The organism is Dawidia soli (assembly GCF_018598185.1).
Lineage (GTDB): Bacteria > Bacteroidota > Bacteroidia > Cytophagales > Cyclobacteriaceae > Ohtaekwangia > Ohtaekwangia soli.
On the sequence record NZ_JAHESC010000003.1, the window covers coordinates 1 to 57,671 of the forward strand.

Annotated in this window: 44 protein-coding genes (1 of these 44 running past the window's edge); 16 read left to right on the plus strand and 28 right to left on the minus strand. The window is 54.7% G+C overall.

What is annotated here, in order from left to right:
- Nucleotides 1–216, minus strand: a 216-nt coding sequence (locus tag KK078_RS02595) for a hypothetical protein (protein ID WP_254088679.1), incomplete at its 3' end; no start/stop codon positions are given.
- 284 nt (nt 217–500) lie between these two features.
- Here KK078_RS02595 and KK078_RS02600 point away from each other — a divergent pair.
- Nucleotides 501–1,931 carry a hypothetical protein gene (locus KK078_RS02600; protein WP_254088680.1) on the plus strand — a complete coding sequence of 477 codons (1,431 nt, stop codon included), beginning with the start codon at nt 501–503 and terminating at the stop codon, nt 1,929–1,931.
- A gap of 104 nt (nt 1,932–2,035) precedes the next feature.
- Here KK078_RS02600 and KK078_RS02605 read toward each other — a convergent pair whose 3' ends face one another.
- The 9 genes from KK078_RS02605 to KK078_RS02645 all read right to left on the minus strand — a co-directional run bounded on the left by KK078_RS02605 (nt 2,036) and on the right by KK078_RS02645 (nt 17,919).
- Nucleotides 2,036–2,614 carry a hypothetical protein gene (locus tag KK078_RS02605; RefSeq protein ID WP_254088681.1) on the minus strand — a complete coding sequence of 193 codons (579 nt, stop codon included), beginning with the start codon at nt 2,612–2,614 and terminating at the stop codon, nt 2,036–2,038.
- A 606-nt stretch (nt 2,615–3,220) separates the two neighbouring features.
- Entirely contained in the window at nt 3,221–5,440 is a 2,220-nt protein-coding gene (locus KK078_RS02610; protein WP_254088682.1) for a glycoside hydrolase family 97 catalytic domain-containing protein, read from the minus strand.
- A 20-nt stretch (nt 5,441–5,460) separates the two neighbouring features.
- Nucleotides 5,461–6,504 (minus strand): aldose epimerase family protein, encoded by a 1,044-nt coding sequence (locus KK078_RS02615; protein WP_254088683.1) that lies wholly within the window; start codon nt 6,502–6,504, stop codon nt 5,461–5,463.
- A 10-nt stretch (nt 6,505–6,514) separates the two neighbouring features.
- Complete coding sequence (locus tag KK078_RS02620; RefSeq protein ID WP_254088684.1) at nt 6,515–8,485, minus strand: glycoside hydrolase family 97 protein; 1,971 nt, start codon at nt 8,483–8,485, stop codon at nt 6,515–6,517.
- A 9-nt stretch (nt 8,486–8,494) separates the two neighbouring features.
- Nucleotides 8,495–10,681: an alpha-galactosidase gene (locus KK078_RS02625; protein WP_254088685.1), complete on the minus strand. Its 2,187-nt coding sequence runs from the start codon at nt 10,679–10,681 to the stop codon at nt 8,495–8,497.
- A 95-nt stretch (nt 10,682–10,776) separates the two neighbouring features.
- Nucleotides 10,777–12,321, minus strand: coding sequence for a RagB/SusD family nutrient uptake outer membrane protein (locus KK078_RS02630; RefSeq protein WP_254088686.1), 1,545 nt, complete (start codon nt 12,319–12,321; stop codon nt 10,777–10,779).
- Nucleotides 12,322–12,359: 38 nt separating this feature from the next.
- Nucleotides 12,360–15,428 carry a SusC/RagA family TonB-linked outer membrane protein gene (locus tag KK078_RS02635; RefSeq protein WP_254088687.1) on the minus strand — a complete coding sequence of 1,023 codons (3,069 nt, stop codon included), beginning with the start codon at nt 15,426–15,428 and terminating at the stop codon, nt 12,360–12,362.
- 172 nt (nt 15,429–15,600) lie between these two features.
- A complete protein-coding gene (locus KK078_RS02640; protein WP_254088688.1) occupies nt 15,601–16,932 on the minus strand; it encodes a sugar porter family MFS transporter in 1,332 nt (443 codons plus the stop codon).
- 102 nt (nt 16,933–17,034) lie between these two features.
- On the minus strand, nt 17,035–17,919 hold the full coding sequence (locus tag KK078_RS02645) for an AraC family transcriptional regulator (protein WP_254088689.1): 885 nt from the start codon (nt 17,917–17,919) through the stop codon (nt 17,035–17,037).
- Nucleotides 17,920–18,014: 95 nt separating this feature from the next.
- Between KK078_RS02645 and KK078_RS02650 the strand changes: the two genes are divergently transcribed.
- Complete coding sequence (locus KK078_RS02650; RefSeq protein WP_254088690.1) at nt 18,015–21,356, plus strand: DUF5107 domain-containing protein; 3,342 nt, start codon at nt 18,015–18,017, stop codon at nt 21,354–21,356.
- A gap of 223 nt (nt 21,357–21,579) precedes the next feature.
- Here KK078_RS02650 and KK078_RS02655 read toward each other — a convergent pair whose 3' ends face one another.
- From KK078_RS02655 to KK078_RS02660, 3 genes are read right to left on the minus strand one after another with little or no spacing between them, the layout of a single operon-like run.
- The gene (locus KK078_RS02655; protein ID WP_317195867.1) at nt 21,580–22,038 is read right to left on the minus strand and encodes a zeta toxin family protein; all 459 of its coding nucleotides are present in this window, start codon (nt 22,036–22,038) and stop codon (nt 21,580–21,582) included.
- Nucleotides 21,999–22,442, minus strand: coding sequence for a zeta toxin family protein (locus tag KK078_RS30755; RefSeq protein WP_394370544.1), 444 nt, complete (start codon nt 22,440–22,442; stop codon nt 21,999–22,001). Before KK078_RS30755 ends, KK078_RS02655 begins: the two co-directional genes overlap by 40 nt.
- 7 nt (nt 22,443–22,449) lie before the next feature.
- Complete coding sequence (locus KK078_RS02660; protein WP_254088691.1) at nt 22,450–22,731, minus strand: hypothetical protein; 282 nt, start codon at nt 22,729–22,731, stop codon at nt 22,450–22,452.
- 230 nt (nt 22,732–22,961) lie between these two features.
- Here KK078_RS02660 and KK078_RS02665 point away from each other — a divergent pair, with 230 nt between their 5' ends.
- From KK078_RS02665 to KK078_RS02685, 5 genes are all read left to right on the plus strand, one after another.
- Nucleotides 22,962–23,768, plus strand: coding sequence for an SDR family oxidoreductase (locus KK078_RS02665; RefSeq protein WP_254088692.1), 807 nt, complete (start codon nt 22,962–22,964; stop codon nt 23,766–23,768).
- A gap of 34 nt (nt 23,769–23,802) precedes the next feature.
- Complete coding sequence (locus KK078_RS02670; protein WP_254088693.1) at nt 23,803–26,418, plus strand: MGH1-like glycoside hydrolase domain-containing protein; 2,616 nt, start codon at nt 23,803–23,805, stop codon at nt 26,416–26,418.
- A 47-nt stretch (nt 26,419–26,465) separates the two neighbouring features.
- On the plus strand, nt 26,466–26,840 hold the full coding sequence (locus KK078_RS02675; RefSeq protein WP_254088694.1) for a sensory rhodopsin transducer: 375 nt from the start codon (nt 26,466–26,468) through the stop codon (nt 26,838–26,840).
- Between the two features lie 52 nt (nt 26,841–26,892).
- Nucleotides 26,893–27,036, plus strand: coding sequence for a hypothetical protein (locus tag KK078_RS02680; protein WP_254088695.1), 144 nt, complete (start codon nt 26,893–26,895; stop codon nt 27,034–27,036).
- 65 nt (nt 27,037–27,101) lie between these two features.
- The gene (locus tag KK078_RS02685) at nt 27,102–28,934 is read left to right on the plus strand and encodes a glycoside hydrolase family 15 protein (protein ID WP_254088696.1); all 1,833 of its coding nucleotides are present in this window, start codon (nt 27,102–27,104) and stop codon (nt 28,932–28,934) included.
- A 100-nt stretch (nt 28,935–29,034) separates the two neighbouring features.
- On the opposite strand, the gene KK078_RS02690 is transcribed toward KK078_RS02685, so the two are convergent.
- Together KK078_RS02690 and KK078_RS02695 are read right to left on the minus strand one after the other, a co-directional pair.
- Complete coding sequence (locus tag KK078_RS02690) at nt 29,035–30,720, minus strand: RagB/SusD family nutrient uptake outer membrane protein (protein WP_254088697.1); 1,686 nt, start codon at nt 30,718–30,720, stop codon at nt 29,035–29,037.
- A 13-nt stretch (nt 30,721–30,733) separates the two neighbouring features.
- Nucleotides 30,734–33,793, minus strand: coding sequence for a SusC/RagA family TonB-linked outer membrane protein (locus tag KK078_RS02695; RefSeq protein ID WP_254088698.1), 3,060 nt, complete (start codon nt 33,791–33,793; stop codon nt 30,734–30,736).
- A gap of 317 nt (nt 33,794–34,110) precedes the next feature.
- Between KK078_RS02695 and KK078_RS02700 the strand changes: the two genes are divergently transcribed.
- A complete protein-coding gene (locus KK078_RS02700) occupies nt 34,111–35,946 on the plus strand; it encodes an alkaline phosphatase (protein ID WP_254088699.1) in 1,836 nt (611 codons plus the stop codon).
- 5 nt (nt 35,947–35,951) lie between these two features.
- Here KK078_RS02700 and KK078_RS02705 read toward each other — a convergent pair whose 3' ends face one another.
- Together KK078_RS02705 and KK078_RS02710 are read right to left on the minus strand one after the other, a co-directional pair.
- Complete coding sequence (locus KK078_RS02705) at nt 35,952–36,572, minus strand: FMN-binding negative transcriptional regulator (RefSeq protein WP_254088700.1); 621 nt, start codon at nt 36,570–36,572, stop codon at nt 35,952–35,954.
- 74 nt (nt 36,573–36,646) lie between these two features.
- Entirely contained in the window at nt 36,647–37,264 is a 618-nt protein-coding gene (locus KK078_RS02710; RefSeq protein ID WP_254088701.1) for a YdeI/OmpD-associated family protein, read from the minus strand.
- A 343-nt stretch (nt 37,265–37,607) separates the two neighbouring features.
- Here KK078_RS02710 and KK078_RS02715 point away from each other — a divergent pair, with 343 nt between their 5' ends.
- The gene (locus tag KK078_RS02715) at nt 37,608–40,820 is read left to right on the plus strand and encodes a SusC/RagA family TonB-linked outer membrane protein (RefSeq protein ID WP_254088702.1); all 3,213 of its coding nucleotides are present in this window, start codon (nt 37,608–37,610) and stop codon (nt 40,818–40,820) included.
- A 19-nt stretch (nt 40,821–40,839) separates the two neighbouring features.
- Nucleotides 40,840–42,264, plus strand: a complete 1,425-nt coding sequence (locus tag KK078_RS02720) for a RagB/SusD family nutrient uptake outer membrane protein (RefSeq protein WP_254088703.1) — start codon at nt 40,840–40,842, stop codon at nt 42,262–42,264.
- Nucleotides 42,265–43,024: 760 nt separating this feature from the next.
- Here KK078_RS02720 and KK078_RS02725 read toward each other — a convergent pair.
- From KK078_RS02725 to KK078_RS02755, 7 genes are all read right to left on the minus strand, one after another.
- Nucleotides 43,025–43,276 carry a helix-turn-helix domain-containing protein gene (locus KK078_RS02725; RefSeq protein ID WP_254088704.1) on the minus strand — a complete coding sequence of 84 codons (252 nt, stop codon included), beginning with the start codon at nt 43,274–43,276 and terminating at the stop codon, nt 43,025–43,027.
- Nucleotides 43,277–43,488: 212 nt separating this feature from the next.
- Nucleotides 43,489–44,331, minus strand: a complete 843-nt coding sequence (locus KK078_RS02730; protein WP_254088705.1) for a helix-turn-helix domain-containing protein — start codon at nt 44,329–44,331, stop codon at nt 43,489–43,491.
- 53 nt (nt 44,332–44,384) lie between these two features.
- Nucleotides 44,385–44,660 carry a hypothetical protein gene (locus KK078_RS02735; RefSeq protein ID WP_254088706.1) on the minus strand — a complete coding sequence of 92 codons (276 nt, stop codon included), beginning with the start codon at nt 44,658–44,660 and terminating at the stop codon, nt 44,385–44,387.
- A 34-nt stretch (nt 44,661–44,694) separates the two neighbouring features.
- Entirely contained in the window at nt 44,695–45,324 is a 630-nt protein-coding gene (locus KK078_RS02740) for a Type 1 glutamine amidotransferase-like domain-containing protein (RefSeq protein WP_254088707.1), read from the minus strand.
- 111 nt (nt 45,325–45,435) lie between these two features.
- Nucleotides 45,436–45,984 carry an SRPBCC family protein gene (locus tag KK078_RS02745; RefSeq protein ID WP_254088708.1) on the minus strand — a complete coding sequence of 183 codons (549 nt, stop codon included), beginning with the start codon at nt 45,982–45,984 and terminating at the stop codon, nt 45,436–45,438.
- Nucleotides 45,985–46,102: 118 nt separating this feature from the next.
- Nucleotides 46,103–46,852: an arylamine N-acetyltransferase family protein gene (locus KK078_RS02750; protein WP_254088709.1), complete on the minus strand. Its 750-nt coding sequence runs from the start codon at nt 46,850–46,852 to the stop codon at nt 46,103–46,105.
- A gap of 68 nt (nt 46,853–46,920) precedes the next feature.
- Nucleotides 46,921–48,132 carry a hypothetical protein gene (locus tag KK078_RS02755; protein WP_254088710.1) on the minus strand — a complete coding sequence of 404 codons (1,212 nt, stop codon included), beginning with the start codon at nt 48,130–48,132 and terminating at the stop codon, nt 46,921–46,923.
- Between the two features lie 118 nt (nt 48,133–48,250).
- Here KK078_RS02755 and KK078_RS02760 point away from each other — a divergent pair, with 118 nt between their 5' ends.
- The 3 genes from KK078_RS02760 to KK078_RS02770 all read left to right on the plus strand — a co-directional run bounded on the left by KK078_RS02760 (nt 48,251) and on the right by KK078_RS02770 (nt 51,306).
- Complete coding sequence (locus KK078_RS02760; protein ID WP_254088711.1) at nt 48,251–48,706, plus strand: DUF5020 family protein; 456 nt, start codon at nt 48,251–48,253, stop codon at nt 48,704–48,706.
- The gene (locus tag KK078_RS02765; RefSeq protein ID WP_254088712.1) at nt 48,703–48,972 is read left to right on the plus strand and encodes a hypothetical protein; all 270 of its coding nucleotides are present in this window, start codon (nt 48,703–48,705) and stop codon (nt 48,970–48,972) included. Before KK078_RS02760 ends, KK078_RS02765 begins: the two co-directional genes overlap by 4 nt.
- A 204-nt stretch (nt 48,973–49,176) precedes the next feature.
- On the plus strand, nt 49,177–51,306 hold the full coding sequence (locus KK078_RS02770) for a response regulator (protein ID WP_254088713.1): 2,130 nt from the start codon (nt 49,177–49,179) through the stop codon (nt 51,304–51,306).
- Here KK078_RS02770 and KK078_RS02775 read toward each other — a convergent pair.
- The gene (locus KK078_RS02775) at nt 51,303–51,527 is read right to left on the minus strand and encodes a hypothetical protein (protein WP_254088714.1); all 225 of its coding nucleotides are present in this window, start codon (nt 51,525–51,527) and stop codon (nt 51,303–51,305) included. The genes KK078_RS02770 and KK078_RS02775 overlap by 4 nt on opposite strands.
- A gap of 174 nt (nt 51,528–51,701) precedes the next feature.
- Between KK078_RS02775 and KK078_RS02780 the strand changes: the two genes are divergently transcribed.
- Nucleotides 51,702–54,299, plus strand: coding sequence for an ABC transporter permease (locus KK078_RS02780; protein ID WP_254088715.1), 2,598 nt, complete (start codon nt 51,702–51,704; stop codon nt 54,297–54,299).
- Nucleotides 54,300–54,337: 38 nt separating this feature from the next.
- Here KK078_RS02780 and KK078_RS02785 read toward each other — a convergent pair whose 3' ends face one another.
- A complete protein-coding gene (locus KK078_RS02785; protein WP_254088716.1) occupies nt 54,338–54,826 on the minus strand; it encodes a GyrI-like domain-containing protein in 489 nt (162 codons plus the stop codon).
- A gap of 158 nt (nt 54,827–54,984) precedes the next feature.
- Between KK078_RS02785 and KK078_RS02790 the strand changes: the two genes are divergently transcribed.
- Together KK078_RS02790 and KK078_RS02795 are read left to right on the plus strand one after the other, a co-directional pair.
- A complete protein-coding gene (locus tag KK078_RS02790; RefSeq protein WP_254088717.1) occupies nt 54,985–55,320 on the plus strand; it encodes a YciI family protein in 336 nt (111 codons plus the stop codon).
- A 53-nt stretch (nt 55,321–55,373) separates the two neighbouring features.
- Nucleotides 55,374–56,615: an RNA polymerase sigma factor gene (locus KK078_RS02795; protein ID WP_254088718.1), complete on the plus strand. Its 1,242-nt coding sequence runs from the start codon at nt 55,374–55,376 to the stop codon at nt 56,613–56,615.
- A 1-nt stretch (nt 56,616) separates the two neighbouring features.
- Here the strand turns inward: KK078_RS02795 and KK078_RS02800 are convergent, their stop codons facing one another.
- Nucleotides 56,617–57,012 carry an iron chaperone gene (locus KK078_RS02800; protein WP_254088719.1) on the minus strand — a complete coding sequence of 132 codons (396 nt, stop codon included), beginning with the start codon at nt 57,010–57,012 and terminating at the stop codon, nt 56,617–56,619.
- Between the two features lie 88 nt (nt 57,013–57,100).
- Nucleotides 57,101–57,671, minus strand: the 3' portion of a protein-coding gene (locus tag KK078_RS02805; RefSeq protein WP_254088720.1) for a hypothetical protein. 137 nt of this gene lie beyond the right edge of the window; only the last 571 of its 708 coding nucleotides appear in the window; its start codon lies beyond the right edge, outside the window; the stop codon is at nt 57,101–57,103.

Here is a 57,671-nt window from a genome sequence, read left to right on the forward strand (position 1 = left end):
TGGGCGCCCCACCACACCCGCGGCGCGCCCCGCGGGGCAAAAAAAACCGCCGGGCGGGTCCGGGGCCGCGCCGGGCGGGCCCGGCGACTCGGACCTGGCATGGGGGGAGTCTTCAGACTCCCCCACGGTACCGTCGTAACCTGCATAACCATACACCCCCCACGCCCACGTCATCCACCCAACATCACACGAAAGCCCCAAAAAATATAATCCCATACGTGTCACCAACGATACTTCGAATTTATTACCTTCACTCTCCCATGTAGAAGACTATATCCTTCGCGGCCCGCCGCCCTGTATCGATCTCCCGGTATATAGTCGTCCTTTTCTTTCGTCTTTCTGTGCGGTAAGGTTTGTGTTGCAACGAGTTTCGTGTATAGATCATGGCGCTTCGGGTGCCATTGCGCTGGACTGTCTGTAGCCGCTTATACCGGGTTGTTCTTACCCATCCGGAATGCGGTTGTGTTTGAGTATACAAATCCCCAAAACCCCCTCCTGTTATGAAAAAATCCCTGCTCTGGTTGGCGCTTGCTCCCCTCTCCCGCCTGTTCCAAACCTGTTCGCACGACGACGCCGAACAAACAACCCCTGGCAACATCCAGTTCGCATTCCAGGTAGACGGTGCCGCCGATGGCGGCCGCACCGCCGAAGCCCTTGTCATTCCGCCCGGCAGCAACGCGCTGGTCAGCATCAAAAAGCACAACGGTGAGATCGTTTATACCCGTAAGCCCGTAGAGATACTTTCCTTCGGCGACGGCTATATCACCGCCCCCCTGGCCTTGCCCTGGGGCGGATACTACGTAACCGAATTCCTCGTGGCCGACGCGGAGAACACCGTCATCTTCGCCACACCGCGGGCAGGCTCACCCCTGGCAAGCCTGATCGACCACCCCGTGCCGTTCTACTTTGCCATCCAGGCCGACCGCGTTACCCACACCGGCGTGCAAACCATCAGCACCGATTTTCACATGCCCCAGGCCTTCGGCTATGCCACCTTCGATCCCGGACTGGTCTCCCCAGACCTGCTGCTGACCACGTTTGTCACCAACTACGAAGGCGGGCTCAAGGCCGCCACGGCACATGCCTATGTATTGCACGGCACCGACACCGTCTTTGATGCGATGCTCGGCGCGAAGGTCAATACGGTACACTTCGACGGCGTCGCCACGGAAACCTATAAACTGATCATTATCCGTCCCGGTTTTGCACCCTACAACCGCACCTTTGTATTGGAACAGCTGCAGGACGAGCTGGACGGCGACCCGCTCGCGGTCGTGCTCGACCCGGCGCTTACCATGATGGCGCGCGCCACACCGGAAGACCTGCACTTCGAATTTGGGCTTGCCACGTGGGACATCCTCACCCCGAAGACCCTGTACATCGACTGGGGCGACGGCACAACCGACACCCGCGTAATCGAGTATCAGAACGATTACCGGCAAATGCATGACTACGCCACCCCGGGCGAGCACTTCGTGAGCGTGACCGGCGACATCGATATCATCATATCCTTTGGAAATGTGCAGAACCTGAGTGGCGGCGGTAGCCTGCACGTGGAGCACCTGGGTGAGCTGCGCTACCTCAGCATCAACGAAGGTCCCGACCGCGTCGACCTCTCCCACAACAAACACCTGGAGTCCGCCTCCGTACAAACCACCACGCTACGCTACATCGACGTGTCCGACAACCATGCACTGATCGATCTGGGTTTCTATCCCGGCAACACACACTTCGATATTGCCTCCTTCCGAAAAATGATCGACGACATCCATACTTCCGTGGTGGAACATCCCCGCCAGGGCCGGCTGTGGATCTCGCGTGACATCGCCGGAACGGAGTTCCTGCAACCGCTGACGCTCGACGATTGGGAAAAGCTCGTAGCCCTGCGAGACACCTACGGGTGGGTGATCTTCCCCAATCCCGTTAACTAACGTTGCCTGAAAAGCCGGTGGTAAGACCGGCTTTTTTTATCCTCCCCCACAGCACCACATCCCAGCCACAACGAGCTTCAATCGAAAAGCCGGTCATGGCGTCTTTACGAAGACAGGGGCGCTAAAGGAAAAGCGATTTTCTGAATAGACACCTGATCGAAAGCGTCCACCGCAGTCACCGTCAGTATACAGGGATGAGAAAAAGGCATATTCGAAGTGTATACCCAATCGGTGCGATTGATCTGGCGCGCCTGCCCCGACGACAGAACAGCACCGGTAGACGAAGTCAACGTTACATCCACCTGCTTTACCTTGAAGTCCCTCTTAGTAGCCGTCAGTACAATACGAGCCTTGCCTTTCGTAAAGGCCTTGACATCCTTTGCCTCGATGCTTATCCGCAACATATACTCGGAAATGATGACATTATAAGCACAATGCTTCTTCAGCTTGACAGCAAGCTTCCGATAATGCTCTCGCTTGACAGGATCACGAAGGACCGAGCGGGCATACCGTGAAGCCTCCTTGAACCGGTTACAGCTAAGCTGTTGAAGCGGACTATTCTTTTTACGGCTTCGGGAAGGCCTTCGGGTAACAACAGTCTTATCCTTGTATTTCTTAAATACAAGCTCATCAATGGTCCCACTAATATCCTTTAACGGAGAATCTCCTACGACTACAGCCATATCTTTTTGTTGTTATAACCGAATATAGCAAAACCTCCACCATAAATCCATACATCGGTCCACCACAGCACCCCCAACCTTATGGTTAACCTATGGAAAAGCTATAGCAAACATATACCAAAAGTATGCATTCTCCACTCATCCTCCACTGACGCCCCACTCCCAGGCTTAAAAACCCACGTTTTATACTTCAGTAAGATTTTGAATAAAAAGACACACGCCGACGGGCAAGAGTAAAATAATTTATAAACAAATTACCCACAATTGAGATAAGGCATAAGCACACGCCACATAAACAAATTTAAGAATCTACACCTCGTTCTCCAAACGCGCCACCCGGCAGGGCAGCCACACCTGGTCCCGCACCTGGCGCCGGTGTTAGTGCCCAGCGAAGCGCAGGCGCGTCACCGGTGCCTCGTACTTGTCCGACAACTGGCGGATGGTAGCGGTCTCTGACCGCCTGCACTTCTTCAGCCCACTTGCCACCCTACAGGGCACCGGTCTCGCCCCGAAACGGGGCTGAGACCGGCCTTATATTTGTACGATCATTATATCTAAAAAGCTACCGTTATAATACATGGCGTTAATTTATAGCGGCCCTTCCGCTTACCGGATGATCTTCGATGAATAAACACGCTCGTTGGTAGAAACATAGACAACGTAGATACCGGCGCCCAATCGAGCGGTGTCGATCTCATGTGTTTCCTGCAGGGCCGCTACTATTTCATGTTGTACTACTTTGCCGGATAGATCGGTTATGCTTACCTCGTGCACCGGGGCTTTCGAGCGTATCGTCAGCCGGGTGCGGTCGGTATTTTGGTAGATCGATACTTTCGTGCCTTCTTCGCTTTTGCCGATGCTGGTCACTTCGTTTACGTCGCGGATGCGGAGGGCGAGGCCGCCGCCGGACGCGAGGTGGAAAGTCAGCTTGCTTTGGTTGGTGATGGTGATGATCTCGTGCTGGTAGGATTTGGCGTTGGTTTCGGAGGTAGGTGTGTCGCGGTAGACGTCGGCTACGCGGTCTACGCCGGCGGGAAGGAACGAGAAGTCTACTTCCACGTCGCGTGCTTCGTAGTTGGTCATGGCGCCCACGTACCATTCGCCGGCGTGCTGGCGGGCGATGACGGCGTATTTACCTACCTCCGCGGATAACGGCAACGTCTGCTCCCATACGGTCGGTACTTTGGAGAGGAAGTAGAGAATGTCGGCATACTTTCTGTATTCTGTGGGAGCGTCGCAAAGGTAGGCCAGGGGTTGGTCGAACATGACGTACATGGCCACTTCGTGCGTACGTGTGCCGATGGTGTTCGGCACGCCGACGCCGATGGGTTGGAATTCGGAGCGGCGCACGTTGCGCATGGAGCCCGGCGTATAGTCCAACGGTCCGGCCAGCATGCGGATGAAGGGGAACTGCAGGTGATAATCCGGGTTGGGGGTATCGTCCCACTTGGTACACTCGGCGCCGCGTACGGCTTCAAAGTTGACGATGTTGGGGTATTTGCGTTGCAGGCCGGTGGGCTTGGCGCAACCGTGGAAGATGATCATGAGCTGCTGCTGTGCGCAGGCACTTGCCAATTGCTCGAACCAGTTGATGGCCACCTGGTCGTCGCGCTCGATGAGGTCTACCTTTATACCCGCGACCCCATAGCTTTTCAGCTCGGCAATGCGGCCCGGGCTCTCTACCGGAAGATTGATGAAGTCCCATACGAAGATCTTGACGTTCTTGGAGGCCGCGTATTGCACAAGCTCGCGGATGTAGCTGGTGCTCCAGCCGGCGTCCAGCGTGACGTACTCCAGTTTGTTCTGGGCGGCAAAGTCCACGTAGAACTTGTATAGCGCCAGGTTCAGGTTCTTGGTGCCGGAGGGGATCTGCGTTGTTTCCAGGATGGCGTCATGCCACCACTCCCACGCCGACCGGCCCGGCTTGATCCAATCGGTATTCGTAAGCACCGAGGGCGTTGCCAGTTTGTAGATCAGCTCGTTGGTGAGCAATGTTCTGTCGTCGGTTGTTACGATCGCCACCCGCCACGGATACTGGCGTGTGCCCGACGTACGGGCCAGGAACGCTTCGCGTTTGGTTACGCGATGGTATTCATATATGTTGTCGGGGAACGATACTTCCTTGGGGTAGTAGGCCCACTTGCCTTTTACGCTGGTGGCTCCGCTGGGCTGCAGGTACATGCCGGGATAATCCAGCAGGTCCGACTCGGCTACCACCACCCGCATACCCGACGCGGTATACGAAAACATGGCGGGTGTGATCGAGAATCGCTGGGCATTGATCGCACTGATGGAGGCATAGGTATTGTACGATCGCTCCCACGAACGCATTTCGGTATCGGCCTCCGGAAATATCACCTGCGTCGTGCCGGCGAAGTTGAAGTTGGCTTCTTCGGACATGACGTCGACACTGCCGCCGAGCGCCGTCTCAAAGCGGTACGCCACGCCCTCGTCATACGCCCGAACGACGAGCGAATAGTGCTCTTCGAAGTCGATGCGCAGCTGGTTGTAATGATCGCGCAGGTTATCGTTCTTGCCGTAGGGACGTTCGATGGGCTCGTCGACGCTGGCGGTTGCGGTGGATTTTACGGTGGCATTGCTGCCCACCACCAGGCCGGTGCTCAGCGTAAACCCGATGGGCGACGGCGTGATGACCGGCGTTCCATTCTTGGCTACGTCGTACCGGATGTCGGCGGCCACGTTGAGATGGATCCTCAGCGAACCGTCGGGGGAGACGACGTTGTATTCCTGCGCGTGCGCCGCGGACCAAAGGCCGGCGAGCAGGCTCAGGCTAAACAGGATTTGAAAACGGACGTTAACTCTCATACTGATTTTTCATTAATACTTTATTGCGCTTGTGTGCTGAATTTAAATACGATCCACTCCCGGTATTCCTCTCCCGCTGCCAGGGTCGTGTCGGGAAAGTGTGCGTGGTTGGGGCTGTCGGGATAATACTGGCATTCCAGGCAGATGCCGTCAAACGGTTTGTATAACGCCCCGATGTGACCGGGTTGTTCACTCACCAGATAGTCCGCGGTATATACCATCAGGCCGGGATAAGATGTAAAGACGTCCATTTGCCGGCCCGAAGCCGGGTCGTATAATACGGCAACCGGTTCGTTTTCAGGAATAGCTTTGTCGAGTATATAATAGTCATTCAGACCCTCCTGCCGGCCGTCCATAGGAGCCACCTTTTGGCGGACGGTGCTCTGCTGCAGCTGCCGGGTGCCGGCAGCGATGATCTCACCCGTAGGAATATAGGCCGGCGTGGCCGCCAGGATGTGCGACGACCGTACGCTCAGCGTGTGATCCAGCATCGTGCCCTGGGCGGCCAGGTTGAAGTATGCGTGGTTGGTGAAGTTCGCGACAGTCTTTTGATCGGTTACGGCGGTATAGGTGATGGTCAACGCCTGATCGTCGCTCCAGGTATATGCTACCCGCAGTGTAAGCGTGCCCGGGTAACCGCCGTCGCCGGTGGGGCTCGTGTAGGTGAACGATACACCGTTGGAGTGCTGTTCCCAGGCGAATACGCGGGCGTGAAAGCCGGCGCGGCCGCCGTGGTTGGTGTTCACGCCGTCGTTCGCTTCGAGGGGATATACCTTGCCGTCGAGGGCGAAGCGTGCCCGGGCGATGCGGTTGGCATACCGCCCTACCGTCGAACCCAGGTAGCAGCGATCCCGCAAGTAGCCTTCCAGTGACGGGAAGCCCAACACCACAGGCTCTTGCCTGCCTGCCCGGTCGGGCACGACGACGGATACCAGCGTGGCACCATAGTTTGTTACTTCCACGGATGAGCCGTGGGCGTTTGTGAGGCGGAAAAGAAATACGGGCTCGCCCCGGTGTGTGCCCCACGGCGTTTGGGTGATCGTGATCGGGTTTACTTCGCTCATCTCCGTTCTGTTATTCGTGGATGTATACCACTGCGCCGCCACCCGGTGCAAGCACCAGCTCGGTTTTCGAGCGGTTTGTTACTTCCAGCGTTTTGTATGTGTATTGCGTGGCGTCCTGGTGGTCGGCACCGTCGGTATATACTTCCGCCTGATAGGTTTTACCGGAAGGTAAGAAAGAAAAGTCCAGCGGCAACGTGCGGCCGTCCCAATCTGTCATGGCCCCCACAAACCAACGGTTACCCTTGCGTTTGGCGACGGTGACGTACTCGCCCAGCGTGGCGCTCAGTACGCGGGTCTCGTCAAAGGCAGTGGGTACGGCCGACAGGTACTTCATGATGTCGGGGTACTTGCGGTATTCTTCGGGCGAGTCGCACAGCATGGCAAAGGGCTGGTCGTAGAGCACGTACATGGCCAGCTCATGGCAACGGGTGCCCTGGGTAGAGGGCAGGCCCGGGTCGATGGGTTTAAACGTCGCCTGTGTTTCGTTGCGCATACCGCCGGGGGTATAGTCCAACGGGCCGGCGAGCATGCGGATGAAGGGGATCAGCACATGGTGCTCGGGGCTTGCCGTGAGGTCCCACTTCGAGCATTCGGCGCCGCGCACCGCTTCGTAGTTGACGATGTTGGGATACGTGCGCTCCAGGCCGGTAGGTTTGCTGCACCCGTGAAAGTTGATCATAAGCTTATGCCGGGCGGCGGCGGCGGCGATCGTTTCAAACCAACGCATGGCCAGCTGGTCGTCGCGATCGATGAAGTCTACCTTGAAGCCCACGGCCCCCCAACCGGCCACCAGTGCCATGTACTTGTCGGGGTCGTTCATCAACGTGGTGGCTACGCACCACAAGAACACGCCTACGTTCTTAGACTTGCCGTAGCGGATCACTTCCTGCACGTCTACCTTGGGATTGACCTTGCCCAGGTCAAAGATATTGGACCAACCGGCGTCGATCATCAGGTACTCCAGGTGGTTGGCAGCGGCAAAGTCAATGTAGTGTTTATACAGGGCGGTGTTGCGGTGATCCATGCCGGTGGGAATGCCGGCATCCCGTACAATAGCATCGTGCCACCATTCCCACGCCGCCTTGCCGGGTTTGATCCAGTCCTGGCCGTTGCCCAGTACGGACGGGCGCGCCAGTTTATAGACCAGTTTGTTTGCCACCAGGGTGCGGTCGTCGTCTGTAGCGATGATGATGCGCCAGGGAAAACTGCGGGTGCCGCGTGTGTCGGCGATATAGGGTGCGCGTTCTTTTACCACCGACACAAAGTTGCCCCAGCTGCCCAGCTCCGTGCGCGAAGGCACGGGGGCCCACGTCCCCTGCAGCTTGCCGTTGTACTTGCCCACATACATGCCCGGATAGTCGGTCACATCCGCTTCTGCGATCACCACGCGCACAGGGTCGTATGAAAACAATACCGGTGTGAGGGCTTTCTTGCTCTCGGCAATGGTGGATAATGCCGTATAGGGCACGTAGGGCACTTCCCACGAAGTCCATACATCGCTCTCGGGAAAGATGGCGGCGGGATCGCCTGTCAGGTTAAAGCTTGCCCGTTCATTCACGATCTGGATGGTCGCCGGCAGCGTGGTCGAGAACCGGTAGGCTACACCTTCGTTATAGGCACGCAGGATCAAGACATAATTTCCTTCGAACGTTACCTCCAGCTCGTTGTACCGGTCGTCCAGGGTTTCCGTGCTGCTATAGGGCAAAGCAAGCCTGCCTTTATGCTTGCGCGGCGTCGCTTTTATTACCTGTGGTTTGGCGCCCAGCACCCGGTCGGGCAACGCCAGGGCAATGGGCGATGCGTGGACGATCTCCCGGTCTTTAAACGCTACCGTATAAGCCAGGGTATCGCCGGTATGCAGGCGTAATGTCAACCGGCCGTCAGGCGATGTTACCGTCAGCGGCGTGGGTTTGGGGGTCAGGGCTGACAACGTGCCGACCACCGCCAGGGTCAGCATATACAGGATCACTATCTTCTTCATGACTTTATCTTATTCTGCTATTGCGCGGAATACCACGCTTTCAAACTCATCGTACAGGGCGAACCGAACGCCATAGGTCATCAGGAACTCGCCGGTGAACTTCTGTCCTTCCAACAACGAGAACCTCGAATAGCGCGGGTTCTTATTCACTTCTTTCAGGGTATACATCTTAGCGGGGTCCAGCCCGCGCAGGTATAATACCTGGTCGTTGCCATAGATCTCCTTCTTTACCAAATACGAGAAGACCAGGGCCTCTTTGCGATCGGGCAGCACATACATCAGGGCCGTACGTTTGTGCTCGTACGGCGACAACAGGCGATAGAGATCGCCAAACTGTACGATGTGGCGGATGTCTTTATAGGTCTGTATGGCTTGCCGTGAAAACTCCTTCTCGTCGGGGCTCATATCTTTCGGCTGCAGGTCCATGCCCAGCTTGGCGGACATGGCGACGTCGAACCGGAACTTGAGCGGCACCGAACGCTGGGTGATGTGGTTCGGTACGACGGACACGTGACTGGCCAGGCCCATCGGCGGGAAGAAGTGCGTCGTGCCCCATTGGATAAAAATGCGGTCGAAGGCATCGGTGTTGTCGCTGATCCAGTATTCGTCGAAGTACGGCAGGGTGCCGTAGTCGATGCGGCCGCCACCACCGGAGCAGAGCATGATGCGGACATCGGTATATTTCTGGCGCATGCGCTTGAGCACAGCAAACAGGCCTTCGGTGTATTGGATCCAAAGATGCGACTGCCGGTCGGCGGGCAGGTACGACGAGCCGGGGTTGGTTACGTAGCGGTTGCAGTCCCACTTGAGGTAGGCTATGCCGGGATTGCGCGTCAGCAGGTTGTCCATGACGTTGTATACATAGTCCTGCACCCGCGGGTTGGACAAGTCGAGGATCAGCTGGTGGCGGCTCACGTCGACGGCACGGTGGGGCGCGGTGATGACCCAGTCGGGATGCTTTTCATACAGCTCGCTTTTGGGATTGATCATTTCGGGCTCTACCCAGATGCCAAACCTGATCTTCTGGCGGTCGGCCTCGCGCAGCAGCGAGTCGAGGCCGTTGGGCAATTTCTTTTTGTTCACGTCCCAGTCGCCGAGGCCGGCACGGTCGTCGTTGCGGGGATATTTGTTGCCAAACCAGCCGTCATCGAGCAGGAACAGGTCGAAGCCCATGCCGGCAGCATCGCCGATGATCTGTTTGAGGATCTTTTCGTCGAAGTCGAAGTAAGTAGCCTCCCAGTTGTTCAGCAGCGTCATGCGCGGCCGGTCGCCTTTGTAGATGCCATAGGTGCGCGCCCAGGCGTGGAACTTGCGGGTGATCCCGCCTTTGCCTTCGTGGCTGATGGTATAGAGCAGCGCCGGGGTCTTGAATAGTTCTTTCGGTTTTAGTACATACTGGGAAGCATACGGATTTATGCCGGCCAGGATGTGCAGGTTCTTGAGCGGGTCTACTTCAAACGCCAGGCTCCAGCTGCCGGGCCAGGCCAAGGTACCGCCGATCACGGTGCCGCTATTCTCGGCAGCCGGTCCGTCTACGCCCAGTAAAAAGCAGGCGTGGGCAAATTGATCGGTACGTACGCCCAGTTTGGAGTCGATGGTTTTGACACCTTCGGTAAGCTGCTCTTCTTTCATGTTCATCTCCGACGCCCAGTTGCCGTAAAAGCTCGTGAGCCAATACGACGGCGCGCGCAGGGCGAGCTGGGAGGACATGAAGTTATGGAGCGTGATGTCTTTCTTCTCTTCATGCACGATCTCGGTCCACTGTTCGATGATGTCTTGCTGCTGATACGCTTTGAAGCAAAGCGTTACCGACAGGTTGTAGTACCGGTCGCGCAGGCGAATGCGGGTCAGCGCGATGTTTTTGTCTGGTGCCTGTGTTTCGGCGGATACGAACGCCAGCTCGGTCGTCAGGTTGCCGTCGGCGTGTACGGCGCGGAATGCGGGCTCGTTCACATAGGCTTTGCCGTAGGCCGGGTAGGCCTCAAGGGTGGTGAGCTGGATGCCGGCCACGTCTTTGTCGTCGATGGTCTTGCCATAGTAACACTGCCGCAGTACCTGGTCGTTGTCGACTTTATAGACCAGGCTGGTGTTGGCGGTGCGAATGACTACGGTTTTGTTGTTTGCGGACTGCGCTACCGCCAGGTGTATGGCCGCGAGCCAAAATAGTACTGAATATATAGCGTCTCTTCTCCTCATTATATTTTTCCTCTCCCAAAAGGTATATGCACTAAAAGAGGCCTGGTTAAGAGCCTCTTTTAGTGCTATTGTTATTTTTTTCCTGCGAGCATTCACTATTGATTGGAGTATCCTTCGTTTTGATCCTCTTCGTCGATCTCATCGTTTTGTTTGATCTCGTCCAGCGGAATGGGGTACCGACGGTGGTAGTCCTGGATGGCGTTAGCGTCGGCAGTCCACTTGTTGCGGGCCAGGATCAGCTGGCGGAACTTGCCGGAGCGGATCAGGTCCATGCGGCGCCAGCCTTCGAAGCAGAGCTCGCGCATGCGTTCGTCCATGATCTTGTCGCGGAATTCCTCCTGTCCCATGCCGGCGCTCCATTCCTTGTCGGCCGGCAGTACGCCGCCCCAGGCGCGTTGACGCACGGTGTTGACCGTACTCACGGCCTCGCCGGTGCTTCCGAGCTCGTTGAGACATTCGGCATAACACAGCAGAATGTCGGCATACCGCAGGTAGTAGATGTTCTTACCGGAATACCAGAAGCTCTGTGTGCCGTCCAGGCGGATATCTTCATACTTTTTGATGTGGGGATCGAGCTCATCGCCGCCGAAGCCTGCCGCGATCTCGGGGGTCTGGCCGTTGTAGACAAAGTCGTAGCGGATGCTGGCATCCTTGCGGGCATCGCCGTCTTCCCACAGGCCGCCTTCGCTTGCATCGCTATAGCAGAAGGCGGTGGGCAGCAGCAGGTCGTAACCACCGAAGTATGCATATTGATTCAGGTTGGCGATCGACCGCGAGCCGGTCTGCCATTGACACTGGTTGTTGTCGGGCCATACGTTGCTGAACTGGAACGAGAAGATCGACTCGACCGGGTTGGGGCTGTTGGGGTCCCACAGGGTGGCGACGTTGGGCACGAGCTGGTATTTGCCGCTGTTGATCACCGTCTGGAACTGGTCACGCGCTTTTGCATAGTCGCGCGCGCCGGATTCTTCGGGCGCATACAGGTATACCTTTCCGAGCAGGGCCTGTGCGGCACCTTTGGTAGCGCGGCGTTTGTCGGCCTGATCTTCGGGCAGATACTGAATGGCACGCTCGAGGTCGCGGATCACGAGATCGTACACCACCGGCAGCGGTTGGCGCGTGGTGCCGTACTCGGCTGTTTTTGCGAGGTCCAGCACGGGAATCCCGCCCCAATACTGCGCTATTTCAAACGTAACGGCGGCCCGTATAAAGCAGGCTTCGCCCAGCAGCATTTCGCGTTGCGCATCGCCTTGTGTGTTGCCTTCCAGCGAGATGATTGCCGTAGCTGCATCCACGATCACCGGCCAGCGGCTGTTCCATTGCCCCGTCAGGGCGTTGTTGCTGGCGGTCAGTGTCGCATCGTATTTATCCAGCGATGCCTGCTGCGCTTCCGTGCGCACCTGGTAGGCCCCCTGTTGTGTTTCGTCTGTGCCGAGGGAGAATATAAATCCGCCGCGGTCTTTTCGGGTTTCCCGCCACCGGTTGTAGAGACCTGTGATTACCTTGTCCAGTTTTTCTACATCCTTAAAGGCGTCTTCACGCGACAACGCAGTCTGCGGACCCTGGTCGAGGAAGTCTGAGCAAGATGATACCATCAATAGGATGACCGTCAAACCCAGTATTATATTTTTTGTATTCATCGTATCAAAGTTTTTAAACGTATCCACTGTTCACATCATCAGAAACTAATGTTTACACCGGTCACCAGCATACGCGAGTTCGGGAAATCGTCACCGGTCTCAGGATCGTATCCCTTGTATTTGGTTACCAGGAAGACGTTGCTGCCGGTCACATATACACGGAAGGTATTCGCCTTTATTTTCTGTACCAGGCTATTCGGCAGGTTGTAGGCCAGTGTCAATGCAGACAGGCGCAGGAACGATGCATTTTGCACACCGAGATCGACATCGCCGTAGCCATAGCGGTCACCGCCATTGTAGGCGCGGGGAACGTCGGTATTGGTGTTAGTCGGCGTCCAGCGGTTGAGCATGTCTTCGTGCGCGGCATACATGCCGGTGCCGTTCATATACCCCTCGTACAGGCCGCTGATGCGCTTAGAGCCATAGTTATAGTTGAATATGGCATTCAGCGAGAAGCCTTTGTACGACAGGTCGGTTGTGAAACCACCGTAGAACTTAGGATCTTTGCGCCCTACGGCGTAGCGGTCGTCGTCGTCGATGTCGCCGTCACTGTCGCGATCCAAGGGCAAAATGTCGCCCGGGCGCACCTTGCGGCCCAGTTGCATCTCCGACACGCGGGCCATGTCGGACTCCTGCGCGATCTTGTCGAATTTATAGACATAGATCGAGTTGACCGATTCGCCGACGAAGTAATTCCCTTCCCGTTGCATTTCGACCCCGGTGTAGCCACCACGGTTGTAGATCGCATCGACATCACCGTACAGGGCTTTGATTTTGTTGCGGGTAGCCGTAAAGTTTGCCGACACGGACCAACGCAGATCTTGCGTATTGACAATGCTCGCATTTGCCGTCAGTTCCACGCCGTGGTTGTTTAGCACGCCCACGTTGGCGATGGTGCTGGAGAATCCGCTGGTGAGCGGCAGCGTACGACGCATGAGCAGATTGGTGTTGTCGGTGTTGAAGTAGTCTGCCGTAAGGGTGAGACGGTTGTTCAGCACGGCCACGTCCAGGCCCACGTTTACTTGTTTCTGGCTCTCCCACCCTACGCTGCTGTTGCCGAGAGTACCTTCGGGTTTGTAGTCCACGTTGGTGCCGGTCACCTGCGCACGGTATAGCGTCAGGTATGCGTAGTTCGGAATATTCTGGTTTCCGACGCGGCCATAACCGGCGCGCAGCTTAAGCTGGTCGAGGTTGAGGCTCTCCAGGAAGGGCTCTTTGGCCATGTTCCAGGCGAGCACGACAGAAGGGAACGTGCCCCATTTATTTCCGGTGCCAAATTTCGACGAGCCGTCGCGCCGCACAGTGACGGTGGCATAATAACGATCGTTATAGGTATAGTTCACACGACCGAGGTACGAGACGATCGTCGTGGTCACAAAGTCGGACGCTACCTGGAACTGATCTTTGTTGAATGCGCCGTTGATGTACTTATACGTAAAATCATTGGAGGCAAAACCTTTGGCGTCGACCTGGTTGTAGTCCCAGTTATTTTTCTGCAAGCTGAACGTCGCCAGGCCGGAAACGACGTGCTTTTCATTGATGATCTTGTCGTAGGTGACGGAGTTATCCCACTGCCAGTTCAACCAATGGTCATTGCGTTGTGAGGCGGTTCCGTCGGTGGAGTTGCGCAGCGACTGGCCGATGTCGTTGGGCGTATACCAGAAGTCACGTTTGTCCATGACGTCGGCGGAAAATGTAGAACGGAGGTTCAATCCCTCGAGCGGGTTCATGGCTACATAGTTGCTGGACATCAGGCGTGTCTGGTAGCTGTCGCCTTTGATGCGCAAGCTGCGCAGCGGATTGTACAGGTTCTGATCCACGATGCCGGCCCACTTCAGGTAGTTGGCTGTATCGGTGATGGCCATCATGGGGTTGGCGCCGTTGGCGATGTTGAACACGCTGCCTTCGGTAAACTGATCTTCGCTGCGTGAGTACGATGTAGCCGTACCGATCTTCAACCACGGTTTGATGTTTTGCTCGCCGTTAAAGCGACCGGTATAGCGTTGGTAGCCGGCATTCTGCACGACACCTTTCTGATCGACGTAGTTGAAGCTGACGTAGATCGAACCGTCGTCATTTCCGCGACTAAAGCCGAGCGTATGGTTTTGCTGACGACCTGTGCGGATGACGCGGTCGAGCCAATCATAGGACTGGTTGTTGCGATAGGCATCAAATTCGTACGGGGCAAACGCTACCGAGTTGTTTTCGTTCAGGATCTGATCGTTTATATACTGCTGACGATTGGCGCCGGGATTGTTGTCCATATAGGCGTTGGCAAAGGCGTCCACACGCAGGTCGAACAAATCTTTGGTACCCAGGCGGGGCATGATGCGGGTCAGTTCCTGTACGCCTATCCAGCCGTCGTAGGTAATGTGCCCCTCTCCTTTTTTACCTTTCTTGGTGGTGATCACCACCACGCCGTTGGAGGCACGCGAGCCATAGAGGGCTGTTGCGGATGCATCTTTCAAAACATCGATCGATGCGATGTCGTTGGGATTGATGAGGTTCAGGCCGCCGTCCATGATCAGACCGTCCACCACTACAATCGGGTTCGTACCGAATTGCAGCGAGTTGTTGCCGCGGATTTGTACGGTTGTTCCATTCGCGCCTGGACGCGGATCGTTTTGTACCAACACACCGGCCATACGCCCCTGCATGGCCTGACTGACGGTGGACACGGGTTGCTGCCGCAGTTGCTCATCGGTGGCGTGGGCCACCGCGCCGGTCAGATCCTGGCGTTTCACCACGGCTCCCACGACGACAATCTCTTCCAGGGTCGTGATGTCGGGTGTGAGCGTAACGTTGATATTCGTCTGCCCACCCACGCGGATCTCTTCGGTGGAATATCCGATAAAGGAGAATACGAGAACGGCGTCGCCGGACGGTACCTCGATGGAATAGCTGCCATCGGTGTCGGTCACGGTGCCGAGCGTGGTGCCTTTGATGGCTACGCTCACACCGGGTATCGTTTCTTCGGTGTTACCATCACTCTGCGAGATCACGCGGCCGGTTACCCGCACGGACTGTGCGGACGCTTCCGTCGCCAAACCTGCCGGCACAAGTACGACCAGCATCAGGTATACGATATAGTATAGAGATTTTTTCATAGGATCGTGACGTTAGGTCGTTCATCGGGTCGAACCGGTACGCACACGGTTGTTGCGCTCGCCGTTGGGCATGGCAAGGCCACAGGAAGTAGATTTTTCCTTCTCATAGGGTAATTGTTTTGTAGTGTTTCGGTAGTGTTTCGGTGTTTCGGGTATTATTTCATAGAAAGCCTTAGTGTCGTATGATCTCCGTCTCAAACTGCTCCAGGGTCTTGCCCTTGGTCTCGGGTATATATTTCAGCAGGATGAAGAAGTATAGCAGGCAGACGCCTGAGAATATAAAGAAGGTCTGGGGCGCATCGAGGGATGCGATCATGACCGGGAAACCGTAGGCGAGCGCAAAGCACGCCGTCCACAGCGCACAGGTTGCCACCGACACGGCGATGCCGCGCACCTTTGTCGGGAAGATCTCGGAGATCAGCACCCACGTGACGGGCGCCAGCGTAGTGGCGTAGGTGGCAATGAAAGCGAGTACAAAGATCGTGAGCCAATAGCCCTGGAAGAGGCCCAGCGCGTAGCACAGTCCTACCAGGAACAGCCACAGCGCCATGAGCGATGCGCCGGCCAGCATCAGTTTTTTGCGGCCCAGCTTGTCGACGAGCTGCATGGCCAGCAAGGTGAAGAGCAGGTTGATGGCACCGATCATGATCTGTTGAAAGAGCTGGTCTTTTACATTCATGCCGGCCTTTTCAAAAATGATGGGTGCATAAAAGAAGATGGCGTTTGCGCCGGAGATCTGCTGGAAGATGGCCATCGTAATGCCGAGCATGACGATAAAGGCGATGCCGGGTTGTACCAGGTCGCGCAGCTTGCCTTTTACCTCGCGGCCCATGCCGGCGCGGATGGTCTGAAGCTCGTTCTCCACCACCGTGGCGCTACCGGCCAGGCGCAGCAACACCCGGCGGGCTTCGTCCGCGCGGCCCTTGCTCAACAGCCAGCGGGGGCTTTCGGGCACGAGGAATACACAAACAAAGAACAACACCGCGGGTATAGCCCCCGATGCGAACATCCAGCGCCAGTTGTTTTCCTGGTCGGCCAGCAGGTAGTTGGAGAGGTACGCCAGAAGTATACCGATGACCACGGTAAGCTGGTTGATCGACACCATGCGGCCGCGGATGGCCGCCGGGCTCACCTCTGCTATATAGAGCGGCGACAACATAGAGGCTGCGCCCACGCCGATGCCGGCCATGATGCGCCACACCACCAGCCAGGTATAGCTCGACGACCAGCCCATCAGGAGCGACGACACCATAAAGATGCCGGCGGCGAAGGTCAGCGGCAGCTTGCGGCCGTAACGGTCGGTGAGGTAGCCCGTCACCAGGGTGCCGACGATACATCCTACATAGAGAGAGCTACCGGTCCAGCCCAGCTGGGCGTCCGTCAGCTGATAATACGGCTGCAGAAAGGGTATCGTACCCGAGAAGATGGCTATATCGAACCCGAACAAAAGCCCTCCGAACGCTGCAATCAGGCTGATCAAAAATACATATGAGCTTTTCCCCATAAAGACCGAAATCGTTTCCTACAAAATTGGCAGAAGTACGCAATCGTTTGAATGGAGAATTAAACGTAATTGATGGATTTTCTTATGATCTTAAAAATCGGGTCAGCCTTTCTTGTTGCGGTATTCCTGGGGCGAAATCCCCATGATCTTGGTAAACATGCGGGAGAAATAATAGGGGTCTTCGATGCCCACCTTTACAGATATCTCATTGATCCTCAATGTGGTGAATTGAAGATACTGACAGGCATGCTGGATCTTGAGATGGTTGAAATACACGACCGGCGAATACCCGGTCTTTTTTCGGAAGATGCTGGAGTAATGGGACACAGATAGATTAATTGCTGATGCCATCTGTTCCAGCGTGAGCGATACGTCCAGGTGATGCTGCATGTATTCAATGGACGTGTCGACGGCATCTTTTTCGAGGGTATGATGCGCCGAGGCAAATTTCTCGGGGAAGCTGAACGATGCCAGCAAATAGGCGAAGCTGATGTTGGAGTAGGTAAGGTTGTCGAGGCTATAGCCGCTTTCGAGTGCTTTGAAGATGGAATCGAAGATCCGGATGCGATCGTCGAGGAAAGGTGAATAGCTGACGAACTCTTTGAACTGGCGGGACAAGAGTGCGCCGAAATACGGTGCCTGCAGGCCTTTGAAATGTACCCAGTGGATGGTCCACGGGCTCTTTTCGTCGGCGCCATATTTATGCGGCATGTCCGCGGGGATGATGAGGAACTCGTTGGGGCTCACATTGTATGTGCCGGTGGGCACTTCCAGCCACCCCTTCCCTTCCGTACAATAGATGAGGATGTTTTGTGAGATGCCATTGGGGCGTTCGCGGTAGTGATAGGCCGCGCGGGGATAAAAGCCGATATCAGTGATATATAATGCATTGACCGGGGGTGTGTAGCCGCAGACCTCCAGTATTTTCTTTGGCAGCACGATGGCCCGCTGCCCTTCGAAACCCTCGCGTTTACGAATTGTTTGCATGGTTGACTGCAATAAGATTGTCCATCAAAAGAGAAAATTAGTCCATCTGAAGACGGTTGCCGGACCGATATTTTTGCAAAAAACAATCGTTTTAGATGAAAATCAAGAGCCAAGTATCGGTCTGGGAGGAAAATGTCGTCATTCCCACATATGGAGTAGGTAAACCAGAAAAAAATCCAATATTTCTTGAAAACCGTGTCTACCAGGGCAGCAGCGGCGTGGTATACCCGCACCCGGTCATCGAAAAGATCCTGGACGAGAAGCACGATCAGACTTACCGGGCGCTCTACCTGGAGAATCACTATATAAAGATCATGATCCTGCCGGAGCTTGGCGGCCGGGTGCAAATGGCGTATGATAAGATCCGGCAGCGGCATTTTGTATACTATAACCAGGTGATCAAACCGGCGCTGGTGGGGCTAACGGGGCCGTGGATCTCGGGCGGTATCGAGTTTAACTGGCCACAGCACCATCGCCCCAGCACGTTCGACCCGATCGATTATACGATCGAAGAGCACGTCGACGGCAGCAAGACCGTATGGGTGAACGAAGTGGAGCGGATGTTCCGCACAAAGGGTATGGCGGGGTTCCGTCTGTATCCCGACAAGGCTTATCTCGAGATCAACGCGCGGCTGTACAACCGTACGCCCTTTCCGCAGACGTTCCTCTGGTGGGCCAACCCGGCAGTGAAAGTGAACGACGATTACCAATCGGTGTTCCCACCGGATGTGCATGCGGTATTCGATCACGGCAAGCGCGACGTGTCGGAATTTCCGATCGCGAAGGGCACGTATTATAAAGTAGACTACTCGGCAGGCGTGGACATCTCGCGCTATAAAAATATACCGGTGCCGACATCATATATGGCCATCACCTCCAAATACGACTTTATGGGGGGATACGAGCACGACTCTCGTGGCGGGTTGCTGCACGTGGCCAACCACCACGTGTCGCCGGGTAAAAAACAATGGACGTGGGGCAACGGCGAGTTCGGTTATGCGTGGGACCGCAACCTGACGGACGAAGACGGTCCCTATATCGAGCTCATGACGGGTGTCTTTACGGACAACCAACCCGACTTCTCGTGGATCCAACCTTTTGAGGAACGTACGTTCACACAGTACTTCATGCCCTACGGCGAGCTGGGTGTCGTGAAGAATGCCACGCGCGACGCGATGGTGAGCCTGGAAGTACAAGGCCAATCGGTTGCGATCAAATTATACGCTACGGCGCTATACGAAGGCGCTTCGCTGGAAGTGTTTTACAACGGTCGCGGGGTGCACCGGGAGGCGATCACGGTGTCGCCCGAGCACATTTATACCGGCGCGGTTAAGCTGGACAGTGTGCCGCAGGCAGAGCACGTGCGCCTGGTGTTGCGCAGCGCTACCGGCAAGGTGCTGGTGGAATATCAACCCGACAAGCCGGAGGTGAAACCTGTGCCCGATGCGGCCCGCCCGGCGTTGGACCCGGCGGCGATCACCAGCATCGAGCAGCTTTTTCTGACGGGTCTGCACATCGAGCAATACCGTCATGCCACGTATCGCGCTACCGACTATTACCAGGAGGCGTTACGGCGCGAGCCCGGCGACGTGCGCAACAACAACGCGCTCGGCCTTTGGTATCTCAAGCGGGGTCAATTCGCAAAAGCGGAGCCTTACCTGCGCGCGGCGATCGCCACGCTGACGCAACGCAACCCCAACCCGTACGACGGCGAGCCGTACTTCAACCTCGGCTTGTGCCTCTCCTACCTGGGCCGGTACGACGAAGCATTTGATGTATTCTATAAAGCCTGTTGGAATGCCGCCTGGCAGGACAGCGCGTATCTGCAGCTGGCCCGCCTAGCTACGCGCAAGGGTTCTTATGAGGAAGCGCTGGACCTGGCAGAGAAATCATTGGCCCGCAACTACCACAGCCACACCGCGCGCCACCTGAAGGCAGTGCTGCTGCGCAAGCTTGGCCGTGCGGCGGAGGCGCAGGCGTGGATCGCTGCTTCGCTGGCGATCGACAATTTCAACTATGGCTGTCTGTTCGAAGCGGCGCTGCTCGAAGCGGATGCGGCCGCCGCGGCTGACAAGATCCGTCAGCTGCAACACCTCATTCGCGGGTATGTTCACAACTACATCGAGTATACATTTGACTACGCGCACGCGGGCTTGTATACCGAGGCCTCGGACTTCCTGAAGCTTGCACGGAAAGAAGGCCAGCCCTCCTACCCCATGGTGCTATACTACCTGGGTTACTTTGCCGGGCTCATGCAAGATGCGGCCGTTGCGGGTCAGTGGCATGCGCAAGCGGCCGCGGCCGCCCCCGACTATTGCTTCCCCAACCGCGTGGAAGATGTGCCCGTGCTACAGGCGGCCTTGGTCGTAAACCCGCGTGACGCCAAGGCTCATTATTACCTCGGAAACTATTGGTATGCCAACCGGCAATATGCCGATGCGATCGCTTGCTGGGAGAAGTCGGTTCAATACGACGCTTCGTTCCCGACGGCGCATCGCAACCTGGCGCTGGCGTATTACAATAAACAACAAGACGCTCAAAAGGCGTTGAAATCGTTGCAGCAGGCGTTTGCGCTTAACCCGACCGATGCACGGGTGCTGATGGAGCTGGATCAACTGTACAAGCAGCTCAACAAGCCACACGCCGAGCGGCTGGCGCTGTTGGAAAAACACCTGGACCTGACGGTGGATCGCGACGATCTATACCTGGAACGTGTGACATTGTATAATTTGCTGGGGCAGTTCCAACAAGCCCGGCAGTTGCTGGCGGCGCGGACCTTCCACCCGTGGGAAGGCGGCGAAGGCAAGGTGGTCGGCCAATACCTGCTGTGCCACCTGGAGCTTGCCAAGGAGGCTATTTTGCAAGGTTCGTATAGTGAAGCGCTCGAACTGTTGGATGCCGCGGAAGTGTATCCGCACAACCTGGGCGAGGGCAAGCTGTATGGCGCCCAGGAAAATGATATCTTCTATTTGAAGGGCTGCTGTTATGAGGCGCTGGGTCAGCCGGCGGAAGCCCAGGCGCATTTCCGGAAGGCCACGCTGGGGCTAAGCGAACCGGCGCAGGCGATCTACTATAACGACCAGCAGCCCGATAAGATCTTCTACCAGGGCCTTGGTTGGAAAAAGCTCGGTACGCCGGCACAGGCAACCGCCATCTTCCAGCGTCTGATCGACTTCGGGGCGGCGCACCGCGAGGACAAGATCCGCATCGATTACTTTGCCGTGTCGCTGCCCGACCTGTTGGTATTCGATCAGGACCTCGATCTGCGCAACCGCATCCACTGCCACTACCTGATGGGGCTGGGCCACCTGGGTTTGGGACAGGCCGCGCAGGCAGAAGAACACTTCCAGGCGGTGCTCGCCGCGAACGCCAATCACCTGGGTGCGTTCTTCCATCGCAAGATGAATCGTATGATACTTCAGCCGTCTGTGGTATAGATAAAATGTGTTGATAGTGTGTAACACATTGGTTTGAGAACGGAAGGCCGGCGTTTGCCGGCCTTTTTGTTTTTGGGGTGTCATTGCCTTGTATTTTAGCATGGAAAGGCCCCAGATTGCCTTGTATTTTGGCACCGGCGAGGCTCATATTGCCTTGTATTTTGGCATGGAATGACCCTAGTCATATAAATAAAAGGAGACCAGTTTTACTAGCCTCCTTATTTTATTTGAATACTTCAATGTCACGTAGAAATTTTTGAGAATCTCCTCCTCTGGCATCAATCATAGTCCGGACGTCTTCCATTTTGCTTTTGAAGTCCGCTTGCTCATCATTCGAAAAAGGCCTATTTCTTATGAAGGCTAACGTTGTAACTAGTTCTTGAAAATTACACGGATGCTCGGTTTCATAGACCACGTTTAACTTATCGTTTCCATCCCTCGAATAAAGTACCAGTTTACTGACCAGCAGGCCACAAGCTTTCCCTAAAGCTAACAAGTTCGCAGGTAAAGCATGATAATTGCGATCGTGAACTTCCATTGATACCATACGTTCCGGTGCTCCTATCCTGCTTCCATTCTCAAATCGATAGTGAACGCCCAGGCGGCTTACGTTAATATTAATACCGATTATGTGGATTTCGATTATATAACCACGATTGTATAACGTTTGAAATAACTCAATGAAGTGCTCGACCGTACCCCCAACGTGGAATCAACCATTATACTCCGTCTTTCCTCAATGGCATCATTCCTCAGCCTGATACTCCAATCCGTTGCATCGGGATTTACTAGATGACCTGCAAATTGATTTGTCCGTTGATCTTCCAACAATGTTGAATATGAAGGATGAATCCACCTAAGTTCGTCTGTATTAATTAGAACTTCTGCCCCCGTCTGAAGACCGACTCGAAGCTTTGTTTTTCCAGACCCTGGTTGGGCTCCCAGGAAATATGCCACAGGAGGAATAGATGAATCCGAAACATCCAGATATGTTCTTTGGATAAATTCCTGGTAGTAATACTGATGATCTTCTTCAGACAACAAATAAGGTCGCTGCCGAATTGTAGCTTGATCTCTGGCACTCATGGGAGTATCAAGCAGCTTTTTCTTCGGCTAATATCTGCTTTAACTCGTCTTCATACTTTCGAATTTCCAATACCTTTTCGGGATAACTCAAAGTATAAAGATTAGTCTTCGCCTTTCCTATTTGATTAAACCGACTCTGATATTGATTGGCCTGGATATGCAGGTGATTTTTCTTGGCCTTTACCGTAAGACGGACGTATCCTCCTGCTAACTGGCTCAACAGCGATACAATCTGTTCATCGATCAGAAATTTCTCAAAGCCTAAACTATCATCGCTAAACTTGTTCATCCTATAAAGATACGAAGCTTTTTACGATTGACTCGGGTCTTTTCCATCTGAAATATTCCGATCTCAGAGAAGCAACAAACCATTAATAATCAGATACTTATATAATCATAAGAAAAAGTTTCACGGCGTTTAAAATCATTGTTTCTGTCCTGTTGCACCAAACCGGGTACGATTTTGAATAGCCTGCAGTTAGCAATAAATTGTACATCGACAAAGTCAACAGATAACCCATGGACAAAAAGAAACTGCAAGATCAGGTTGCGATCGTTACGGGGGCCAGCTCGGGGATCGGGGCGGGCATCGCCAGGGCGCTGGCGCGGGAAGGCGCGCGGGTGGTCGTGAACTATTCCAGCAGCCCCGACAAGGCGGCCGAAGTGTTGAAAGAAATACACGACGGCGGCGGCGAGGGGTTTACGATGAAGGCCAACGTCAGCCGGGAGGAGGATGTGCAGGCCATGTTCGCTGAGACGATCAAGCGCTACGGCACAGTTGACATCCTGATCAACAATGCCGGGCTTCAGAAAGATGCCCGGTTCCATGAGATGACGCTGGAGGAATGGAACCAGGTGATCGGTATCAACCTGACGGGGCAGTTCCTGTGTGCGCGCGAGGCCGTGAAGGAATTTATGCGCCGTGGCCTGGTGCCAGAGCGCTCCAAATCCGTGGGCAAGATCATTTGTATCAGCTCCGTGCACGAGGTGATCCCGTGGGCGGGGCATGCCAACTACGCGGCGTCCAAGGGGGGCGTAATGATGCTGATGAAAACGATCGCGCAGGAGTATGCGCCGCAGAAGATCCGCATCAACAGCATCGGTCCGGGGGCTATCCGCACACCCATTAACTACGCGGCGTGGCAGACGCCGCAGGCGTATAACCAACTGCTCAAGCTCATTCCCGCGAAACGCATCGGCGAAACCGAAGATGTCAACGGCGCTGCGGTGTGGCTGGCGTCCGACGATTCGGAATATGTCAACGGCATCACGCTGTTTGTCGACGGGGGTATGTTGCTATACCCGGGCTTTGAGGACAACGGGTGATACTTCCTTTTTGTCTTTTGGTTATATTTAGCGTATGAACGCTGAAAAGATCCGTCTGCAGGAAGACGTCGCGAAGAAAAAATACTGGCGCAAGTGGGGCCCTTATCTAACGGAACGGCAATGGGCCACGGTACGGGAGGACTACAGCGAGAACGGCAATGCCTGGGAATATCTCACACACGACATGGCCCGCAGCAAGGCCTACCGTTGGGGGGAGGAAGGTATCGGTGGCATTAGCGACGACAAACAATACCTGTGTTTTGCCCTCGGTTTCTGGAACGGCAAGGATCCTATTCTCAAAGAGCGCATGTTCGGGCTGACGGGCTACGAAGGCAACCACGGCGAAGACTGCAAGGAGCAATATTATTACCTGGACAGCACGCCGACGCATTCGTATATGAAGATGCTGTACAAGTATCCGCAGGCGGCGTTCCCGTACGCGGAACTGGTGGAAGAAAACCGCCGCCGCACGAAGGCCGACCCGGAGTACGAGCTTATCGACACCGGGGTATTCGACAACAACCGCTACTTCGATATCTTTCTGGAGTACGCCAAGGCCGACGATCACGACATGCTCATCCGCGTGACCGTACACAACCTGGGCAATGAGGCGGCTACGCTCGATGTGCTGCCCCACGTGTGGTTCCGCAATATCTGGTCGTGGAAAAGCGGCACGCAACAGCCGGAGCTTTTTCACGTAGCCGACGGCGTCGTGCAACTGAACCACGAACGACTCGGTAAATATTATTTCTATGCCGAACAACCCGACGAGATGCTCTTTTGCGAGAATGAGACCAACACACAGCGGTTGTATGGCTATGCGTCGCCCGGCACGTTCAAAGACGGCATCCACGAGTATGTGGTCAACAAAAAAAACAACACGCTCAACGCCAGCCGCCGGGGCACCAAGGGCGCGGCGCGTTACGCTCTGACCGTTGCGCCCGGTGAGAAACGGGTCCTCCGCCTGCGGCTTGCCAATACCTTTCTGATCTCGCCGTTCAAAGACTTCGAAGATGTATTCACCCAACGGCTGCAAGAAGCCGACGCGTTTTACGAGGAGCTGCAGGAGAAGATCCAGGACGAAGACGATCGCAACATTCAGCGGCAAGCCTTTGCCGGCATGCTGTGGAGCAAACAATATTACTACTACGACGTAGGCAAGTGGATCCGCGGCGACGACGGCCAGCCTGCGCCGGCTAGCCGCAAGCATGGCCGCAACCGCGAGTGGATGCACCTGCGCAATTCCGATATCATCTCGATGCCCGATAAGTGGGAGTACCCATGGTATGCTGCGTGGGATCTCGCCTTTCATACCATCCCCCTGGCGGTCGTCGACGGCGACTTCGCCAAGCACCAGCTGTTGCTCTTTACCAAGGAGTGGTACATGCACCCCAACGGGCAGCTGCCGGCCTATGAGTGGGCGCTGGGCGACGTCAATCCGCCGGTACATGCCTGGGCAACGTACCGGGTATATAAGATCGATGAAAAACGGAACGGCAAGAGCGATCGTGTGTTTTTGGAAGAGGTCTTTCACAAGTTGCTGCTCAACTTTACCTGGTGGGTGAATAAAAAGGACAACGAAGGAAATAATATCTTCCAGGGCGGCTTTTTAGGGATGGACAACATCGGTGTATTCGACCGGAACACCAAGCTGCCCGGCGGCGAATATCTCGAGCAGTCCGACGGCACCAGCTGGATGGCCATGTATACCTTGAATATGCTGCGGATCTCGCTGGAGCTTTCCAAGGGAAACCCGGTATACCAAAGCCTCTCGACGAAGTTCTTTGAGCACTTCCTCTACATTGCCGGGGCGATGGCCAACATCGGCGGCGAAGGCATCAACCTCTGGGACGACGAAGACGAGTTCTTTTACGACGTGCTCAACACTTCGGACAATCAATACAGGCGCCTCAAGGTGCGCTCGATGGTCGGGCTCATCCCGCTCTTTGCGGTGGAGATCCTGGACGAGGAGATCTTTGAATCCAACCCGCAGTTCCGCGAGCGGCTGGACTGGTTCCTGCAGCATCGCGCGGACCTGGCCGGTCTTATTTCGCGCTGGGTGGAGCGGGGGCGCAAGGAACGCCACTTGTTGTCGTTGCTGCGCGGCCATCGTATGAAACGGATTCTCAAGCGCATGCTGGACGAGACGGAGTTCCTCTCTCCGTATGGCATCCGGGCGCTGTCAAAAGTATATGATGCCAAACCCTATATCTTCCGCACCAACGACACGGATCTGAACGTAAAATATATACCGGGCGAAAGTGATTCGAACATGTTTGGCGGCAACTCCAACTGGCGGGGCCCGATCTGGTTTCCTGTCAACTATTTGCTGATCGAATCGCTGCAACGTTTCTATCAATATTATGGCGACGACTTCCGGCTGGAGCATCCTACCGGCTCGGGGCGGATGCGCACGCTCCAAGAGATCGCCGACGACCTGAGCGAACGACTTGTGCGCATTTTCCGCAAGGACGCGTCGGGTAAGCGTCCGGTGTATGGCCACCATCCCAGGCTGCAGTCCGACCCTAATTTCAGCGACTACATTTATTTCTATGAGTACTTCCATGGCGACAACGGCCGTGGGATCGGCGCTACCCACCAGACGGGCTGGACGGGGCTTGTTGCCAAGCTGATCCAGCCAAAGGCGTAGCGGTACGCGGGCGGTGTGGCTGGCACTCTATTTTATCGGATGCCGGCATGAGAAAGAATATTGGCAACACCTTGTGGGCGATACCCGAGGGCTATATACCGTCGGGCAGCACGGGGCCGGCGCCGGCGATGACCAGTCACGAAACGGCATGTATCCTGAATGCGGGCGATGAGGACGCCCTGGTACAGTTTACGATCTTCTTCAGCGACCGCGATCCGGTCGGCCCATACCGCGTCACGGTGCCGGCGCGACGTACCAAACATGTTCGGTTCAACGACCTGAAAGACCCGGCGCCCATTCCGTTGGATACGGACTATGCCTGTATCATCGAATCCAACGTGCCTGTTGTCGTGCAACACACGCGCCTGGACAGCCGTCAGGCCGAGAATGCTTTGCTGAGCACGATGGCCTACCCGGTGTAACCCCTGGTATGGTTTTTACACATCCGTTTATACAACTCCAATCTGCGCGTATATGGCTAAAAAGATCGCTCCGCAAAAGGAAGAGCCTAAAAAGCAGGCTCCGAAAAAAGTGACCGATATCTCGGGGCATCCGGCGAAGAGCCCGGATAATAAGCCTCAATTATACGAGTCTAATTATAAGAAGACGCGGCGGTAGGTCGCGTGCCGCGAAAAGGCTATCTGAAGACCGCCCCCCATACGTGGCAATACAATTTATACGTCATGGAAGACTTTCATTCTGATCCTTACATCCCCATCGAGCATTACGGCGTGATCGGTAACTTAAAGACCGTTGCGCTGGTATCGCTTACGGGGTCGATCGACTTCATGTCCTTCCCGACGTTTGATTCGCCAACCGTCTTTGCGCGTCTGCTCGATTCCCAACGGGGTGGATCGTTCTCAATCACGCCCGTGATGCAGGATTATCATAGCAAACAGTTATACCTGCCGGGCACGGCGGTGCTGCTCACCCGCTTCTTTTCCGACGAAGGCATTGCCGAATTGACGGACTTCATGCCCATTTTACAGCACAAGGGTAAAAATCTATGCGCCATTGTGCGGCAGGTGACGGCCGTGCGGGGTGACATTACCTTTCGCCTGGAGTGCACGCCGGCCTTTCATTACGGGCAGGCTACTTCCCAACATAGGATCGCGGACCATGGCATTTTCTTCCAGGCGGAGCACGACGGTGGCGTGGTCTTACGGCTGATCGCCGATATTCCCCTGACGCTGCGCGACGGTCATGGCTATACGGAATTTACAGTGCGGGCATCCGAAACTGTCAATATCGTTTTAGAATCTGTACCGGCGGATGAAGCCGATACGCTCCTGCCCATCGATTATTATACGAACGTGCTATACGGCGAAACCATTGACTTCTGGCGGAAGTGGATCACCCAGTCTACGTACCGTGGGCGGTGGACGGAGATCGTGCACCGGTCGGCCATTACGTTAAAGCTGCTGACCTCGTGCGAGCACGGCTCGACGGTGGCCGCCGCCACGTTTGGGTTACCCGAAACACCCGGCGGCGTGCGCAACTGGGACTACCGTTACACGTGGATCCGCGATGCGGCCTTTACCATGTACGCTTTCCTGGAGCTGGGGTTTACCGAAGAGGCGACGGCTTTTCTAGGCTGGATCCACGCCCGCACGGAGGAGGACAAACTGCACCTGATGTATACCATCGACGGGCGACACGAGCTTACCGAACGCGAACTGCCGCACCTGGAGGGTTACAAAGGCTCACGGCCCGTACGCATCGGCAATGCCGCACAGGAGCAATTTCAACTGGATATCTATGGGGAGCTGATCGACACGATCTATATCTACAACAACCAGCATCATGCCATCACGTATGAATTCTGGCTGTGTATCGTCAAGCAGGTAGACTGCGTCATCGCCGACTGGCACAAGCCCGATCACAGCATTTGGGAGGTGCGCAACGGCAAGCGAGAGTTCCTGCATAGCCGGCTGATGTGCTGGGTGGCGATGGACCGCGCGATCAAGATCGCCGAGCATCGTTCGTTCCCCTACCCGCGCGACGTATGGTATGCTATCCGCGATGAGATCTACCACGATGTGTACGACAATTTCTGGAACCCCCAAGTCGGTGCCTGGGTGCAGTATAAAGGTGCCGACCGTGTCGACGCCAGCGTGTTGCTGATGACCCTCACGCACTTTGTCTCTCCCGACGAGCCCCGGTGGCGGTCGACGCTGAAGGTCGTGGAGAAGACGCTCGGCATGGATGTGTTGTTATACCGGTATCGCGACGATCCGGCGGTCGATGGGTTGCCGGGCGAAGAAGGCACGTTTACGTTGTGCTCGTTCTGGTATGTCGAGGCGCTGGCGAAAAGCGGCGAGGTGATCCACGCACTGGACTGTTTTGAAAAGATGCTGGGGTATGCCAACCATCTCGGGCTGTTCAGCGAGCAGATCAGCAAGAACGCCGCACACCTGGGCAATTTCCCACAGGCCTTTACCCACCTGGCGCTGATCAGCGCCGCGTTGGAGCTCGACAAACAACTGGATCGCCTGGGCTTTCAACGGCAGCACTAACTGTTTGCTATAAAAAAAGGCTGCCTTATGTTAAAAGAAGAAAGGCTACCTTTTTGAGGTAGCCTCTCCTTACAATTTCTCTTTTTAATTCACCTGTAACCTAGTAGCCATCGTTCTGCTCCAGGAAGCCTTCGAACTCCGAAGCGCCGTCGATGGCGGTCTGTGGAATCGGGAAGAGACGCTTGAGCGGATCGCTGTTGGTTTTCTCGGTCCATGCATTTTCATATTTGCCGAAACGGATCATATCGGTACGGCGCTGCATTTCAAAATAAAACTCAAAGCCGCGTTCGCGGAACATGATATCGAGATCGATCGCCTCCAGCGGAGGAATGCCGATCCGGGCAGTACGCGCGGCACGTACGGCGTTGACATCCTGCAGCGCGCCGGCAGCATCGTCCATCCGGAGCTTCGCCTCGGCGCGCATCATATATATATCGGCTAAACGCAGGAGTATGATATCAAATTCACCCTTTGCACGTCCGTCGTCGGACGTCTTGCTGAACTCGTATTTCAACACACGGTAACCCGAGCTATACCCGCTATAAGTTGTATAGTCGACCTCTTCGGTGAAGATCACCGGTTGTGTTGGGTTACCACGGGTATTGTTAAACAGCGGTCCAACGACATAATTCGCTCCGTCTCCGCAACGTTTGAATGGAGTGCCTTTCCGATCTGTCTGCAAACCGTATTGCTGACCGCGCAGGATACCACGGTCGAGCTCAAAATCGGCGGCAGCGATACACGTGACGGCGGGGTCCAGGTTTTTCTTATAGAAACGCATGTCCTTGGTGGCAGGATCTGCGCCGTCATAGGCATCTACCCACGAATGGTAGAACTCCGGTGTAATGCCCGGTCCGTCTGTACCGTTGGCATTTACGAATTGCGGTAACGGAAACTGGTCGCCCGACAATGAAAAGTACGCCATCCGGTTGTTGCCGTTCAGGTTGGCGCGTTGATCGATCGCGAAGATCAGCTCCTTGTTCGTATGATTTTCGTCGTCGAAGATCTCAAAGAACTCGGACGAAAGCGCATAGTTGCCCGCTTCGATCACTTTGTTACAATACTCCACGACCTTCTGCATGTCTTCGCGGCGGAAGTCGTGCGTCTCGGCATACGGACTGCGATACACCGGGGCGTTCAGGTACAGACGTGCCAGCAATCCCTGCGCCGCAGCTTTCGTGATCCGACCGGGACCGTTTGTATTGTCCAGCACCGCTTCAGCGGCCAGCAGGTCCTGCTCGATATAGTTGACAGCTTCGTCGCCACGAAGCACACGTGACCGTACATCGAGTGTGTCCTTGGACATGACGATACCGAAAAGATCCAGGCTTAGCATAGAATAATAAGCGCGCAGACCACGTGCTTCGGCCAGGTATGCGTCTACCTGTTGCCCCTCGCTTTGCAGGGCGCGAACGTTCGAAACGGCAATGACGGAACGCGTGATACCTTGCGAAATGAAATTCCAGGTATTGGTTACCGGGGCGTTCATCGGCGTGTATGTGTGGCGGTGCATATCGATGTAGATATTATTATCACCCCAATCGGTACCACCGCGGTACGGCAGGATGGCTTCGTCCGTGGAGATTTCCTGCAGGGCAAAGTAGCGGGTGTGCAAAAACACCTCCGACAGCGACGCATAGGCCGGTGCCAGGGTACCCGCGATAACATCACCGTTTGTCACATTACCCGTGAGCGACTCGTCCAGCACTTCTTCCTGCAGGTCTGTACAACCTTCTACGAGCATGACGCCCAAAAACAACATCAGTACATATATATTCTTTCTCATACGCTGTGTACAATTAAAATGAAACATTTAAACCGAACACGATCGAACGTGCTTTCGGATAGCTGGCGAAGTCGATACCAAACGAATTGGCATCTTCGATCCGGCGACCTTCTGCATTCACTTCGGGGTCATAGCCCGAGTAATCGGTTATTACAAAGAGGTTCTGACCGGTAACCGACAGACGCAGGGACTTGATCCAGTTACCGATACCCAGTGTCTCGGGACTGAAGTTATAGCCCAGGGAGGCGTTATTCAGACGCAAAAAGGCACCGTTTTCCAAATAGCGTGTCGATACGCTGTTGGCGTTGGTAACATCCTCGTTCGGATATCGGGTGGCCACATCCGTTGTGTTACGGCTCTTGAACAGCTGGGCGCGCGAGAAGTTGAGGTTCGCCGTACCGTTGTAAATCTTGTTGCCGCTCAAGCCGTTGAAATTCAATGACAGGTCGAACCCTTTGTAGGCAGCCCGCAGGTAGAAGTTGTAAAGCTTGTCGGGAAGCGCCGTTCCGGAGATATAGCGGCTTTCGCCGTCTTCCTGGGGTTCGCGATAGGTACTAAAGCCATCTTCGCCGATACCGGTAAATTGTTGGAGGAAGAACGTGCCGATGGGCTCGCCATTTATATAGCCGTTTACGGAAGCCGAGGTCAGGCCGCCACCGGAAATGCTGCCCGAAGGAATCAACGTCGCCGGCGAGTTGCGCACTTCGTTGTTAATGAATGTGATGTTACCGCCTACGTTGAAGGTGAAGTCAGCCCCGGTGTCATACCGGTAGTCGAGTGCCAGCTCCGTACCTTCGTTGACGATCTCCATGTCCTTTACGTTGCGCCAGTAGAACAAGGCCGGCTGAATCGGGTCGGGCACCGTAACCTTCAGCAACACGTTGCTTGTTACCTTCCGGAAATAGTCTACCGAACCTGTGAGCGCGCCGTCCAGAAAGCCAAAGTCGAGTCCGATATCGGTTTGCTTCGAAACTTCCCACTGGAGGTTCGGGTTTGCATAGTTCTGAACGATCGTGCCTTGTGGCGCGGTACCGTCGGGGAAGAACGGGTAGCTGTAGCCCGAACCGGTGGCTGTCAGGTAGCGTGCAAACGAAGCTTTCGGCTCGATCTCCTGGTTGCCGGTCTGGCCCCAACCGGCACGCAGCTTCAGTGTGCTGACCGGAACGGTCGCCATGAAAGGCTCCTCGGAGATGATCCAGCCCGCCGCAAACGAAGGGAAGGTTCCATACTTGTTGTTGTCTCCGAACTTTGACGATCCATCCGTGCGCACGGTGGCCGTCAGCAGGTAGCGATCTTTAAAAGTATAGTTAACACGGCCGAAGAAAGACTGCAGCTCGTTCTTGACCGCTTTTCCCCAGGGGCGGTTGTTGTCTGTAGATCCCGTCAAGTCGATCTCCGAGCCCAGGCCTGCGTTATAGCGCGGCTCGATGCCCGAGATCGGGAAGTTAGAGATACTCCAATAGCGTGTCTTCAGCGTGATCTTCTGGTATGAATGACCTGCCAGCAGTGTGAAGGCGTGAACGCCCTTTGAAAAATTATAGGTCAGGTAGTGTTCGATCAGGCTGTTCGTGTTATTGGTGAAATACGAGTCCAGCCGGCCTTCCTGCGCGGGATATACGCTCGGCATGCGTTGTATATCCTGAATCGCGCTGGTCATATCGATACCGACATTAAGCTTGTATACCAGGCCTTCGATGATCCGGAACGAAGGCGAGATATTACCGATGACGCGGTTCGTTTCGGTGATGTCCTTATAGGTATTGAGCATTGCCAGCGGATTTATCGGGTCTTGCCGCTGGTAAATTCCGCCGACGCTGTCATAGGCAGGCATGGTCGGATTCGCGGTAAGCGCCGTGTTGATCAGGCTCGAAACCTCGGGGCGATCGTTGCGGGTGTGCGACGCGTTAAGGTTCAGGTCCACGGAAAGGCGATCGTTCAATCCTTTTTGGCTGACGTTGATGCGGCCCGTGTACCGTTTCAGGTTGCTGTTCTTCAGGATACCATCCTGGTCCTGCATCCCGACGGATGCGTAATAGTTCATGTTCTCGGCACCTCCGAAAAACGCCACATTGTGATCTTGTGTCGTGCCTGTGCGCGTGATCTGGTCCTGCCAATCTGTATCGCCCTCGAGATCGATCACCTCGGCGCCTGTCTGCGGCACTGCCTGGCGAAACTCGTCAGCGGAAAAAACGTCGATCTTGCGGGCGAGTTTTGATACACCGTAGCTTGCCGAGTAGGTCACACCGGACTGGCCGGTTTTGCCGCGCTTGGTGGTGATCAGCACAACGCCGTTTGCGCCACGCGCACCATAAATAGCTGTCGCGGAAGCGTCTTTCAGCACGTCGATCGAGGCAATGTCCTGCGGGTTGAGGAAGTTCAGCGGATTGGTCGTACCTCCATTGTCAACCCCCATACCGGCAGTGTTGCTGTTGTCCAGCGGCACACCGTCGATAACGTACAACGGCGTGCTTCCGCTGCGTACGGTACCGGGACCCCGAACCGTGATGTTTTGTGCCGCCCCGGGCTCGCCGCTGGCGGATGTGATGTTGACACCCGCAACTTTACCTTGCAGCAGCTGCTCCGGCGAGCTGATGATACCTCTGTTGAAATCGTCGGCCTTGACCGAGCTTACGGCGCCTGTTATGTCGCGCTTGGCTTGCGTACCGTAGCCCACCACGACCACCTCGCCGAGCGTCGATGCATCGGACAACAGCTGGACGTCAATGGTGCTTTGCGTACCCACCACGATCGATTGACTGACCGTGCCGACAAAGGTGAACACCAACACTGCATTGGAAGACCCCACGGTCAGGCGGTAGTCACCGTTGGCGTCTGTCACGGTACCATTGGTGGTGCCTTTCTCCATTACGTTTACACCGGGCAGGGCCGCGCCGGTCTCATCCGTAAGCTTACCTGTCACAGTCAACGATTGTACCTGCTGCTGTAAAACGGCAGCGAACAATGGTCGGGGGCTTGGCCCTGCAAAAACGGCCAGCGCCACCGCTACGATATATTTATCGCAGCGACGCAGTAGACAGCCGCATTTTTGGATGCGTTCATAGATGTTTGCCATAGGCTGATAGTTTAGTTATTATAATTGGAAGTTATGCAAGCTTTACGAGATGCGTAAATATTAGAGGCCTATATTTTGGGGCGCAAAGAAGGTCATTTACTACGGTAGAGAAAAAAACACGTGTTATCGTTTTATGAACAAACTTTTAACCCGCCTTCATATGTTTTTTGAACGTTCATTCAATAAATCATATCAATCGTTCACACAACAGACTCCGAAATCGGATCGCTTTACCCTTCCCGCGTTAATTAACACCCCGTTAATATGAACATCCTGCTGTAGCTGCTATATTGCTGGCTTTTAACCACTCACGCCTCATGAAATACCTTCGTATCGCGCGGCTCAGCTTCTTTCTTTTCCTGTCAACCGTGTGCCGGGCACAACAACATTCCGGTACGGCGCTCATGCATGCACACAACGACTACGTGCATCCCATTCCGTTCCTGAACGCATACTACCAGGAAGCAGCTTCGATCGAAGTGGATATATTCTTGCATCAGGGCCAGCTGTGCGTGGCGCACACCGAGCAGGAAATCGATCCCAGAAAAACACTGGCGGCGCTATACCTCGCCCCCTTACAAGATAAGATCCGCTTTCACGGCGGCAAAGTATACGCCAAAGATAAGCCGCTGAATCTCCTGATCGATCTGAAAACACACGGTGCCACGACGGTACCGGCGCTGGTCAGGGTCTTACAAAAATATCCTGCGCTGACGTCGTGCCCCTCGCTGACCATTACGCTGAGCGGCAGCGTACCCGAGGCGACCACCTGGTCTTCCTACCCCGCGTATATTCACTTTGATGGGCGCCCGGCCGTGAACTACACACCGGAGCAGCTTGCCCGGATCAGCATGATGAGCGACGACTTTTCGCAATACACCGTCTGGAACGGCAAGGGGGTGATCCTGGCGAAAGACCGTCAGAAGATCGAAGACGTCATTCAGTCGGTGCATGCCCGTGGCAAGAAATTCCGTTTCTGGGCGACGCCCGACGTCGTCAATGCGTGGATCACGCTCGGCAAGCTGGGCGTGGACTACATTGGCACCGACAAGGTGGTCGATCTCAGCACGTTTATGAAGGAAACTCCGCATGTAACCTATACCAATGGCGACGTGCACCCGGTGGCTCCTGCCCCGGTGTTGCCCTCCGGCACGACGGTGGCCCGCAACATCATCTTCCTGATCGGCGACGGCATGGGCCTGGCCCAGCAGTACGCAGGGTATACGGCCAACCACGGTGCGCTGAACCTGTTCACCATGCCGGTGGTGGGGCTTTCGATCACGACATCGGCCGACCGTTATATTACAGACTCGGCGGCGGGTGCCACGGCCATGGCGTCGGGCAAAAAGACCAACAACCGCGCGGTGGGCGTGGATTCCCTCGGCCGTTCCATTCCGTCGATCATCGCGCCGCTGCGCCGGCACCGCTTCCGTACGGCGGTCATCTCTACCGGCGACATTACCGATGCTACTCCCGCCGCTTTCTATGGGCACTCCGCCGACCGTTCGTCGAGTGAAGCGATCGCGGCCGATTTCCTGAGCAGCGACATCGATGTGCTGATCGGTGCCGGCAGCGCGCACTTCCTGCAGCGCAAAGACGGCCGCGACCTGCGCGGTGAGTTGCAACAGAAAGGCTATACGGTGGCGACCGATGTTCGCACACTCGACACACTGCGGTCGTCGAAGTTCGTTTTGCTGGACAACAATATGGGCCTGTCGATGAAGCAGGGCCGCGGCCCGCTGCTGGCTACGACGCTGGACAAGACGTTGCAGGCGTTCAGCACGGGCAAGGAGCCGTTCTTTATCATGGCCGAGGGCGCCCAGATCGACTGGGGCGGCCACTCGAACGATATGGAATACGTTGTGCGGGAGATGCTGAATTTCGACCAGGCCGTGGGCCGTGCGATGCAATATGTCGCCAAGCACCCGGAAACCCTGCTGGTCGTTACGGCCGACCATGAAACGGGCGGCCTGACGCTGCTGGACGGCAACCTGAAGACGGGCCAGCTCCGCGGACATTTCAGCACCGACGACCACACCGCTATTCCTGTGATGGTGTATGCGTATGGTGCCGGTGCTTCCAACTTTGCCGGTGTTTATCAGAACATCGAGCTGTATAAAAAGATGCTGAAGGTATTGGGCATTCAGCCCTAGAAGATCTACGCCCCGGGGCGCTGGTTGGCGCGCATGTAGTCGGCTATCTGGCGGGCGGCGCCATCGGTGCTGGCCGACAGCGTTTCGATGATGCGTTGCTGTTCCTGGTCGGTCTTGTTCTGGCTGAGCTTCCTGCTGCCTTGCAGGTCTGTCACGACGATCTCAAAGGGTACTATGCCGTTGAGCATGCGTAGCTTGTAGTCTTGCGGCAGGCCGGCCCATTGCCGGCGATAGGCCTCTTCGTAGGTATCGATCATTTTTTCCAACGCCTCGAATGCCTGGTCCCGGTCGTGGATGATCGTGGCGGCGCCGTAGGCATGTACGGCTACATAATTCCACGTCGGCACACTCTGCTCCTTGTCGTAGTGCGTAGGCGAAATATAGGCGTGTGGCTCGCTGAAGATCACCAGGTTGACGCGGTCTACGATCTGCCGCCACTGGCCGTTGGCTTTTGCGAAGTGCGAGGTGAGAATGACATTGTCTCCGCGGGTGGAGATGGCAAACGGCAGGTGTGTAGCTTGCGGCACGTTGTCTTTCGCCGTAACGATGGTCGCGAAGCTATACTGCTTCATGAATGCCAGCAGCTCGGCGGTATCGGTCGCGGCAAATTGGTTGGGGATATACATATGCGATGTTGAGGCAGTGTGTTATACGAAGCATGCCTGCAAAGGTTTTAGGAACCCGATCGAAAACGCCATGCTCATGTGGGCGGCTGGTCAAAACGTTTTAGCCCGGCCTGGAGCCGGTTTATAGCCCTTGCCAACCGCTCAACCTTTGTTTCTTCTTTTTTGGCGGTATAGATCCAGTCGATATAGGCCTTTTGCTCGGCCTCTGTGAGCGACTGGTAGAATTTCCAGGCGGCGGGTTCGTCACGCAGGCATTGGATCATTTCGCGCGGCGCCTTTACGGGGGTCTCGTCCGGGTATAACAAGATGTGTACCGTGTCACCGGCTTCCTTGCCGATCTGTTTGCGGATCTCCGCTCGTACCGGCAGGAACAGCCGGCCGTCGCGCATGGGCATGAGGTTGTACTGATCGATCGCGTAGCCGTCGATGGTCCCGCGCACCTTTACCATGCCGAAGCGGCGCTTCACGTCGGGTGCCACGCCGGGCAGGCAGACAAAGGTCCAGCCGCCTTTACCCGAGAAACGTTCGAGTGTATATTTCCGGTTAACAAGGGGTTTGGCTTTCATATCGGTCAGCTCACGTGGATGTCCTGCCAAGGTAGACGTTTCCGGTGACGGCCCTATGTCAGGAGCGGGGGTATTTCGTTTCGCTTCTTCCAGGTTCCTCCCAAAGGATATTTTGTTGCGGTGCATGGTCGGGATAAAAATGCCTGTTCTGGAAGAATAAAAAATGGTAGATTTACCAGCACGATGCCGTGCCATTTTTTACACTCCCAAGGCCGGTCCTACGACATGCCGTTACCGGCGATCCTGTCTCTTTTTCGGTGCACTTTTTATGCAATCGATCTCTTTTTTGAACTGGCTGGTCGAAGAGGTGTATATTTTGGGGAAATCGCTCAAAACCAGTTGATTTCGAGGAAAATATCTTATACCTGTGTATGTTTTAAGACTCATTACTAAGTGAAGTGCTGGCAATAATTAGTACCTTACTCGTACGAAAGTTTGGTTGCTCCGGCTCAGTTTCAAACTTACCATTATGCGTAAATGTACAGTTGCTTTCATGCTCGTTAGCGCAGGCCTGCTGCTCGACATCTCCCTGGCATACGGGCAAGGCAACTTGTCACGAAAGAATATTTCGGTTGCGGAAGGCCATATGTCGCTCATGAACATCTTCCGCGAGGTGCAAATGCAAGCCGGGTTCATGTTTGTTTTCCAACCTACCCTGGTCGACCAGTTTGAAAACCTGCCGGTTCCCGGCGGTACGCACACGGTACAGGAATTCCTCGAGATCGTCTTGCGCGATACCCCGGTAGGCTTTGAAGAGAATGGCCGCAACATCATCATCTTTCGCCGCCCCGTCACCTTCAACCTCCGCGGCCGCGTGCTCGACCCGGAGACCAAAGAAGGCCTGCCCGGCGTGACGATCTACATCAAGGATTCCAATAAGGGAACACACTCGGAGCCCGACGGCAGCTTTGCCATTACCGCCACCAAAGACGACATCCTGATCTTCTCGTACGTAGGCCGCCTCACCAAGCAGGTGACGGTGAACGAGCACACCCCGAAACAGATCATGCTGCAGCCGATGACGCTGCCGGAAGTGATGGTGCATACCGGCTATTACGACGTACCGGAGCCCGAGCGGATCGGGAATATTTCGACGGTAACGCATGAGCAGCTCTGGCGAAACCCGGTCGTCAATTCCCTGCAATCGATTCAAGGACGACTGGCGGGTGTCTTTGTGGAGCAGATCTCGGGATTGCATGGTAGTGGGTATAAGATCCGGGTACGGGGACAGAATAGTTTGCGTAGTGAAGGGAATGAGCCGTTATACATTATCGACGGCGTTCCATATCCGTCTGCGTCGATGGTGTATTCTACGACCGGTTACATTTTGCCATTATCCAACTCGCTGAGCCTGGTACCGCTGTCCACAATTGATCGTATTGACGTGCTGAAGGATGCCGACGCTACGGCTATCTATGGATCAAGAGGCGCCAACGGCGTAGTTTTAATTAGTACCAAGCGCCCCCCTACCAAAAGTGGCTCGGGAGCAGAAGTTAACATCAACACCGGTTTTAGCCAGGTCGGACATTATGTCGACTTACTCAACACACAACAATGGCGCATAATGCGACAAGAGGCATATAAGAACGAAAACATTGACATAGAGGACGCCAAGCCAGCGGATTTGTTCCATTGGGACAATACACGTAATACTAATTGGCAAAAAAAGTTGATCGGAGGTGTCGCTCCTGTTACAAACGCTGTCGTCAGTCTCTATGGTGGCGAAGAAAATACGAAGTTCTTTTTCTCCGGAAACTTCTATAAGGAAGGCAGTGTGTTCCCGAAACGCTTCGATTACATACGTGGTGCAGGCCTGTTTAACATGACGCATCAGTCTAAAAACAACCGTTTTCATGCCAACATGATCTTTAATTATACAGGCGACGACAACAATCTCCCTGTTTTCGACATTACTCAACAAGCCTTCTACCTTGCACCCAATGCACCCGCACTATATGACTCTATCGGGCAACTGAATTGGGCCGATAATACCTGGTATAATCCCCTGGCATACTTGGAACAAACCTACCGTGCGCAAACCACCAATTGGTCCGCGCACGCTATGATGGACTATGAGCTGTCACCCGGACTGGTGTTTAAAGCGAACCTTGGACAATCGGTTTTTACGCGAAAAGAAACTACGATAACTCCGCGACGGTATCATGCCCCCTCTATGCGTGCCTACCAAATGGGCGAACACTCGGAATCCAATACCGCCCTAAGAACCCTTATTGCAGAGCCCATTCTTGAATATGGCCGCGACCTCTGGCAAGGTAAATTTAAAGGTCTGATCGGCTCAACCATTCAACACATGGTACAAGATGCACAAAATACCGTAGGAAGCGGCTATGAGAATGATGCATTTATTGACGATCTGGGGGCGGCTCCCACATTAAAAGCCAGTGACCCTGTAACGTGGGTGTACAAATACGCAGCAGTTTTCGGACGCCTGAACTACAACTGGCGCGAGAAATACATCTTCAACGCTACCGTTCGGAGGGACGGTTCCAGTCGATTTGGTTCTGGAAAAAAGTTTTCCAACTTCGGTTCCATTGGAGGAGCTTGGATCTTTACCCAAGAACCGTTTTCGGACAAGCTGACGTTTTTAAGCTTTGGCAAGGTACGCGCTACCTACGGCATTACGGGCAACGACCAGATAAGCGACTACGGTTATTATACTGGCTATGAAGAAACGCTCCCCTATGGTGGTAACAGCGTAACGCCAGTGCAACCTAATAACGCATCGTATTCGTGGGAGACTACCCGCAAAGCCGAGGTGGGACTTGCGTTAGGCTTTTTCCGAAACCGGATCCAGGCCGATGTGTCGTACTACCGAAACCGGTCGTCCAATCAACTCCTGACAACGCAGGTATCTACCGTAACAGGCTTTTCACAGGCCAATCTTAATTTGCCAGTCATTGTACAAAACTCAGGTTTTGAAGTTCTGTTAACCACAACCCAGCTAGACGGGCGACATTTTTCCTGGATTACCAATTTGAACTTCACGCTCCCTTACAACAAGTTGGTGCGTTACGATGGCCTTGCCTCCTCCCCAGATTCCGAGCGCTACATTGTTGGAGAATCCCTCAACAGCAAAAAAGTTTACAAAATTTATGTAAATCCGCAGACCGGTCTATACGACTCTGCAGACCTGAACAGAGACAATGTTAAAGATCGAAACGATCGTTATATCCAAAATCGCGGCGTACGATATTATGGCGGCATAGACAATACCATACGCTTTCACAATTTCCAATTGGACATATTGATTCAATTTGTAAAGCAGACAGCGATAACGTATGAGGCCAATGCCGGCGCACCAGGACTAAAAACAAATAATCACACTCCGGAAGTACTGAATCGCTGGCGGCAACCGGGTGACAACACCAATATCCAGCGGTTTACCATGGGGGAAGGTTATGACGCTTTCGTGAATGCCATGGCTTACGGTGACATCGCTTATGGTGACGCGTCGTACATCCGGTTTAAAAACGTTTCTCTTGCTTATAATCTCGATACATCCCTTATCAAGCGCCTCGCGCTAAAAAGTGCAAAAATCTACATACAGGCTCAAAATTTGCTTACGGTTACCAAGTATGTAGGTGTTGATCCGGAAACTCTTTTGCCGAGTAATCTCCCGCCATTGCGGACCATCGTAGGAGGTGTCCATTTAACTTTTTAAATTTACATGGTCATGCACTATGGAAGTCATCACGGTCAAATCATATAACCCCCAACGATACGTTTTAGTATTTCTGCTGTGTATGGTGGTATTTGGTTGTGATTCACTCGTCGATGTCGACCCTCCTGGCACGCGTCCGCCGCCCGAGTTGATCTTTCAGGACGATTTAACCGCTGTATCAGCGGTGCGCGGTATGTACAGTGAGATGTCTTCCAAACCCTATTTCAACAACGTTGGTATCAGTCTATTATCCAGTCTGTCGGCAGACGACATGCGGGCGCTGCCCGGTCTGGACGCTTCAAAAGATCGCACGCCTTTTGAAACGACCGATATCGATCCTTCCAATCCTTTGCTTAAAGAATACTGTTGGCAGCCGGGGTATCGCTACATCTATGTTGCCAATTCGATCCTGGAGGGACTTGCCGCATCCACGGGAGTATCTGTCGCGTTGAAAAATCAACTGCGCGGGGAAGCCCTTTTCATCCGGGCATTTTCCGACTTTTACTTAACCAATCTATTCGGAGATATTCCGCTACCGACGTCTCCCGACTTTGAAAAAAATCTACACATTGAACGCACTTCATCTGCAAAAGCATATGATGCCATTGTCACTGATCTCCGGGAAGCGCAGGAACTGTTTTTACAAGATAAAGATTCCTTGTTTACAAAAAACGATTTTCCACGCAATCGCGCTAGCTATTGGGCTGCCACTGCGTTACTGGCCCGCGTCTATTTATATCTCGGGAGATGGATGGAGGCTGAACAACAGGCAACAACAGTGCTTGACCAGACATCGCTTTTCACACTGAGTGACAGTCTCAATGGTGTATTTCTGGCTGAGAGCCAGGAAGTGATCTGGCATCTACTCCCTGTAGTGAAGCGCACAGGCACTCACGAAGCCAATCTCTACCTTCGCCAAGTGAATAAAAAGCCCGTTATTCACCTGACAGCATCGTTTCTGGAGACGCTCGAGCCCGGCGACCAACGGGCCATACACTGGATACATACGGCCCGCGTAGAAAACACGGATACTGTTTATCATTTCCCATACAAATACCAACAAACCGAAGCTCAGGATCAATTCCACGTCGAATTGCGCCTGGCAGAGCTGTACCTAATACGTGCAGAAGCGCGTGCCCATTTGGGAAACGCATCAGGCGCGATCGAGGATGTGGATATGATCCGCCGGCGTGCGGGTCTCACATCGTTAAAAGGTCAATCCTTTACCGACGACATTCTATTACAAAAGATTGCACAGGAACGACGCATCGAATTCTTTGCCGAAGGTGGGCACCGTTGGTTAGACCTTAAACGGACACGCAAAGCTTCAACATTATCGCTAGTCGACTATAAGAAATGGGAGGATACAGATGAACTGTATCCTGTCCCCCAATCTGAAATTTCCAGCAACCCAAATCTTGGTCCTCAAAATCCGGGATACTGATCTCTCTCAACTAATTTTTATACATTGTAACTGCGCATGGAGTTCCTCCGTCCGCCTGCCTTCTTATAGTACAGGATGCCCCTTCAATCAACACGGTACATAATTGTGCTCCGCTCGTAACACATCCTGGATTTGAATTCATTACACACCCGCTCGGTGTAACCGCATAATAATTAATAGCCGGATCGCTCACCTGGCTATAGATTGTGCCCGCAACGGCAATGGTGACAGCGGCTGACGCTGTCAGTAAATTTGAAATGTTCATAGGGTTTAAAATGTTTAATGGATAATTGCATTTCGTAGGGGCTCCATCCCTACTTATCCGAATATACTGACAAACATTTAGAAGTTTCCCCAAAAAGTATACTTAAATATAGTTTTTCAGGAAATACCCTAATAGTTACCTATATATTACATGGGTATATTTTTTGTATTGAGGAAATTATATAACGGAATCGTTTTCGAAATCGAGAGTATAGTATCATTTCGGGGAAATTGGTACATATACAATATTTAAGCGCAACTTTCTTATACCAGTTAATTAAATTTGATACATTACAGGAACGGTATTGCTATTACCAGTAGTGTACAGTATATCTATCGGGCCTATCATCAGGAATGAGAATATTCCTAACTATTATTATTGGGAACGCAACGCAGCAGGCCCAGGAGCGCCGATACGATCGTTACGCGGGATAATAAGAAGAAGTATGGAGAAGAATTACGCCCTTTACAAGGTCATTCGTTCCCCGGATGGGTTTTAAGCACCCGATCGCTTGAATAAATCGGCGGGAGTGACCTGATAATACGCACACAATCTTTCCAACTGCGAAATCCGCATTTCGTGCGTTCCGGCTTCGATCGCCGTTAATACCTCGACCTTGATCCTTACGGCTTTGGCAACCGCTGCTATTTCCAACCCTTCCATCTTCCTTAATCGTTTTAAATTCACCCCGATCGTCTTTAAACTCTTATCAAAACCCTTTGCAAATTCTTTGTCGGTCTTTCCCATGGTGTGCAGCTTATAATTGGTTTAATGTCAACGGTGCTATAACCGGTCCTTCATTGCAAAGAAAGGAAGACAACCCCAATCGTGTAACTACATATATGATATTCGCCTCAGCCCCAGGGTGACGCTGATTTATACTAATCAAAATATCTTATACCGTGTGATCGTTTTAGATACACCCGTGCATCGCCCGGGATATACCCGGCCGGGTGTTTTTACTCCTTTCTCCTAGCATCCTTTGTGCCGGTGCGTTCGGGGAAGTTTTCGATGAGCTCGTTGGACTGCTGGTGGAACTGAAGAGGTGAGCAACCTGCAAATTCGCGGAAGGTCCGGATGAAGTGAGACTGATCGGCATAGCCATGTTCAAACGCGATGTCGGAGAGCTTGTCGTACTGCCCGCCGCGCAGGCAGTCGAGCGCGGCCTGGAAGCGCCCGATGCGCGCAAATAATTTGGGGGAAACGCCGATGTGCTCCCGGAAGCGGCGTTCGAGGCTACGCTCGGATATGCCCAGGTCGCGTTGCAGCAACGGCAGGGAGACATCGCCACGGGCGCCGGCGATATACGATGCGATCTGCTGGGTGCGCGCATCGATGCGCAGGTTGTTTCGCTGAATGAGGTGGAAGAGGTACTGCGACAGTACGTCGATCTGTTCTTGCAAGGACCGGGCGCCGAGCAGGCGTTCGGGCAAGTTGAACGGCTCCGGGCGTGACAGCCCACCCAGGTCGGTGCAGCTATCGGTCAGGGCCCCGGCGTCGATGCCAAAGACGGTACGCAGGGCATGTGGTTGAAAGTATACACCGATCTGCCGGAACTGCTGCGGCGTATATAGCTCGCGGTGGCCGGTAGTCTGACCGTATAGAAAACACGCAGGCAGCTTTTTTTCATCTTTGTCGTAGAAGTTGGTGCCGCTCAGTTGCTGGAAGATCAACCCCGGACAGCCGTCGGCAATGGCACTGAAGGTTTTCAGCTGGTCGCCGCGATCGTGGTTCTCCAGCGTCCAATAATAGCGGACGTAGGGCTTGAGGTAATCGGGCGGCGGGATCTGCTGAAAGTGCATATACCTTAAAGATACGGCTTTACCTCTAAAAAGTTATATACACTGCCGGATCGCTACTGAAGCAGCTCCAGCAGCGTGTGCGGCCAGGCGGACGGATCGTTGCCGTCATCGTCGCTGAGGACAATGGCATAATAGCCTGCGTCGCTCATGAGGCGGATGATGGCCTGCGTGTGCACAAAGCCCGTGTTGCATTGCACACGCAGGATACGATCGCTGTCGTCGAGGGCGAAATTGGCTTTGTACTCCGGGAAACGTGCGTGGATGCACGCGAGTAACCAGGCTGCATCGTCTGCATCGGTTACGTTGGTTTTAAAAACTTCTACCGTCATACGGGGTATGGTTTAAAGTGGCTGGTGCCTTGGTTTAAAAGATCTGCTGGTCATCGCCCTGGATGACCACTACCTGCGTATCGTCGAGGGCGAGGGCATTATAGCCTTCGGCCAGCAACTGCTGGTTGGCTTTGGCTGCGCCGACCGCGAAGTCGTCGTTGTCCATGTGGGGCACGATAACGGCTTGTGTCATGCCGAGCCCCTCCCAAACGACCTCCGGTGCCCCGGCAGGGTCGTCCATGGCGTCGAAGGCCCGGAGGGTAGGCCCGGCCATGATGGCACCGGCGCTCCACCCGGCATATACTTTGCCCAGGCGCACCAGCGCGGGAATGATCTCGTCGGCGCCGCTTTCCTTCATGATCCAGCGCAGGTAAAAGGTGTTTCCTCCGCCGACCCAGATCACGTCTTTGTGGATCAGCTTTTCGCGCAATGCGTGCCCCTGGCAATGGCGCAGGTCAATGGTCTCTACGTCAAAACCGTGGTAGGTAAAGGCATCGCGGGTGGCCTTGACCCATCCGGCCGAATCGGGGATCACATCGGCGGCATTTTCAATGGCCGCCAGCTTGATCTCTTTTGGCAATTTGCCGGCTAACCGCGCCAGGGTGGCATAATGTTCGTCGGGCAAGCCCAACGAGTATAAAAAGAGCTTGGGTATTTTAGGCATAACATTGACTTACTCCAAAATTATACCTGCCCGGATCTCATCCCAGAGGGGTATACCGGTCAGGCCGTTTGGCGGTTTGTGTCGCTCAAATATATGTAACTGTACAGTTTCCTATAGATAGGCTACCGTTTTATTTTCCTGTACGTCTTTCAGATTCTGCAGGGTTATTTCCAGGTCCTTGCCCAGGATCTTTTCGAAGTCGATGAACAGCAGCATGATGTTCATGGGGTATTTCATACCGCTCTGAAAGGCCCAGGTAACGATTGTCTGATCCGGGGAAACGCTTTGGAACGTTATGGTCGAGTCGGCTTTTCCTTCAAACGGTTTGATGAAACGCACTTCGAGCGCCACGCGCTCATCGGCCACCAGGTCTTTGATCTCCTGCTCACCCTGCCCTACCTGCTTCATATCACTGTCCCATGCATATACAAAGCCCACGGTGCCGTCCGTGCCGCGGTAGGTCTTCCGGGCATGGGGATCAGCCATCATCCATTTATTAAAGGCTTCCTGGTTCCGGACATGACTTACATAGTCGTATAACACGGCACACGGGCGGTTGATCGTAATAGCGCGCTGCAGGGCGTACTTCTTCCGGACGAACAGGGCAACGATCAAGGGCAGGGCGATGAGGGCCAGGAGGATGCTGAGGAAGGTGGTCATGGTATTGGTTCTGTTAAATCGTAGTTCAAAGATACTGCGTTCTAGGACCGTACCGGGAGGGGTGAATGTGACAATCGCCGGGGTGCGACGGGACAAGTTGGCCGCGATGCGTGTGTGTTTACAAGGCCAGACCGAATTCGGACCGGAGAACTTCCTTTCGGTGCTCTTCGCCGGTGATCTCTGAAATGATGCGCTGCTCGTGGCGTCGCTCGATGAGCCGGTCGTTAAACAGCGTGATGCGGCCCGCATCCGTGGGACGGGTGCAGACAATGTTCCTGACGAAGTACGAGTCGGGGTTTATTTGCTTGTCGTAACAGCTGGGCTCGAAGTCGCTGATGTTTTGTGCGTCGAGGGTAAAGGTATATTTGGGTTGAAAGGTATTGCCGTCGGGCGACATGGCCAATACATACCCGCTGTCGTGCGGGTCGATGCGGAAGTAGTTCCGGCCGTCGTGCTGTTCCTTGCCGGGGGTGATTTCCAACGGTGCGACAAAAAGATCACCAAAGCCCACGTCGAGCAAATAATCGGTACCGGCTTCTACCACAATGGCCATGTGATCGAAGCGCGGACCGGGTGTGCCGTTATCGTCGAAGATGCTGGCCGAGATCATGCGGCCGCGAAAACCCAGACGCTGCAGCAAAGTGAGGAAGAGGCTGTTCAACTCGTAGCAAAAACCGCCGCGACGCTGGGTTACTACCTTGTCGTATACCGCGGCCGTATCGAGCGTAAATCTTTTTTTATAATGTACGTCGAGGTTTTCAAAAGGTACCTGAAAGACATGCTGGCGATGCAGACGCGTAAGCGTGTCTGCGTCGACGGTGGGGGTATGCTCAAAAGCGATCCGGTTCAGGTACTGTGTGATGTTCATGGGAACAATGGTTTCTATCGGCCTGCCTTTCCCGCTAAAATTTCGTTCCATCTTGCTACGCCCACCGGTCACGGATTATCGCAGTGTATACTCGCAAAGTGATAGGAATCGATCCAGGCAGGTACCGGCGGGGCGGGCGGCGCCGTGCCCTGAATAGCAAACAACCCCATATACCGGGGGTTGATGGTGAAGTCGCCGTGCGCTGCTTCTTTAAATGCAAAGCCTTCCATCGACCCGATGGCGAACAAAAAGCGATAGTGATGACCGTGGCGCTCGATCTTCAGGGCGGTGCGCGCCAGGTTGTTTTTCGCGAGTATTTCCTGCTCGGGTTCCAGCGTAAAGAGCGTAACGTGTGCTATTTCCTCGGGTTTACTCAGGTCACCGCTGCCGGATGAGCTCATGGCCTGCAGCATGATCTCGGCAGGTTTGTCATAGCCTCCGAAAAAACTGTTATACCCTATCGACAAGCGTAGCACTTTGCCGGTGAAGGTTTTGTTTTCGGCCAGCAGGATGCCTACCTGCTGCCAGTTGTGCACCGGGAAAAACCCGGTCAGGTGGATCTCTGTCGTGAAACAGCCGGTAGGGATCGTTCTGTACAGCAAGTTGGTGATGCTGGTGGATCCGTTGCCGGTAGACCAATTGTCACCGGGCAAGGTATATAACGCCAGGTGACCGGCCCGGTCGGCCCGCTTTGACCACCAGGCGGTATCCGGGTTTTCCAGGATCCAGCCCCGGCCGCTGAGCGAGTCTGTTTGTACAAATGTAAAATGTTCGGTCACTGTTTTGGTCTCTCCGCGTGTGAACCAGGGGCGCAAGGCCCATACACTTGTGATCAGCAGGAGCAGGATGATCATGCCCGTGACCCAGCGGATCTCGAGGCGCCGGCGCCTATGGCGGGGCAGGCCGGGAAGCGTCGTCTCCGGACTGCCCGCCGTGCTGACCTGGAAGCGGCTTTTGTAGCGGAACCAATACGGGTGGTGACCTTCGTGATCCTTGCGCTGCACCTCATCGGTGTAGGGCGCCCCGAGCACATAGCGCGCCAGCGTGTCGCGTGTTGCCACGGAAGGGTTCTCTTTTTTGCCTTCCTTATGTCCGAGGATATACAGGGAGTAGTTCCGGAGGCTTTTCACGCCGATCGTGAGGCCGGTCTGCTCGTGTATGTCGATGGACAACAGGCGGGCATCGGCCTCTGTGAGCGGCGCATGCGCTACCTGGCCCAGACATTTGGCGCAGGCTTCCCGAAAGAGGGCGTTGAATGCAGCTTCCTGTTGTTCTTTCATTTTTGCCGTAGCGGCTTGTCAGATTTCCGGTGCAATTCCGGAGGTTTCCTGCAGAATTCCAAAGGTGGCGATCCTCGCGCCGGACCTTTGCCCGACACGATCACCAACGTTCAATTTTATGAAATTCCTGCTTTTTTCCATGCTGCTGGCGGCATGTCTGCCGGCGCTTTCGCAAAACCTGCAGCTGCACTACGATTTTCGCCATTCGCTCGATCCGGCGCTGCACCGGCGAAATTTCCCTTCGGTCAGTTTTGAATACTTCAAGCAGCTCGACACGGTCGGCACGGGCTCCTTCCTGCTGAAGGTGCAGGCCGATCTGAACGGAGGGGATCACAACGTGGGGCAGGTGTTCACCCAACTGTCTCAATCGTTACGCTTCTGGAAGCCCAAGGTATACCTCGCGCTTCATTACAGCGGTGGCCTGGGCGCTACCGACGAGGGTTATGGTTTCTATCTCCCCAATGCCTATGGCGCGGGCGTCTCTTATCCTTTTCAATGGAAAGGCGCCTGGCTGGCGGTCAATGCCCTGGTGCGCTGCAACGCCTTTAGGCGGCCGAGCTATGACCCCAGGTGACATTTTATTTTGGGCGCGGCTTTTTCCGGTATAAGGTGTTTGTGGGAGGCAGTATGGTGTGTTGGACCGAGAACCGGGACCGGGGCGAAGCCTATACCGACTCGCTGCGGGGGAAGAAGCTGGCGATGTTCGGCGACCCGCAGGTCTGGGTCAAGGTCTGGAAGGGTATTTCTGTCGGCACCCGGATGAACATTTTTTATCATGTGCTGCGCGACGACAACCGCTGGCAAGTATATCCGACGTTGGGAACGAAGGTGCAATTCTAGCACGCTGCCGGCCGGGCGCCGTACAGCATTATGCCGCCGGGATCGTTTTGATGATCTCAGGGATACCGGGCAGGTTGAGTAAATATATACGCAAAAATGACACCGATCGGCCGGGTGCATCGGTATGTTTCTTTTTTGGAAATGAAATTTCGGCGTGGGATATGGCTGGATTTCGTACCTTCGGTCTACAAAACCCAACTCTCTATGCGGTGGCTTTCCTGCTTTCCGGTATTTTTTATTGTATCTATCGTGTATGGACAAGATGCCGTGCCCGCGCGTGCGCGTCGTCTTGAGCATCAGGTGGCCGAGCAACGCCGCGCGCCACAGACAGGAGACAATCTTCATGCCCTCGCCGGCGAGCTTCGCCGGCTGACGCTGACCGATGCCGACAGCGGCCGTTATTACCTGGGGCTTCTGGGAAATTTATACGACGCTCACCGCCGCGACAACGTGGTGGCTGCACAGTACTTCATTACGGCCGGGCTACACTTTCGTCAGCAGGGTCAGCCCAAGACGGCGCTGCCCTACATGACCTCCGCGCTGGACTACCTGGAGTCCGGCACACCCGACTCTGCCTACGCTGCGCAACTGCTTGTCCTGGGCGACACGTATCAAGCCCTGGGCGACCCCAGCAGCGCCGAAGACTATCATCGCCGCGCGCTGCGGTTATTCGAGGCGCTTGATAACACGCAGGGACTTGCGCTCGGGCTTTACGGCCTTGGCAGCGACCTGCTGGCGCAAGAACAATATCGCCAGGCTGAAAAACACTTTCGCGCCGCCCTCAAGCTGCAGCACGCCTTGCCGGACGCACAGGTGCTCACGGCTGTTCACGCGGGGCTTGCACGCACGTATGCCGGCATGAGCCGTTCGAGCAAGGCAGTAACGCATTACACACAGGCGCTGGCCCTGGCACAGTCCCACCACCATACGGCCGAGGCGCTGGCGCTGATGACCGAGCTCGGCACCTACTACGCGGAGCATCACAACGCGGAAGACGCCAAGAACTATTTATTACAGGCTCTACCCTTGGCATATACGGCGGGCGATACTACCACCCTGGCCCACATCCGGGCGGCGATCGCCACGCTGAATTCCCGGCGCCGGGGAAACCCCGACGAGCGTGCCTTGCTGGACGGCCTGCTGGCCACCACGCAAACCGCTACGCTGCACGACTTTCCGGAAGCCTACTATCGCCTGGCCCAGTGGTATGCGCACCGCCGGCAATTCGACAAGGCTTATACACAACTGCATGCTTACTTGCAATTGAACGACACCGTTCACGGGCAGGAGGCGCGGCAGGCCTTGCAACGCCTCGAAGCGCACTATGCCGGCGCGCAACGGGAGTTCGAGCGCCGCCAGCTGACGGCGGAAAATTATGCGCAGGCCTTGCAGTTGCAGCTGGACGAGCTCGCCGGACAACGCAATCTCTTTATCGGACTGAGCAGCCTGCTTTTTGTGCTATTGGTGGCCGGTGGCGTTTACCACGCCCGTGTGCGGAGGCGGTTTGCACAGGATGCGCTGCTGGAAGTCGAGATGCCCAAGCCGTCGTTCCCCTCGAATTTGCCTCATACCTCCTCTCCCAGCCTGCGGCCGCTGCTGACCGACGTGGACGCCGAAACTCCTTCGGTCGCCACGCTTGAGGCCATGCTGGCCGTGCAAGACGACGACGCCAGCCGGCAGGCTTTGGTGTTGATTGCAACGGATGACGCCGATACCCGCGCGCGCATCACCCATACGTTGCAGGACCATTTCCGTGTCGCGACCGCGACGGATGGGCTGGAAGGTTGGGAGAAAGCTTATACACAAGTGCCGGACCTCGTGCTTTGCGAAACGGTCATGCCCCACCTGAGCGGCAACGCGCTGTGCGAGCGTCTGCGTGATGCGACGGTGACGAGTCACATTCCGGTGATTATGCTTACCTCCAATGCCGACGAGGAAATACGCGTACAGGGGCTGCAAGCGGGGGCTGATGCGTATATACTCAAGCCTTTTGAGCCGACCGAGCTGCGCACGCGTGTACAACAGATCATCGGGCAGCGCGAAGAGCTGCGCGTGCTGCTCAGCCAGCAGGTAGCCCTGCAAACGCAGGACATCTTTCTTTCGGATCCTGAATCCGACTTTATCAACCACGTGACCCAGCTGCTGGACGCGCACGCCACCGATGCCGGGTTTGGTGAAGAGGAGTTTATTACCGCCGTGGGCCTGAGCCGGATGCAGCTGCACCGGAAATTAAAAGCACTGACGGGTAAGTCGACCGGTACGTTCCTGCAAGACTTCCGTTTGACGCGGGCCAAGCAGTTCCTGGCCGAGGACAAAGGCATTCAGATCAGCTAAGCGAAGGATCGATACGTAAACGCCTGGTTGATCCGCGCGATACACTGCAGCGCGCCTCCAGGCGCATCGGTGAGCAAATGAAACTCGGATCGGGAAAATTCTTTCCGAAAGGCCTTTGTATCCATGGCCTTCCAGGTGTCAACCTGCCATAGGTTCAGGATGGTTCGGATCGTCGGAGCCGACAATGCAGCCGCTGGTAAGATCTGGTAATGATAGATCATTTGTGCAGGGCGAATATAGTTGTTTCCGGCTGCTCATTTCCGCCCAGGGCATTGTTCAGATCCGAACAATATTCCGATGGTACCATCGCCTGACCGCTCCATTTCGCCGATTCCCGTTCTGGCACAGTTCTCGTATTCCTACATTTAGGAAAATAACCTGATACGAGAACGACTATGCCTGGGCCTCCCCGTTTATTTGTGCGCTTCTTCCACTGGTTTTGCCAGCCCAGCCTGTTGCCTCATATCGAAGGCGACCTGATGGAACTGTATCATGCGCGGCGGAAGATGCGGGGTAAGCGCGGGGCCGATCTTCGTTTCATACGCGATGTTATACTCTTATTCCGGCCGGGCATTATTCGCCCGGTGTTTGAACGTTCAACGCAAACCCCCTATGGTATGTATACAAGCTATCTGAAAATCGGCTGGAGGAACTTACTCCGCCACAAAGGATATTCTGCCATTAATGTCGGCGGTCTCGCAGCCGGTATGGCCACGGCACTATTAATAGCCCTGTGGATCTACGACGAGCTTTCGTTTAATCGGTACCACGATCACTATGATACGATCGTACAGGTAGAACGCACCGAGCGCTGGGAAGGCACCGGCGAGGTAAGTGAAATTCACACTACGGGGCTGGGCTCGCTGTTGCGCAACGGTACCTATGACGCGTTGTTCGAGCGCGTCGTCATGGTGCGGGCTAACCTCGAAGAGCGCGTGGTGGCCGCCGGCGATCGAAAGTTCACCCAACAGGGATATTTCATGCAGCCCGAGGGCGGCGAGCTACTCAGTTTGCATATGAAGTATGGATCGCGCGACGGATTAAAGGATATGAAGTCCATCCTGTTGTCCGCTTCATTGGCTCAAAAGCTTTTTGGCGACGTCGACCCGGTGAATCAGGTGGTGATGATGGATGCCCGGTCGGAGCTGAAGGTGACGGGGGTATATGAAGACCTGCCGCGGAATACGACCTTTCACGAAGCCAGCTACTTTGCTCCACTCGATCTATACCTGGGGGGTAGTGGTCTGGACGCGTGGGACAATTATCACATGTATGTTTACGCACAGTTGCGCCCTGGTATAAACGCAGCGCAGGCATCCGCCGTCATTCGCGACATTATGCTGCCCCACGTCGATTCGGAACACATAAAACGAAAGCCTGCCGTATTTCTGCACCCTATGCCGCGCTGGCATTTGTATTCGCAGTTTGAAAACGGCGTGAACGTTACCAGCGAGCGACTGCGCACGGTGTGGTATTATGGCATTATCGGCGGCTTTATCCTGCTCCTGGCGTGTATCAATTTTATGAATCTGAGCACGGCGCGGTCGGAGAAACGCGCCCGGGAGGTCGGCATCCGGAAGTCGATCGGATCGCACAGGCTACAGCTCATTCAACAGTTTTATGGCGAATCGTTTTTAACGGCGGGATTAAGCTTTATCGTGTCGCTGGCGTTGTTGTGGTTGGCGCTGCCCGGGTTTAACGCCATTGCCGACAAGGCGCTTGTACTGCCCTGGCGCAGCGGAATTTTCTGGCTTGCCTGTATGGGGTTCACGGTCTTTACTGCGTTCCTGGCCGGGAGCTACCCGGCATTATACTTGTCTTCTTTCAACCCGGTAAAGGTATTGAAGGGAACTTTTAAAGCCGGGCCGGCGGCCTCTCTGCCCCGCCAGGTGCTGGTCGTGGTGCAATTTAGTATTTCGCTGATGCTCATCATTGCTACGGTGGTAGTACACCAGCAGATCCAGTTTGGCAAGACCCGGCCGGCGGGGTATGCGCGCGAAGGGCTTCTTTCCCTGCGCGCAGCGACCCCTGAATATGCAGGACGCTACCAGGTGTTACGCCAGGAGCTGAAGAATACCGGTATGGTAGAAGAGATGGCGGAGGCGAACTACCCGGTGAACAGCACGAAAGGCTGGAACGGTGGATTTTCCTGGAAGGGTCAGACGATCGAGCCTGCGTTCAACACGATCTTCGTCACACACGAGTATGGCCAGACCGTGGGCTGGGAGTTTATAGAAGGACGCGATTTTTCGCGCGACCATGCCAGCGATATACGAGGCATCGTTATAAACGAATCGGCTTCGCGTCTGCTGGGGATGGAGCACCCCGTGGGCGAAAGCCTGGCGTGGCGCGACCGGGGTACATTCAAGATCCTGGGCATTGTGAAAGATATGATCAAGGGTTCTCCGTTCGAGGCTACTTATCCCTCTATCATCTTCTTGTCAGAGAACGATATGAAATGGCTTTACATGCGGCTGAAGCCTACGGTAAACCCGCACCAGGCGATTCCTGCCATCCAGCATGTCTTTGCTACGCTGATCCCTTCCGCGCCGTTCGATTATACTTTCGTAGACGATATCTACGCCGCCAAGTTTGGCGCCGAAGAACGCATTGGGAAACTGGCTACGCTTTTTAGTGTGCTGACGATCGTGATCAGCTGCCTGGGACTTTTTGGATTGGCCTCGTATGTAGCCGAGCAACGCACCAAGGAGATCGGCATTCGTAAGATCCTGGGCGCGTCGGTCACGTCGCTGTGGCAAATGCAATCGCGCGACTTTGTGCGGCTGGTGGTGATCGCTTGCGGTGTGGCCCTGCCGTTGTCGTTCCTGACGATGCAGCGCTGGCTGGAGCACTACGAGTATCACACCACGCTGTCGTGGCCGTTATTTGTTTGTGCCGGCGGCGGGGCGCTGGTGTTATCGCTACTGGTGGTAAGCTACCAGGCGTTGCGGGCGGCCGTGTCCAACCCGGTGAAGAGCCTGCGGTCGGAATAAGACACCACGCTTTCGCTGACGCGGTTACGGAAGGTTCACTATTCCTTCGGGCGAATGGGGATCCATACCTCTTCTTCCGAGTCGGGATGATCGTGTTTGTATTTTGCGCCCAGGATCTCAAAATGGGGCCGGTCGTCGAGGACATAGGCTGACGCCGGCAGCCACTCGTGGAAGATGCGGCGGAAGGTGGGCATAAAGGCACTGGGCGGACCGTGGTGTAGGAAGACGGCATACAGTCCTTCGAGCTGAAACGATTCCATGCCCGCGGGGATGTTCGAGATGTCTGATACTTCGGCGGTTGCCCATCGGTTAAACGGAGTGTGAGGTGTAAAGGATTGTGGAGCCCAACCCCGATTGTAGTCCTGAATGGAGTACAGGTCTGTGCCGACCGCATGGATGATTTCGCGGCGGCGGGGCATAAAGGTGCGCCAAAGGTCGGCTGTACGGTTTTCGGCCAATGTCATTCTCAGGTACATGCCGATCAGTTTTTTGCCGGGTAGCTGTTCGATGCGCGGTTGTGTGCTCATGTGGTGGATGGGGGGTCGCAGTGACAGTTTTTTTCAAAAGTACGCTAAATTGCGCTTTCTGGCAGAATCAAAAATTTTTCTGGTGAGAGATGTCCAATGCTGGCGGGTTCGGTCATTGTCAGTTAAAATTTATCTTTTCAACGCTAAACAAGAAGTGTATGCAAGAATTCGCATTGTTATTTCGCCAACCCAGCTACGACTACAGCCAGTTACCACCGGAAGAAATGAAGGAGCTTACGAAAAAATGGAAAGACTGGGCGGGTGGCGTGGCGGCACAGGGCAGGCTGGTGTCGAACGGTCCGCGATTGGGTGAACCTGCCAAGGTGCTCAAAGCTGGCGGTGTTGTGACAGACGGTCCCTTCGTAGAGATCCGTGAGGTGCTGGGAAGTTTCATCATCGTTAAAGCCGAAAACCTGGAGGACGCTACGACGCTCGCGCACGGTTGTCCAGCATTAGATTCGCAAGGCAGCGTAGAAATACGGCCTATCTGGTGATCTCTTGTCTGTAAGGACCCCGCCTGTTTTCGGCGGGGTTGTTCCTATTTTCCATGATACAAAAACACGACGCCCTTAAACAGCTTTTTCAACGCGAGTTCTCCAAAATGGTGGCCGTTATTGCTCGCCTGTATGGGTTGGAGCATATTGCCCTTGCCGAGGACATCGTGAGCGAAACATTTCTGCAGGCCATGGAAAGCTGGGAACAGCGCGGCGTGCCCGAACATGCCACTGCCTGGCTATATGCCGTGGCGAAACAAAAGACGCTGTATCACTTTCGGCGCACAAAGATCCTGCAAGACAAGGTACTGCCTTTCGTTGCCGCCAGCGCGTCGACGAAGGCCGATGCCGTCGAACCTGACTTTTCACAGCAGGGCATTCGCGATAGCCAACTGCAAATGATGTTTGCCATCTGTACACCGGCCATTGCCAGCGAAGCTCAGATCGGCCTGGCGTTACGTATTTTATGCGGGTTTGGCATAGATGAGATTGCGGAGGCATTTCTGTCTAACAAGGAAACGATCAATAAACGTTTGTTCCGTGCACGGGAGAAGTTACGCACGGAAGGCATTACCATGGAATTCCCACCGGAGCACATGCTTGCGACGCGACTTGACAACGTACTCCATGTGTTATACCTGTTGTTCAACGAAGGGTATTACTCCACCACCCAGGATAAGATTTTGCAGAAAGACATGTGCCTGGAAGCGATGCGGCTCTGCCTGCTCTTAACCGGGTACCCTCCTACCCGCACGCCGAAGACACACGCGTTGCTGGCACTGATGTGTTTTCATGCATCGCGTTTCCACGCCCGTCAGGTGTCGCCTGACGATCTTCCCGTGCTCTACGAACAGCAGGATGAGCAACTGTGGGACCAGGCGCTGATCCATCAGGGGCATCACTTTTTGAACCTCTCCGCCGAAGGCAGCGACCTGAGCTCGTATCATCTGGAAGCACGCATTGCCTCCTGGCATTGTGTCAAAGAAGATACAACCGAAAAATGGGAGGAGATTCTGCAGCTGTATAACGATTTATTGTTCATCAACTATTCGCCCGGTGTTGCCCTCAACCGAACGTTTGCCTTGTATAAAGCGCGTGGCTGGCAGGTGGCGCTCGTGGAAGCAGAGAAGCTCAAATTGGAGAACCATTTTTATTTTCTCCTGCTGGGCGAATTATACCGGCACACCGACACCGGGCAGGCGTTAGTCCATTTCCGCAAGGCGCACACGCTGGCCAAGACGCAGGCCGAAAAGCGCGGTATCCAGGAGAAGATCGACGCCCTCGGTACTTTCTGAGCTATTTTTTCTTTTTGACTTTTGCCTGTTCTTTCTCTTTTGCCTTGTCTTCGTTTTGCAGCGCACGGTATTTTACGATACGGCTGATGAGTGTGAGCGGCAACGGTTCGTCCAGGGGAAACTGTACCGACCCTTTACCGCCTTCATACCGGGCGAGCTCTTTCTTGAATTCTTCAATGCCCTGGGGTGCGGGATAAAAACCTATGTGGTTCTTATGGGCGGCGAAGTGTACCAGGTTGCCATGCAGGTAAAAGGTCGGGATGGCATAGCTGATCTTTTCTTCCGCCCGGGGCGCCGCTTTGTGGATCGTTTCGCGAACTTGCTTGAGCAGCTTCTGAATGGCCGGCGGAAACGCCGCGATGTACTCGTCGATGGTGGTTGCCTCTACGTTTTGCATGATCGAAAAGGTTTATACCCAAATTTACAGGCATTTGTCGCCGCTGACGGAGGGCGATCGTGCCTTTGTGAGGGGGAAAAAGGGGCATTTATGCTTTGCGCGTCAGCTGCCGGATGGCTGCCAGGTGTGAAAAGAGCACAATGGGCACGATACACGTGGGCAACCAGCTGTAGGGAAAATTCAGGATGGCCACGTTGGGCTGGTCAAAGGCAAATTGCTGCAGCGGCGACGGCACCGACAGTGCCGCGTTTATAACGATGTTGAGCAGCAGCCCGAGACATAAAACGTTCCAGGCTAGCAACACCGATCTGTTCAGACGGCCTTTTGTCACGCCGACATACGCCACGAGCGGCGCGGTGATCCCGGCGAGGATATCGAAGTTACGCCCTTCGAAGGTCATCAGCTGCGGAACGGCCTGATGCAGGTAGAGCCAGAACAGAACGATTTCGACGGGGATGCGCACAACGTGCACCCAGGTGAGCGCCGGCAGGGACAAGTTGTCGACAACCTGTCGCCCGGCTTTGGTGACGAATAACAGCACAATCGTTAACAGCGGCGGAAATACACCCAGCATGATAATGCGCGGGGGCATCGCAGTCGTGTCGGTGTTATAGACGCCCTTTAGGGTCAGAAAGGTTTGCAGGGCCAGCCAGACTACA

Coding starts and splice junctions, on each gene's coding strand:
- KK078_RS02600 (WP_254088680.1), top strand. CDS start 501: ATGAAAAAATCCCTGCTCTGGTTGGCGCTTGCTCCCCTCTCCCGCCTG.
- KK078_RS02605 (WP_254088681.1), bottom strand. CDS start 2,614: ATGGCTGTAGTCGTAGGAGATTCTCCGTTAAAGGATATTAGTGGGACC.
- KK078_RS02610 (WP_254088682.1), bottom strand. CDS start 5,440: ATGAGAGTTAACGTCCGTTTTCAAATCCTGTTTAGCCTGAGCCTGCTC.
- KK078_RS02615 (WP_254088683.1), bottom strand. CDS start 6,504: ATGAGCGAAGTAAACCCGATCACGATCACCCAAACGCCGTGGGGCACA.
- KK078_RS02620 (WP_254088684.1), bottom strand. CDS start 8,485: ATGAAGAAGATAGTGATCCTGTATATGCTGACCCTGGCGGTGGTCGGC.
- KK078_RS02625 (WP_254088685.1), bottom strand. CDS start 10,681: ATGAGGAGAAGAGACGCTATATATTCAGTACTATTTTGGCTCGCGGCC.
- KK078_RS02630 (WP_254088686.1), bottom strand. CDS start 12,321: ATGAATACAAAAAATATAATACTGGGTTTGACGGTCATCCTATTGATG.
- KK078_RS02635 (WP_254088687.1), bottom strand. CDS start 15,428: ATGAAAAAATCTCTATACTATATCGTATACCTGATGCTGGTCGTACTT.
- KK078_RS02640 (WP_254088688.1), bottom strand. CDS start 16,932: ATGGGGAAAAGCTCATATGTATTTTTGATCAGCCTGATTGCAGCGTTC.
- KK078_RS02645 (WP_254088689.1), bottom strand. CDS start 17,919: ATGCAAACAATTCGTAAACGCGAGGGTTTCGAAGGGCAGCGGGCCATC.
- KK078_RS02650 (WP_254088690.1), top strand. CDS start 18,015: ATGAAAATCAAGAGCCAAGTATCGGTCTGGGAGGAAAATGTCGTCATT.
- KK078_RS30755 (WP_394370544.1), bottom strand. CDS start 22,442: ATGAGTGCCAGAGATCAAGCTACAATTCGGCAGCGACCTTATTTGTTG.
- KK078_RS02660 (WP_254088691.1), bottom strand. CDS start 22,731: ATGAACAAGTTTAGCGATGATAGTTTAGGCTTTGAGAAATTTCTGATC.
- KK078_RS02665 (WP_254088692.1), top strand. CDS start 22,962: ATGGACAAAAAGAAACTGCAAGATCAGGTTGCGATCGTTACGGGGGCC.
- KK078_RS02670 (WP_254088693.1), top strand. CDS start 23,803: ATGAACGCTGAAAAGATCCGTCTGCAGGAAGACGTCGCGAAGAAAAAA.
- KK078_RS02675 (WP_254088694.1), top strand. CDS start 26,466: ATGAGAAAGAATATTGGCAACACCTTGTGGGCGATACCCGAGGGCTAT.
- KK078_RS02680 (WP_254088695.1), top strand. CDS start 26,893: ATGGCTAAAAAGATCGCTCCGCAAAAGGAAGAGCCTAAAAAGCAGGCT.
- KK078_RS02685 (WP_254088696.1), top strand. CDS start 27,102: ATGGAAGACTTTCATTCTGATCCTTACATCCCCATCGAGCATTACGGC.
- KK078_RS02690 (WP_254088697.1), bottom strand. CDS start 30,720: ATGAGAAAGAATATATATGTACTGATGTTGTTTTTGGGCGTCATGCTC.
- KK078_RS02695 (WP_254088698.1), bottom strand. CDS start 33,793: ATGGCAAACATCTATGAACGCATCCAAAAATGCGGCTGTCTACTGCGT.
- KK078_RS02700 (WP_254088699.1), top strand. CDS start 34,111: ATGAAATACCTTCGTATCGCGCGGCTCAGCTTCTTTCTTTTCCTGTCA.
- KK078_RS02705 (WP_254088700.1), bottom strand. CDS start 36,572: ATGTATATCCCCAACCAATTTGCCGCGACCGATACCGCCGAGCTGCTG.
- KK078_RS02710 (WP_254088701.1), bottom strand. CDS start 37,264: ATGCACCGCAACAAAATATCCTTTGGGAGGAACCTGGAAGAAGCGAAA.
- KK078_RS02715 (WP_254088702.1), top strand. CDS start 37,608: ATGCGTAAATGTACAGTTGCTTTCATGCTCGTTAGCGCAGGCCTGCTG.
- KK078_RS02720 (WP_254088703.1), top strand. CDS start 40,840: ATGGAAGTCATCACGGTCAAATCATATAACCCCCAACGATACGTTTTA.
- KK078_RS02725 (WP_254088704.1), bottom strand. CDS start 43,276: ATGGGAAAGACCGACAAAGAATTTGCAAAGGGTTTTGATAAGAGTTTA.
- KK078_RS02730 (WP_254088705.1), bottom strand. CDS start 44,331: ATGCACTTTCAGCAGATCCCGCCGCCCGATTACCTCAAGCCCTACGTC.
- KK078_RS02735 (WP_254088706.1), bottom strand. CDS start 44,660: ATGACGGTAGAAGTTTTTAAAACCAACGTAACCGATGCAGACGATGCA.
- KK078_RS02740 (WP_254088707.1), bottom strand. CDS start 45,324: ATGCCTAAAATACCCAAGCTCTTTTTATACTCGTTGGGCTTGCCCGAC.
- KK078_RS02745 (WP_254088708.1), bottom strand. CDS start 45,984: ATGACCACCTTCCTCAGCATCCTCCTGGCCCTCATCGCCCTGCCCTTG.
- KK078_RS02750 (WP_254088709.1), bottom strand. CDS start 46,852: ATGAACATCACACAGTACCTGAACCGGATCGCTTTTGAGCATACCCCC.
- KK078_RS02755 (WP_254088710.1), bottom strand. CDS start 48,132: ATGAAAGAACAACAGGAAGCTGCATTCAACGCCCTCTTTCGGGAAGCC.
- KK078_RS02760 (WP_254088711.1), top strand. CDS start 48,251: ATGAAATTCCTGCTTTTTTCCATGCTGCTGGCGGCATGTCTGCCGGCG.
- KK078_RS02770 (WP_254088713.1), top strand. CDS start 49,177: ATGCGGTGGCTTTCCTGCTTTCCGGTATTTTTTATTGTATCTATCGTG.
- KK078_RS02775 (WP_254088714.1), bottom strand. CDS start 51,527: ATGATCTATCATTACCAGATCTTACCAGCGGCTGCATTGTCGGCTCCG.
- KK078_RS02780 (WP_254088715.1), top strand. CDS start 51,702: ATGCCTGGGCCTCCCCGTTTATTTGTGCGCTTCTTCCACTGGTTTTGC.
- KK078_RS02785 (WP_254088716.1), bottom strand. CDS start 54,826: ATGAGCACACAACCGCGCATCGAACAGCTACCCGGCAAAAAACTGATC.
- KK078_RS02790 (WP_254088717.1), top strand. CDS start 54,985: ATGCAAGAATTCGCATTGTTATTTCGCCAACCCAGCTACGACTACAGC.
- KK078_RS02795 (WP_254088718.1), top strand. CDS start 55,374: ATGATACAAAAACACGACGCCCTTAAACAGCTTTTTCAACGCGAGTTC.
- KK078_RS02800 (WP_254088719.1), bottom strand. CDS start 57,012: ATGCAAAACGTAGAGGCAACCACCATCGACGAGTACATCGCGGCGTTT.